This is a genomic window from Sphingomonas sp. MA1305, assembly GCF_016107325.1.
Lineage (GTDB): Bacteria > Pseudomonadota > Alphaproteobacteria > Sphingomonadales > Sphingomonadaceae > Sphingomonas.
Genome location: NZ_RCVT01000006.1, coordinates 57,672 through 114,933, shown reverse-complemented (window position 1 = coordinate 114,933; position 57,262 = coordinate 57,672). Strand labels below are relative to the sequence as shown.

General features: G+C 63.3%; 51 protein-coding genes (2 of these 51 only partly in view). 21 read left to right on the top strand and 30 right to left on the bottom strand.

The features are described from left to right. Positions 1-798 carry the 3' portion of an acyltransferase family protein gene (locus D9601_RS18175; RefSeq protein WP_198355502.1) on the top strand. 291 nt of this gene lie to the left of the window's left edge, so the window shows 798 of its 1,089 coding nt (coding positions 292-1,089); its start codon lies off the left edge, out of view; it ends in the stop codon at positions 796-798. On the opposite strand, the gene D9601_RS18170 is transcribed toward D9601_RS18175, so the two are convergent. Both D9601_RS18170 and D9601_RS18165 read right to left on the bottom strand, forming a co-directional pair. Continuing rightward, the gene (locus tag D9601_RS18170; RefSeq protein ID WP_198355501.1) at positions 762-1,901 is read right to left on the bottom strand and encodes an acyltransferase family protein; all 1,140 of its coding nucleotides are present in this window, start codon (positions 1,899-1,901) and stop codon (positions 762-764) included. The genes D9601_RS18175 and D9601_RS18170 overlap by 37 nt on opposite strands. Next, positions 1,898-2,098, bottom strand: coding sequence for a hypothetical protein (locus tag D9601_RS18165; RefSeq protein WP_198355500.1), 201 nt, complete (start codon positions 2,096-2,098; stop codon positions 1,898-1,900). The genes D9601_RS18170 and D9601_RS18165 overlap by 4 nt, the downstream gene beginning before the upstream one ends. A gap of 727 nt (positions 2,099-2,825) precedes the next feature. On the opposite strand from D9601_RS18165, the gene D9601_RS18160 reads away from it, so the two are divergent. The 3 genes from D9601_RS18160 to D9601_RS18150 are packed head-to-tail and all read left to right on the top strand — an operon-like array spanning position 2,826 to position 5,727. Further along, positions 2,826-3,830 (top strand): glycosyltransferase, encoded by a 1,005-nt coding sequence (locus D9601_RS18160; RefSeq protein ID WP_198355499.1) that lies wholly within the window; start codon positions 2,826-2,828, stop codon positions 3,828-3,830. Then, positions 3,827-5,074, top strand: a complete 1,248-nt coding sequence (locus D9601_RS18155) for a glycosyltransferase family 4 protein (RefSeq protein WP_198355498.1) — start codon at positions 3,827-3,829, stop codon at positions 5,072-5,074. The genes D9601_RS18160 and D9601_RS18155 overlap by 4 nt, the downstream gene beginning before the upstream one ends. After that, the gene (locus D9601_RS18150; protein WP_198355497.1) at positions 5,071-5,727 is read left to right on the top strand and encodes a hypothetical protein; all 657 of its coding nucleotides are present in this window, start codon (positions 5,071-5,073) and stop codon (positions 5,725-5,727) included. The genes D9601_RS18155 and D9601_RS18150 overlap by 4 nt, the downstream gene beginning before the upstream one ends. 5 nt (positions 5,728-5,732) lie before the next feature. On the opposite strand, the gene D9601_RS18145 is transcribed toward D9601_RS18150, so the two are convergent. The 4 genes from D9601_RS18145 to D9601_RS18130 are packed head-to-tail and all read right to left on the bottom strand — an operon-like array spanning position 5,733 to position 9,852. Next, complete coding sequence (locus tag D9601_RS18145) at positions 5,733-6,530, bottom strand: CpsD/CapB family tyrosine-protein kinase (protein ID WP_198355496.1); 798 nt, start codon at positions 6,528-6,530, stop codon at positions 5,733-5,735. Between the two features lie 9 nt (positions 6,531-6,539). Then, on the bottom strand, positions 6,540-7,979 hold the full coding sequence (locus D9601_RS18140; RefSeq protein WP_198355495.1) for a GumC family protein: 1,440 nt from the start codon (positions 7,977-7,979) through the stop codon (positions 6,540-6,542). Next, a complete protein-coding gene (locus tag D9601_RS18135) occupies positions 7,979-9,211 on the bottom strand; it encodes a hypothetical protein (protein WP_232474391.1) in 1,233 nt (410 codons plus the stop codon). Before D9601_RS18135 ends, D9601_RS18140 begins: the two co-directional genes overlap by 1 nt. Continuing rightward, positions 9,211-9,852, bottom strand: a complete 642-nt coding sequence (locus D9601_RS18130) for a polysaccharide biosynthesis/export family protein (RefSeq protein ID WP_198355493.1) — start codon at positions 9,850-9,852, stop codon at positions 9,211-9,213. The genes D9601_RS18135 and D9601_RS18130 overlap by 1 nt, the downstream gene beginning before the upstream one ends. A gap of 146 nt (positions 9,853-9,998) precedes the next feature. Here D9601_RS18130 and D9601_RS18125 point away from each other — a divergent pair, with 146 nt between their 5' ends. Together D9601_RS18125 and D9601_RS18120 are read left to right on the top strand one after the other, a co-directional pair. Continuing rightward, positions 9,999-11,543 carry a tetratricopeptide repeat protein gene (locus D9601_RS18125; protein WP_198355492.1) on the top strand — a complete coding sequence of 515 codons (1,545 nt, stop codon included), beginning with the start codon at positions 9,999-10,001 and terminating at the stop codon, positions 11,541-11,543. Next, positions 11,540-12,307 (top strand): WecB/TagA/CpsF family glycosyltransferase, encoded by a 768-nt coding sequence (locus D9601_RS18120; RefSeq protein ID WP_198355491.1) that lies wholly within the window; start codon positions 11,540-11,542, stop codon positions 12,305-12,307. Before D9601_RS18125 ends, D9601_RS18120 begins: the two co-directional genes overlap by 4 nt. Positions 12,308-12,314: 7 nt before the next feature. On the opposite strand, the gene D9601_RS18115 is transcribed toward D9601_RS18120, so the two are convergent. From D9601_RS18115 to D9601_RS18105, 3 genes are read right to left on the bottom strand one after another with little or no spacing between them, the layout of a single operon-like run. Continuing rightward, positions 12,315-13,508, bottom strand: coding sequence for a glycosyltransferase family 2 protein (locus D9601_RS18115; protein ID WP_232474390.1), 1,194 nt, complete (start codon positions 13,506-13,508; stop codon positions 12,315-12,317). Then, positions 13,505-14,617, bottom strand: coding sequence for a glycosyltransferase family 4 protein (locus tag D9601_RS18110; RefSeq protein ID WP_198355490.1), 1,113 nt, complete (start codon positions 14,615-14,617; stop codon positions 13,505-13,507). The genes D9601_RS18115 and D9601_RS18110 overlap by 4 nt, the downstream gene beginning before the upstream one ends. A 14-nt stretch (positions 14,618-14,631) precedes the next feature. After that, positions 14,632-15,468 (bottom strand): EpsD family peptidyl-prolyl cis-trans isomerase, encoded by an 837-nt coding sequence (locus tag D9601_RS18105; protein ID WP_269769693.1) that lies wholly within the window; start codon positions 15,466-15,468, stop codon positions 14,632-14,634. A gap of 71 nt (positions 15,469-15,539) precedes the next feature. Here D9601_RS18105 and D9601_RS18100 point away from each other — a divergent pair, with 71 nt between their 5' ends. Then, a complete protein-coding gene (locus D9601_RS18100) occupies positions 15,540-15,788 on the top strand; it encodes an XrtV sorting system accessory protein (RefSeq protein ID WP_198355488.1) in 249 nt (82 codons plus the stop codon). Here the strand turns inward: D9601_RS18100 and epsI are convergent. After that, positions 15,785-16,468 carry an exosortase-associated protein EpsI, V-type gene (gene epsI / locus D9601_RS18095; protein ID WP_198355487.1) on the bottom strand — a complete coding sequence of 228 codons (684 nt, stop codon included), beginning with the start codon at positions 16,466-16,468 and terminating at the stop codon, positions 15,785-15,787. The two genes, D9601_RS18100 and epsI, sit on opposite strands and share 4 nt — an antisense overlap. Then, the gene (xrtV, locus tag D9601_RS18090) at positions 16,465-17,340 is read right to left on the bottom strand and encodes an exosortase V (protein WP_198355486.1); all 876 of its coding nucleotides are present in this window, start codon (positions 17,338-17,340) and stop codon (positions 16,465-16,467) included. Before xrtV ends, epsI begins: the two co-directional genes overlap by 4 nt. A gap of 290 nt (positions 17,341-17,630) precedes the next feature. Here xrtV and D9601_RS18085 point away from each other — a divergent pair, with 290 nt between their 5' ends. Both D9601_RS18085 and D9601_RS18080 read left to right on the top strand, forming a co-directional pair. After that, the gene (locus D9601_RS18085; protein WP_198355485.1) at positions 17,631-18,587 is read left to right on the top strand and encodes a UDP-glucuronic acid decarboxylase family protein; all 957 of its coding nucleotides are present in this window, start codon (positions 17,631-17,633) and stop codon (positions 18,585-18,587) included. 245 nt (positions 18,588-18,832) lie between these two features. Then, positions 18,833-20,218: a sugar transferase gene (locus D9601_RS18080; RefSeq protein ID WP_198355484.1), complete on the top strand. Its 1,386-nt coding sequence runs from the start codon at positions 18,833-18,835 to the stop codon at positions 20,216-20,218. Positions 20,219-20,249: 31 nt separating this feature from the next. On the opposite strand, the gene D9601_RS18075 is transcribed toward D9601_RS18080, so the two are convergent. From D9601_RS18075 to D9601_RS18065, 3 genes are all read right to left on the bottom strand, one after another. Then, a complete protein-coding gene (locus D9601_RS18075) occupies positions 20,250-20,771 on the bottom strand; it encodes a CAP domain-containing protein (protein ID WP_198355483.1) in 522 nt (173 codons plus the stop codon). Between the two features lie 79 nt (positions 20,772-20,850). Further along, entirely contained in the window at positions 20,851-21,342 is a 492-nt protein-coding gene (locus tag D9601_RS18070; RefSeq protein ID WP_198355482.1) for a L,D-transpeptidase family protein, read from the bottom strand. Positions 21,343-21,508: 166 nt separating this feature from the next. Beyond that, positions 21,509-22,153: a PEPxxWA-CTERM sorting domain-containing protein gene (locus D9601_RS18065; RefSeq protein ID WP_232474389.1), complete on the bottom strand. Its 645-nt coding sequence runs from the start codon at positions 22,151-22,153 to the stop codon at positions 21,509-21,511. 519 nt (positions 22,154-22,672) lie between these two features. Here D9601_RS18065 and D9601_RS18060 point away from each other — a divergent pair. Both D9601_RS18060 and D9601_RS18055 read left to right on the top strand, forming a co-directional pair. Next, a complete protein-coding gene (locus tag D9601_RS18060) occupies positions 22,673-23,308 on the top strand; it encodes a PEPxxWA-CTERM sorting domain-containing protein (RefSeq protein ID WP_198355480.1) in 636 nt (211 codons plus the stop codon). Positions 23,309-23,537: 229 nt separating this feature from the next. Beyond that, positions 23,538-24,797 carry a DUF1996 domain-containing protein gene (locus tag D9601_RS18055; RefSeq protein ID WP_198355479.1) on the top strand — a complete coding sequence of 420 codons (1,260 nt, stop codon included), beginning with the start codon at positions 23,538-23,540 and terminating at the stop codon, positions 24,795-24,797. A 284-nt stretch (positions 24,798-25,081) separates the two neighbouring features. Here the strand turns inward: D9601_RS18055 and D9601_RS18050 are convergent, their stop codons facing one another. Then, positions 25,082-25,552: a PilZ domain-containing protein gene (locus tag D9601_RS18050; RefSeq protein WP_198355478.1), complete on the bottom strand. Its 471-nt coding sequence runs from the start codon at positions 25,550-25,552 to the stop codon at positions 25,082-25,084. A 48-nt stretch (positions 25,553-25,600) separates the two neighbouring features. Between D9601_RS18050 and D9601_RS18045 the strand changes: the two genes are divergently transcribed. The 4 genes from D9601_RS18045 (at position 25,601) to D9601_RS18030 (ending at position 31,420) form a co-directional block, all read left to right on the top strand. After that, entirely contained in the window at positions 25,601-26,353 is a 753-nt protein-coding gene (locus tag D9601_RS18045) for a hypothetical protein (protein ID WP_198355477.1), read from the top strand. 72 nt (positions 26,354-26,425) lie between these two features. Beyond that, positions 26,426-27,538, top strand: a complete 1,113-nt coding sequence (locus D9601_RS18040; RefSeq protein ID WP_198355476.1) for an ROK family transcriptional regulator — start codon at positions 26,426-26,428, stop codon at positions 27,536-27,538. A gap of 112 nt (positions 27,539-27,650) precedes the next feature. Beyond that, complete coding sequence (locus D9601_RS18035; RefSeq protein ID WP_198355475.1) at positions 27,651-30,470, top strand: TonB-dependent receptor; 2,820 nt, start codon at positions 27,651-27,653, stop codon at positions 30,468-30,470. 8 nt (positions 30,471-30,478) lie between these two features. Then, on the top strand, positions 30,479-31,420 hold the full coding sequence (locus D9601_RS18030) for a glycerophosphodiester phosphodiesterase family protein (RefSeq protein WP_232474388.1): 942 nt from the start codon (positions 30,479-30,481) through the stop codon (positions 31,418-31,420). Positions 31,421-31,658: 238 nt separating this feature from the next. On the opposite strand, the gene D9601_RS18025 is transcribed toward D9601_RS18030, so the two are convergent. From D9601_RS18025 to D9601_RS18015, 3 genes are all read right to left on the bottom strand, one after another. Continuing rightward, entirely contained in the window at positions 31,659-32,405 is a 747-nt protein-coding gene (locus D9601_RS18025; RefSeq protein WP_232474387.1) for a PEPxxWA-CTERM sorting domain-containing protein, read from the bottom strand. A 184-nt stretch (positions 32,406-32,589) separates the two neighbouring features. Continuing rightward, a complete protein-coding gene (locus tag D9601_RS18020; RefSeq protein ID WP_232474386.1) occupies positions 32,590-33,471 on the bottom strand; it encodes a PEPxxWA-CTERM sorting domain-containing protein in 882 nt (293 codons plus the stop codon). A gap of 283 nt (positions 33,472-33,754) precedes the next feature. Continuing rightward, positions 33,755-34,786: a site-specific integrase gene (locus tag D9601_RS18015; protein ID WP_198355474.1), complete on the bottom strand. Its 1,032-nt coding sequence runs from the start codon at positions 34,784-34,786 to the stop codon at positions 33,755-33,757. Between the two features lie 277 nt (positions 34,787-35,063). Here D9601_RS18015 and D9601_RS18010 point away from each other — a divergent pair, with 277 nt between their 5' ends. Then, positions 35,064-35,735, top strand: coding sequence for a class I SAM-dependent methyltransferase (locus D9601_RS18010; RefSeq protein ID WP_198355473.1), 672 nt, complete (start codon positions 35,064-35,066; stop codon positions 35,733-35,735). Positions 35,736-35,766: 31 nt separating this feature from the next. Here D9601_RS18010 and D9601_RS18005 read toward each other — a convergent pair whose 3' ends face one another. The 7 genes from D9601_RS18005 to D9601_RS17975 all read right to left on the bottom strand — a co-directional run bounded on the left by D9601_RS18005 (position 35,767) and on the right by D9601_RS17975 (position 44,280). Continuing rightward, the gene (locus D9601_RS18005; protein ID WP_198355472.1) at positions 35,767-36,858 is read right to left on the bottom strand and encodes a glycosyltransferase family 4 protein; all 1,092 of its coding nucleotides are present in this window, start codon (positions 36,856-36,858) and stop codon (positions 35,767-35,769) included. 40 nt (positions 36,859-36,898) lie between these two features. Further along, the gene (locus D9601_RS18000) at positions 36,899-37,627 is read right to left on the bottom strand and encodes an FkbM family methyltransferase (RefSeq protein WP_198355471.1); all 729 of its coding nucleotides are present in this window, start codon (positions 37,625-37,627) and stop codon (positions 36,899-36,901) included. Beyond that, positions 37,627-38,880 carry a WcaI family glycosyltransferase gene (locus tag D9601_RS17995; protein ID WP_198355470.1) on the bottom strand — a complete coding sequence of 418 codons (1,254 nt, stop codon included), beginning with the start codon at positions 38,878-38,880 and terminating at the stop codon, positions 37,627-37,629. The genes D9601_RS18000 and D9601_RS17995 overlap by 1 nt, the downstream gene beginning before the upstream one ends. Beyond that, positions 38,877-39,851, bottom strand: coding sequence for a UDP-glucose 4-epimerase GalE (gene galE / locus D9601_RS17990; RefSeq protein WP_198355469.1), 975 nt, complete (start codon positions 39,849-39,851; stop codon positions 38,877-38,879). The genes D9601_RS17995 and galE overlap by 4 nt, the downstream gene beginning before the upstream one ends. 21 nt (positions 39,852-39,872) lie before the next feature. Next, on the bottom strand, positions 39,873-41,258 hold the full coding sequence (locus D9601_RS17985) for an exopolysaccharide biosynthesis polyprenyl glycosylphosphotransferase (protein ID WP_198355468.1): 1,386 nt from the start codon (positions 41,256-41,258) through the stop codon (positions 39,873-39,875). Between the two features lie 513 nt (positions 41,259-41,771). Beyond that, positions 41,772-42,884 carry a glycosyltransferase gene (locus D9601_RS17980; RefSeq protein ID WP_198355467.1) on the bottom strand — a complete coding sequence of 371 codons (1,113 nt, stop codon included), beginning with the start codon at positions 42,882-42,884 and terminating at the stop codon, positions 41,772-41,774. Positions 42,885-42,942: 58 nt separating this feature from the next. Further along, positions 42,943-44,280: a lipopolysaccharide biosynthesis protein gene (locus D9601_RS17975; RefSeq protein ID WP_198355466.1), complete on the bottom strand. Its 1,338-nt coding sequence runs from the start codon at positions 44,278-44,280 to the stop codon at positions 42,943-42,945. A 197-nt stretch (positions 44,281-44,477) separates the two neighbouring features. On the opposite strand from D9601_RS17975, the gene D9601_RS17970 reads away from it, so the two are divergent. The 5 genes from D9601_RS17970 to fcl all read left to right on the top strand — a co-directional run bounded on the left by D9601_RS17970 (position 44,478) and on the right by fcl (position 51,669). Next, positions 44,478-45,839: a hypothetical protein gene (locus tag D9601_RS17970; RefSeq protein WP_198355465.1), complete on the top strand. Its 1,362-nt coding sequence runs from the start codon at positions 44,478-44,480 to the stop codon at positions 45,837-45,839. 31 nt (positions 45,840-45,870) lie between these two features. Further along, positions 45,871-47,583 (top strand): hypothetical protein, encoded by a 1,713-nt coding sequence (locus tag D9601_RS17965; RefSeq protein WP_198355464.1) that lies wholly within the window; start codon positions 45,871-45,873, stop codon positions 47,581-47,583. After that, entirely contained in the window at positions 47,565-49,478 is a 1,914-nt protein-coding gene (locus D9601_RS17960; RefSeq protein ID WP_198355463.1) for a hypothetical protein, read from the top strand. The genes D9601_RS17965 and D9601_RS17960 overlap by 19 nt, the downstream gene beginning before the upstream one ends. Positions 49,479-49,627: 149 nt before the next feature. After that, the gene (gene gmd / locus D9601_RS17955) at positions 49,628-50,698 is read left to right on the top strand and encodes a GDP-mannose 4,6-dehydratase (protein ID WP_198355462.1); all 1,071 of its coding nucleotides are present in this window, start codon (positions 49,628-49,630) and stop codon (positions 50,696-50,698) included. Between the two features lie 8 nt (positions 50,699-50,706). Then, positions 50,707-51,669 carry a GDP-L-fucose synthase gene (gene fcl / locus D9601_RS17950; protein ID WP_198355525.1) on the top strand — a complete coding sequence of 321 codons (963 nt, stop codon included), beginning with the start codon at positions 50,707-50,709 and terminating at the stop codon, positions 51,667-51,669. Positions 51,670-51,695: 26 nt separating this feature from the next. Here fcl and D9601_RS17945 read toward each other — a convergent pair whose 3' ends face one another. The 5 genes in view from D9601_RS17945 to D9601_RS17925 are tightly spaced (at most 11 nt apart) and all read right to left on the bottom strand, a layout consistent with a single transcriptional unit that may run on beyond the window. Further along, positions 51,696-52,448, bottom strand: a complete 753-nt coding sequence (locus D9601_RS17945) for an HAD family hydrolase (RefSeq protein WP_198355461.1) — start codon at positions 52,446-52,448, stop codon at positions 51,696-51,698. Beyond that, entirely contained in the window at positions 52,448-54,496 is a 2,049-nt protein-coding gene (locus tag D9601_RS17940; protein WP_198355460.1) for a hypothetical protein, read from the bottom strand. The genes D9601_RS17945 and D9601_RS17940 overlap by 1 nt, the downstream gene beginning before the upstream one ends. Beyond that, positions 54,487-55,098, bottom strand: coding sequence for a hypothetical protein (locus D9601_RS17935; protein ID WP_198355459.1), 612 nt, complete (start codon positions 55,096-55,098; stop codon positions 54,487-54,489). The genes D9601_RS17940 and D9601_RS17935 overlap by 10 nt, the downstream gene beginning before the upstream one ends. Continuing rightward, the gene (locus tag D9601_RS17930) at positions 55,095-55,799 is read right to left on the bottom strand and encodes a glycosyltransferase family 2 protein (protein WP_269769694.1); all 705 of its coding nucleotides are present in this window, start codon (positions 55,797-55,799) and stop codon (positions 55,095-55,097) included. The genes D9601_RS17935 and D9601_RS17930 overlap by 4 nt, the downstream gene beginning before the upstream one ends. Before the next feature lie 11 nt (positions 55,800-55,810). Next, positions 55,811-57,262 carry the 3' portion of a hypothetical protein gene (locus D9601_RS17925; protein ID WP_198355457.1) on the bottom strand. 345 nt of this gene lie beyond the right edge of the window, so the window shows 1,452 of its 1,797 coding nt (coding positions 346-1,797); its start codon lies beyond the right edge, outside the window; the stop codon is at positions 55,811-55,813.

Below are 57,262 nucleotides of genomic sequence, written 5' to 3'. Positions count from 1 at the left end.
CTGCCGCCGCTGTACCTGACGTTGGCGCTGGTCGTCGCACTCGCCCTGATCGGGATCATCAATGTCGCGGTGACGCCAGTCAATCTGGCGCTGGATACGCTGTTCCTGACCAATTATGCCGGGGTACTAGGCCTGCCGTCGTCGACGCCGATCCCCTTGTGGTCGCTCGACGTCGAAGAGCATTTCTACCTGCTCTTCCCGGCCTGTTTCGCGGCACTGGCGCTATGGCGGGGTTCGCGCATCGCCCGCATGCTCGGTGCGATCTGCCTGCTGACCCTGTTGGTTCGGATCGCGACATTCGCGATAATCGGGGAAGGCGAGATCTATTACTGGTCGCACACTCGGATCGATTCGATCATCTTCGGCGCCGTGCTCGCCGTCTGGCAGAATCCGATGCTCGACGAAGAGGCCTGGCGTCCTCGCCCGATGCATGTCGCCGCAGCGCTGCTCGTCATCGCGCTGACCCTGGCGATCCGCGCGCCTGCGTTCCGCGAGACCATCCGCTACACGCTGCAGGGCGCGGCGCTGTTCGTCCTGTTCAGCGCCGCGATCCAGGCGCGCGGCATTGTCGCACGCCTTTTGGACCAGCGCTGGCTGCGCATCGTCGCACTTCTCTCCTACACCCTGTATCTCGTTCACATGCCGATGCTCGTGGCGACGCGGTCTCTGGGATTGTGGTCGGTGCCGACCGCCTATCTACTGGCCTTCGCGTGGGCCGCAGCGATGTACGTTTTCATAGAGCGTCCGCTGGCAAGGCGGCGTCAGCGGTCTCTCCGTAAGGCCGTGCAGGGTATATGATGATCCGTAGCGTCCTTACCTGATCCAGCGATGGTCCTCCGCGGCGATATGGCGCGGTGCAGGATAGTCGTCAGCGGCCGCTCGATTACGACATGGAACAGGGCGGCGAATACGATGCATCCGATCGTGGTCGCGATCATCTGTACCAACAGCAGCGGCATCAGTCCGGTCGTTCGCAACAGCGCCATGACGATTTCGATCAGCAAGATATGGCAAAGGTATAGGACATAGGAGCTGTCCCCCAGCCAGCTGAACCGCCGCATCACGCCGGTATGCCCACGCTGATCCAGGATTACCACTCCGGCGACCAGCAGGGCGCTCGGCACCCCCCAGGTTAGCGCACTCGGCAATTGGCCGTAGCCCAAGATCAGTCCTGCGCCGTAGAGACACACGGCGCCCGTCACGGCCAGCAGTCCGACGCCAAGGGGCTGGGTGTGACAGGTGGTGAGGCGCGCGACCCACACGCCCATGCAGAATTCCAGCAACAGCCCGTTCGTTGCCATCGCAACCAATGGATGTTCGGGGCGCAGCAGCACACCCAGTGCAATGCTGCCGATGAATACGGCAGTCAGAACAACGGTTCCCCGTAATGCACCCAAGACCATGATCAGGCCGAATGCGATATAGAAATAGACTTCGTAAGCCAAGGTCCATGCCGGACCGATGACTAATGGAGCATAAGGCGGCACCAATGCGAGCGCACCGAGCAATTGGGTCATCGACAGGGCCGGTCTGATGCCGATTATTGTCATAGTCGTTAGATAGAGCGCAACGAATATCCAGTAGATTGGATAGATACGCACCACCCGCCGCAGGAAGAATTGCCCCGTCCGAAATCGGCCAGGACGACCGAAGCTGGTCAGGTACATGATGTAGCCACTGATTACGAAAAAGATATGTACGCCGACCTTGCCAAACCCAAATATATACGCGGCGCCAACCGCTGGTGCAGTGAGTGCCGATGGCACGAAACTAACATAGGCATGATAGATCACCACGATCGTCGCCGCGATGAACCGCATGCATTGGATTGAATGCAGCTTCATGCCGCTACCGATCGAACGATTTTCGACATGCACTGGAACAGGCATGATCGGGATCATCGACCGCTGGACGACAGGGTATGGCCGTTCATGTCGAGCAGGGAGCCGCCATCGAACTCAGCGGTAGCATCCATACGAAATGCCGGTGTATCGAAAGCGTTTAACGATTTCTGTGTCATTGAAGGCGTACTGTCCTCGTTCCATGCGATGAACCACCTGTTGCGGGTGATCGTTCGTTCAGCGACGTCGCGCAGCACGATCCGATGACAGGCTTCTTTCGCAAAAGCAGACCAGCCCGGGCGCCGGTTTAGGATTCGGTGCATGACGGTCGGTCGTGGCGACACGCCTGGGATGGAGCGGTTCTGGGTGCACCAATACCCTCCCCGCGACCGACGGATCCGTCGGTCAAGACCATCCCATCTGTCGGGTAGACTCTCATTGCGATCAATAGACCGCAACGTCGGGTCGCTCGTACCAATCAGCGTTCTATCCCCCGTACCTCATGTTCGCCCGCTGCACGGCGAGGCTGGCGCCGCCCGACGTTGAACCTTTCGGCACCGTCACCGGCCTGCATCAGCGCGGATGCGACAGGACGTATCAACGGCGCTTCGCCTTTCCCAGCCGACGCGATCAATCGTTGACGTACCGAGACGTCGCCGGGGTCGCGCGGTGCATGATCGATGTCGTAAAGACAAGCACTTAGCCTATGCGACAGGCTTTGCCACAGCGTAAGCATCAGACACCATGACAGGGCGCGCGCGACCTAACAGGATCAGGCATTCTGTCGGAAGATGTATGTACATCGAACCTCGCTGATACCGACCGGGACGCCTTTGTCTGATCGGGCTTGCCAGGTGAGGCTGTATCGCCGGAAGATCATCATTTTGCTAAGAAGCCCATGGCATATAGTGCAGAGCACGCGCGACCGCGGCGCATGTGCGGCGGAAGGGGACTGGCGTTGACGACAGGTGGGACGACGCCGGCATGGTAGCGACGGTCAAAGACGGCGGTATGGCGGACGTCGGCATCGTGCTGATCGGACGCAACGAGGGCGAGCGCCTGATCGCCTGTCTGCGCTCGATCGCCCCGCTCGGATTGCCGATAATCTATGTCGACAGCGCGTCGACGGACGGTAGCCAAGCCGCAGCGCGCAGTGCCGGCGCGCAGGTATGGGATCTCGACCTGGCGCAGCCGTTCACCGCGGCGCGGGCGCGGCACGAAGGCGCGATGGCGCTGATCGCCGCCCATCCCGCCCTGCGCTACATCCAGTTCATCGACGGCGACTGCGCGCTCGCGCCCGGCTGGATCGCGGCGGCCCGGCATTTCCTGGAAGCCGCGCCTGACTATGCCGTCGCCTGCGGGCGCCGGCGCGAACGGCGGCTCGAGGCCTCGCTCTACAATCGTCTGGCGGACATCGAATGGGATACGCCGATCGGCGACGCGGCCGCCTGTGGTGGCGATTCGCTGGTCCGCATCACCGCCTATCAGGCGGTCGGCGGCTTCGATCCGACGCTGATCGCGGGGGAGGAGCCCGAACTCTGCGCGCGGCTGGGCCGGGCTGGGTGGCGGATCCGGCGCCTCGATGAGACAATGACGATCCACGACGCCGCGATGACCCATCTGGCGCAATATTGGCGCCGCGCGGTGCGCAGCGGCTTCGGCTATGCGCAGGCCTGGCAGACGACGCGCGCGCATCCGCACCCGCTCTATCGGCGCGAATTGCTGCGGGCGGGCGGCTGGACGCTGATCCCGCTGGGACTGGCGATCGTCGGCGGCCTTGCGATCCATCCCGCCCTCTGGTGGCTGGCCCCCGCGATCTACGCGGCACAGATCGCGCGGCTGGCCGGGCGGTTCGGCGCCGGCGCGCGCGCCTCGTGGCAGCGCGCCGCGCTCCTGACCCTGGCCAAGGCGGCCGAAACCTGGGGCGCGCTCCGCTATGTCGCGCGCGCCGCGCGCGGGCGGGCCGGTGGGACGATCCTGTACAAATGACCCAGCGCATCGGCTATCTGACCAGCCAATATCCCGCCCCGTCGCACACCTTCATCCGGCGCGAGATCGCCGCGGTGCGCGCGCTGGGTCTGGACATCGTCACCTACAGCATCCAGCGCCCCCCCGCCGGGCTGGAAGCGCCGCTCGACCGGGCCGCCGCGGCGGATACCTTCACCGTGCTGGCGCAGCCCAAGCCGGCTTATGCCAAAGCGCATCTTTCGGCACTGGTGTCGCGGCCCGGACGCTATCTCACGACGCTCGCGCTCGCCTGGCGGCATCGCGTGCCGGGTGCACGCTCGGCCTTGTGGGCGCTGTTCCATTTCGCCGAGGCGATCCTGCTCGCCCGACGCCTCGAGGCGGACGGCGTCCGCCATCTCCACAACCATTTCGCCAATTCGGCGGCCACCGTCGGCCTGCTCGCCAGCCGTTTCGCCGGCATCGACTGGAGCCTGACGCTCCACGGCATTTCCGAATTCGACTATCCCGCCGGCCTGCTGCTCGCCGACAAGATCGCTGCGGCGGATTTCGTCGCCTGCGTGTCGCGCTTCGGCATGGCGCAGACGATGCGGACGATCCCGACCAACCAATGGCATAAGCTGTCGCTGGTGCGCTGCGGCGTCGACCTTGCCGATCTGCCGCCGACCGCCGACCGGCCGTCTGCTGATACGGCCAACACCGCGCCGCAGCCGCTCCAGCTGATCGCGGTCGGCCGCCTGTCGCCGGAGAAGGGCCAGGCCGGCCTGCTCGAGGCCGTGGCGCTGCTGCGCGACCGCGGTGTCGCCATCGCACTGACGCTGGTCGGCGACGGTCCGGAATCGGCATCGCTGCGGGCACTGGCCACGCAGCTCGGCGTCAAGGCGCTGGTCCGCTTCGTCGGGCGCCAGGACGAACGCACCGCGCTCGCCTCGATCGCGGCCGCGGACGTGCTGGTACTGCCGAGCTTCATGGAAGGCCTGCCCGTCGTGCTGATGGAAGCGATGGCTTTGGGCGTTCCGGTGATCGCCACCCGCGTCGCCGGCATCCCCGAACTGGTGCGCGACGAGGTGAGCGGCCTGTTGTTCGATCCGGCGGACTGGCACGGGCTCGCCGATACCATCGCCCGGCTCGCGGCCGACCCGGCGCTGCGCGCACGCCTCGCGGCCGCCGCGCGGCAGCGGGTCGAGGCGGAATTCGCGATCGACCGGGCGGTGGCGCCGCTGCCTGCCTTGTTTGCCTCCCCGTCCCAAGGGCCTGCGCCGCTATGATCTTCGACGCATTCGATCGCATCCGCATCGTCAATCTGCCCCAGCGCCGCGATCGCGCCGCGCAGATGGAAGGCGAATTGCGCCGTATCGGCCTATGGGGCGATCCGCGCGTCGCCTTCTTTCCGGCGATCCGCCCCAAGGATGCCGGCGATTTCACCTCGATCGGCGCGCATGGCGTCTATCTGAGCCAGAAGCAAATCCTCGCCGAAGCCGCCGCGGCAGGGGACTCGGTGCTGATCCTGGAGGACGATTGCGACTTCGCCCCGCATGCCAGGGATTATGCGACGTCGGACGCCTGGGACATCTTCTACGGCGGCTATGAAGCCTCCGACCCGACGGATCTCGCGCGCAGCGACATCATCGGCGCGCATATGATGGGGTTCAGCGCCGCGGGGGCGAAGGCGGTCAGCGCCTATCTGCGCGACCTCCGCTATACCGGCATCCACCCGCCGATCGACGGCGCCTATGTCTGGTTCCGGCGCGCCCATCCCGAGGTCGCGACGCATTTCGCGGTGCCGCCGCTCGGCCATCAGCGATCGTCGCGTACCGATATCGCCGATCTCGCCTTCTTCGATCGCTGGCCGGTGCTACGGACGCTGGCCGGCACCGCCCGTCGGGTGAAACGTGCGCTCACCCGACGGCATCAGCGCTGACGCACTTATTGCGCGTAATATTTGCCGTATTGGCTGCCGTATCCATAGCCATAGGGATCCGACCAGCCGCCGTCATAGCGGTTTAGGACGGTACCGATGCACGGGGTTGGGTGCAGCATCTCGCGCGTGCCCGTCACCTGCTTGCGCGTCGTGCTGCCCTGTTCGACCACCATCAGATAGCCGTCCAGCTTTTCGCAGATCACCGACGTATCGTCATTGGCGAAGGCCGGCGGCAGATCGCAGAGCACGATCGCATTGTCGGGCAGCGCGTGCATCGCCGCGGCCAGCGCCTTGAAAGCGTTGCCGCTGAACAGTTCGGCGGACCGCTCCATACTGGCGAAGCAGGGGAAGAAGGCGAAGCCGTTCTCACCGATACGATGCCCGATATCGCGCAGATCGGTGACCTTGCCTTCCAGGAACAGGCCGAGACCGCGCCCGGACTGCAGCCCCAGTTCGCGGGCGAGCGAACCGCGCCGCAAATCGAAGTCGAACAGATAGACCTCGCGGTCCGCCATGCGCGACAGCGCCGCGGCCAGATTGGTCGAGATGAACGACTTGCCGGCATTGGGCGCGGCCGAGGTGATGCCCAGCACCTTCATGCCGTCGCGGGCCATCCGCTTGGCGACCTGCGAGCGCAGCAGATTGAAGGCACGCGAACGGATGTCGCGGGAATCGAACCCGACGATCTTGCGGCTGGCCAGATAATCGGGGTCGAGCGTCAGCACCGGCAGTTCGACCGCCGACGGGATGGGGACGGCGGCCAGGTCCCGGCCCGGCTCGTACATCGAAGAAGATGGGGTCACGTGTCGATCCTAAACCTGGGCCTTGCGGCGACCGAACCAGCCCCGCTTGGCAGAAAGTCCGCGCGCGGAAACGGTCGGAATAACGCCGAGCGGCGCTTCACCGAACAATTGCGTTAGCGTTGCCGGATCGCGGATCGGCCGCATGATCAATTCCACCAGGAACATCAGCACCACACCGAGCGCGAAGCCCGCCGCGGGACCGCCCGCGAGCAGCATCCAGCGCTTGGGGAAGCTCGGTGCGTCCGGCACGACCGGCGGGTTGACGATCGACAGCCGTTCGCCGAGCTGCTCGCTTTCGGCCTTCACGTCGGCGCGTGCCTGGAACAAGCGGTCGGACACGCCCTTATATTGCGCGTTCAGGCCATCGAGCCTCTCCTGCAGCTGCGCGATCTGCTGCTGCACGACCGGCGCCCGCGACTGGGCGCCGATGGTCGCATTGACGCGCGCGGATTCGCCGGCCTGCGCCGACCGCAGCGCGGCGATCTGACGGTTGTTGAACGCCACCTGCTCGTCGATCGCGCTGACCGGCGCCTTGTCGACGTTCTTGCGAGCGAGCGCTTTCGCTTCGGCCAGACGCTGCCGCGCCAGGCGGACATCCGGATGGTCGTCCGAATAGACCGACTGGGCCGCAGCCAGCTGCGCTTCGGCCTGGGCGACGATCGGATCGCGCGCGTCAGCGGTACGGGTTAGATTGCGCTGGGTCAGCAGCTGCGAATTCTCGCGTTGCAAGGCGGCGATCTGCACGTCGTAGCTACCGCCACCACCGCCCAGCATCGTCACGCCGGCGCTCGACAGGATCGAGCCATTGGCGGCCTTGATCCCGGCGATCTGGCGTTCCTGCTCGGCGATCTGCTGCTGCAGGCTGCGCGCCTGGTCGGACAGGAACTGCACCGAGGCGCTGGCCTGCTGCGTCGTCTGGGTCGCATCGAGACGCAGGACCTGCTCGCTGAGATCCTGCGCGACGGCCTGCGCCTTGGTCGGATCTTCGTACGAATAGGACAGCGTGAAGGCGATGGTGTTGCTGTTGCTGCCCTGCTGCTGCATCTCGGCAGCCAATGGCGCGATCGTCACCGCCTTGCGCATCGTGTCGACGATGTCCGACAGCGCGGCATTCGCCCGCTGCTTGGGATAGAGCTGGTAACGGTTGACGAGCTCGATCAGCTCGGGCCGGCTCAGCACCTGTTCGCGGATGCGCGCGATGCGGCGATCGATCACGTCATCGGGATTGCCCGCCGCCACTGCCTGCGGCAGCGTCGATGACTGGACCAGCAACGTCGCTGTCGAAGTATAGCGGACCGGCACAATAAAGGCGGCCACTACGCCGGCAATGGCGAACAAGATGACTGGTACGATCAGGTACCAACGGCGTTGCCAGATAATCGCCGGCAGATGAGCAAGCAGCGATCCGCCGCCACCCTGTTCGGCTTCATAGTCGTCGATCTGCTTCATTACCGTCCATTGAACCTGTAAGTTACACCCGCGGTGGCGGTGAGATTGGCGTCACGGCGAATGCTATCGCCAAATGACTTGGCATAGCCTGCAGACACGAAGCCCGACAGCGTGCGTCTGAACCGATGCGAGAAATTAGCATTCGCGCCCACAAAATCGAGCGCGGTATCCCGTACGACAGCGATAAGATCGCGCTGCAGCGGCTCGCTGGCATGGGAGTAGCTGCCAACGAACGCCAGATCATCCGCCTCGTTCACCCTGTACCCCAGCGACGTCCCAACGACGGTCGATGTCCGTACGCCTTGAAAGGCTGATGGCACGGTCTGACGCGCAGCATTGAAACAGGCGGTCCAGCGGGTATCACGCCGGCACAGGTTGGCCGAGCCGTTAAACGCGGTTGTCGTACGGTTCCGCCCCAGTCCCTCGTCCAGATTGATGAGGGCTGCACCCAGCGACGCATTCAACGTCCAGCGCTCACCGACACTCCGCGAGACGGTCAGAGACGGCTGGTAGACCGTTGCATCACCGATCGTCGTGCGCAAATAATTCGAGAAGGATACGGCGAAGCTGGCACCAACGGTAAATTTCTCACCGAGCAGCCGCGAATAGGCAACAGAAGGTGTTGCATAATTGAAGTCTTGCAGGTTGCCGCCATAGCGGTTGGCGGATACGGCAACACCGGCTTCGATCTGATCGCGGGGTGACAGAATCGAGACGATGTTGCCCGACCCTTGATACACCTTCTGGCGCCGACCAACTCCCGCGAGCGCGGGATCGTTTATCAGGGTGGGAAGATCAGCGCCGATCGGCAACGCCGTACCAACCGGTACGCGTGCCTCACCGAACGTGCCGACGATCGCATTGATGTAACCAACCGCCGCGTTGAGCGTCGTGGTTTCACTCACTTTATGCGAACCGTAACCCTGAACGCCGAAGCTGTCGTTGGTGCCATAGCCCCGGTTGTAGAAAGTGGCACGCGCATCACCTTCTACGCGCAGCGTCGTGAGCGGGCGCTCACTGGTCCATGACGGACGAAGGCTCAGCGTCGGACCGATCGCGACCGGCGTGGAACCCGGTTCGAGAAACGGGTTGGTCGCGATCCCCAAGCTGGCCGATGCGTCGGCGGTCAGCCGATCCTGCGCCGCGGCGGGAGACGCCATCACGGCAAGATCGAGCAGGATGATCGCTCCCGACGTGCCGAGCAGGCGGCGGCTATGGCGTGCCATCGTCATCACGGAACGATGATCGTGTCGCCGCTCTGGATGCGCGGGATCAGCTGATCGCCGTTCGCATCCGCCGGCACGCCGTTGCGCATCACGCTCGACAGCCGTGCGCGATTGCTCGTGCCGTTCTTGTGAACGATTGAAATGTTGTCGAGGCTGGCGAATTCGGCGGGGCCGCCGGCGAGGCTGATCGCCTCGAGCAGGTTGACGTAGCGGCCAGGGGTGAACGATCCCGGCGCCTTGACCTTGCCGACGACCGAGAATTGCAGCCCGGCCGGGTTCTTCACCGATACCGTCACCTGCGGCACCGCGTCACGATACTGGCTAGCGAGACGCTTTGAAATGGCGTCCTGAACCTGTTCGGGCAGCAGGCCCTGCACCGAGATCTGGCCGACCAGCGGCATCGCGATCGTGCCGTCGGGGAGCACGCGAATTTCGCGCTGCAATCGCTCCTCACCCCAGACATAGACTTCGAGCTCGTCGCCGGGGTTGATGCGATAGGGGGTAACGCCCGGTGCGCGGACGATGGGAGGCTGAGCGGTCGGGGTAACGGCAGGCCCCGATGGCGCGGTTTGCGCCGATACCGGCATGGCGGCCGTGCAGGCCAGCAAAGTCGCCGCGAGCGAGCGCCGCCACGAGAAACCTTTCATTCTTGCGACCCCTTTTTGTCTGCAAGTCTTGGTCTTACGATCTTTCCCGGTAACTGGCGAGGCCGAAAGTAGGTTACCAGGACTTGGGAGCAGTTGCGAAACCTTCCTGTCCGGTTACGAGACAGCGTATGAACCGCCAAAGCGCCATGATCGCCCGGCTTTGTCTGGCCTTGCTTGCGGCAACGCCTGTCGCCTGCACCAATCGCGTCGAGAAGGCTGCTGCGCTCGCCAGCCAGGCGCAGCAGCTGCTCGACGCCGGCCAGCCGGCACAGGCCTATACGCTGATCGGGCAATCGATCCGCGCCCGCGACGACCAGCCCGATGCCTATCTGCTGCAAGGCCGGATCGCGATGACGCTCAACCGGCGCGACGACGCCTATCGTGCGTTCAGCAACGCGATGGCGCTCGACGCCGCCAATCCTGAGGCCTTGAACGGCGTCGCACAGACCGGCCTGTCGACCGGTCACCTGAACGAGGCGGACAGCGCGGCCGACAAGATCCTGGCGCTTGATCCGAATCAGACCAGTGCTTTGCTGGTCAAAGGCATCATCTGCATGGTCCGCAACGATCTGGACGGTGCGTTGACGTTCAGCGACCGGATTCTGAAGCTCAATCCTCGCGAGGTCGGCGCGACGATCCTCAAGGCGCGGGCATTGGCCTTGCGTGGCAACCGCGACGCGGCACTGGCGATGGTCCGCGAGCGGATCGGCCAGGTCGGCGAGACCCAGGAACTGACGCTATCGCTCGCCGAATTGCAGCGCTTCGGCGGCAGCCCGGCCGATTTCCTCGCCTCGCTGCAACGCATCCGCCAGCTGTCTCCCGACAATCGCAACTATCGCTTCGATCTGGTCGATACGCTCTATCGCATGGGCCGCGTCGCCGATGCCCGGGTCGAAGCCGCGGCACTGGCTGCCGAGCCGAACCTGAGCGCGGCCGAGGCGGCACGTCTGCCGCGGCTGTTCTATGGCTATGACCAGGAGGGGCTGACCGCCGCGCAGATCGCCGACGTGTCGACCAAGGCCTCGGTCGACACACGTCTTGCGTTGGCGCGCTATTTTATCGCGACAGGTCATGCCGAGGCGGCGATCATCCTGCTCAAGCCGGTGGCGACGGGTTGGTCGAGCGATATTCAGGCACTGTATGCGCGCGCCGTGGGTGCGGCTGGCGACACCGCCGCGGCCCGCACTGCGGTGGACGCGATTCTCAAGCGCGATCCTAACAATGGCGACGCCCTGCTGCTCCGCGCGAGCAACGCGCTGGGCCGCCGCGACACCAGCACGGCGATTGTCGACTATCAGCGCGTCATCCACGATTATCCGCAATGGGAGGAAGGCTATCTCGGCCTCGCCCGAGCCTATGCCGCCAGCAACAAGCCGGGCGACGTGCGGCGTGTATTCGAAGATGGGCGCAAGGCCCTGCCGCAGAGCCTGCCGCTGGCGCGCGCTTATACGGCTGTACTGTTGCGCATGGGGGATACCGATCGCGCACTTGACGTCGCACGGCGCTTCGCATTCGATTCCCCGGCATTGGGCGCGGCATGGACCTTGTACGGCCAGATCTGCGCCAAGAGTAGCGACAGCGATTGCCGCGCCGAGGTCGCCAGCGGCACGCAGCAGGCCCGCACCCGCTACGGGCTCGATCCCGCGCCGGGCACGCCGCCTCCGGTCGCGCTGATCGGCCGGCTGTCGTGACCGACCGACGCGCCACGGACGCGGCCGTGCCGTTCCTTGACCTGCCGATCGCGCGCCTGACGCTCGACCAGACGGTGGACGCGGTGCTCGCCGGCGCCGACGCGGCGCATTTCTCCTATGTCGTCACCCCCAATGTCGACCATGTCGTCCGGCTCGACCGGTTGCAGCGCGCCGGCGATCCGCTCGGTGCCGCCTTCGCCGCGGCCTATGCCGATGCCGGCCTGGTGCTGTGCGACAGCCGCATCCTCCAGCGGCTGGCAAAGCTGTCCGGGATCGACCTGACGCTGGTGCCGGGCAGCGACCTCACCCGCTTATTGCTCGCCGATCCGCGGATGCGCGGACGGTCGGTGGCGATCGTCGGCGGGTCGGAGACGCTGGTCGCGGCGTTGCGCGAGGTCGCACCGGGCATCGCCTTCACCCAGTTGCGCCCGCCGATGGGGGTGTTGCGCGATCCGGTGGCGATGGCGGCGATCGAAACATTCGTCGCCGAGCAGCGCGCCGATGTGGTGCTGTTCGCGATGGGCGCGCCGCAGAGCGAGATCGCCGCGCACCGCTGCCGCCAGGCCGGCCGGTCACGCGGCGTCGGCCTGTGCATCGGCGCCTCGCTCGAGTTCATCATCGGCGAGAAGCGCCGCGCGCCGCTGTGGATGCAGCGGCTCGGCATGGAATGGGCGTTCCGCCTCGGTAGCGAGCCGCGCCGCCTGTGGCGCCGCTATCTGGTCGAGGGACCACGCATCTTCGCGATCTGGGCCCGGCAGCGCTGACCTATGGTCAGCCCACGTCGCTTTCACCCGGACGGCGTGTGCGGACCCAGCCATCCTTGTCGCCGCGGCCGAGCAATGAGCGATAGAGCGGCAGCTTGGCCGCGATGTAGAGCGGCGTGCGCAGCAGCGCTGCGCCGCTGATCTGCTCGCGCCCGGCGCTCGCCCAGGCGGCGACCGTCGCGAAGCCGGCGATGCACAGGCCAATCACCAGCACGAGCGATGCGGTCCAGCCGGCACCGATCAGGCCGAGCAGCAGCGTCACCGCCAGCGCCGCGCCGGCACTGACGAACAGCAGGGCGAGCGGCGGCACCAGGATATGCAGGCCCAGCCACAGCCGGCTGCGCGAGAAGCGCGTCAGCCCCTGCGCGATCAGCGGCAGGGCGCTGTGGCGCGCGACCGCCAGGAAGCCGCGCTCCCAGCGATTGCGCTGGGTGAGCAGTGCCCGCCCGGCGGCCGCGTCGCTCCAGATCTCGACGCTCTCGACGAAGGTCGGCGGTCGGCCGCTGCGCGTCAGCCACACGCCGAGCGACATGTCTTCGGCCAACGCCGCGCTGGCGAGGGGAGCCTGGGCGAACAACGGCCAGGGCACGGCCATTCCCGTACCGGTCATCGCGGCGACGCCGCCCATCCGCACCATGCCACGCTGCCGGACCAGATTCTTGACCAGAAAGGCGAAGCTCGAAATCTGCGCGGTCGGCGATGCGGTCAGGTCGGGACGCTGCAGATTGCACGACTGGCAGGCGCGACCCGACGCCATCGCCGCGCGCGCCAGTCCCGCGACGCCTAGGCCGGCGACCGAACAATCCGCATCGATCACCACGACGCAGTCCGGCGGGGCCAGCGCCAGGGCATCGCGGCCGAACGCCAGCGCATAGCCCTTGCCGCGCGCCACGGGGTCGTGACGTTCGACCACCCGCGCGCCGGCCTTGCGCGCTTCTGCCGAAGTCTCGTCGCTGCAATTGTCGGCGACGACGAGGAGTTCGATCGCCGGATCGGTCACCGAACGCAGCGCCGAGACCGTTGCGGCGATCCCCGCGGCCTCGTTATGCGCAGGGATCAGCACAACGGTGCGGGGCAGCGGACTCGTCTCTTCGCGGCGGGCGAGCGGGCGCAGCCCGGCGAGCGCCTCGACCGTGTAGATAGTCAGCAGCAGCGTCGGCAGGGCCGCTACCAGCGCTGCGACGGTCCCCAGCAGCGTCATTGCACCACCCCCTGAAGGAAGCGGCGATAGGCGGCGCCGACGCGATCCCAGCCGAATTGTTCGGTGCGCCGACGCCGTGCGGCGATCCGCGCGGCATCGGCCTCGGCGGATGCGGTGCGACGCGCTGCGAGCGTCGCCGCGATCGCCTCGCTGACCGCCGTCAGGGATTGCGTGTCGACCAAAGGTTCGTCGTCGCCGACGATCCAGCGCAGCCGCGGCGTATCGTGGCCGATGACCGGCAGGCCGCAGGCCATCGCCTCGACGAAGACGTTGCCGAACGATTCCAGCAGCGACAGATGGAGGAAGACATCGGCGGACCGGTACAGCGCCGGCATGTCAGCGGAGGCGACCGTCAATCGGGTGAAGCGGCCGGGCAGCATGGTCTTGGCGAGAGCCTCGACCTCATTGCGCAGCCCGCCGTCGCCGGCGACGACCAGATGCGCGCCCGGCACCGCGGCCACCGCACGGATGCCGTCCGCAACCCGCTTGGTCTCGATCAGCGCGCTGACCATCAGCACGATCGGCCCTTCCGCCGGCAGGCCGAGCCTCGCTCGCTCCTGCGGCCCCGGCGTGAACCGGACGAGGTCGGTGCCGTTGGGGATCAGCGCCGCATTCCACCGATCCTTGTTGCGCTCGTAGAAATCGGGGTTGGTGCAGACCAAGCCTTCGCAGCCGAACCAGCGATATTCGGACGTCCCGGCAATTGCCGGCCAATCGCCGTTCTGCGTGACGAAGACATGCGCAGGCCGGCGACCGCCGAAGCGCGGCCGGCGCAGCAGCCAGTTGGTGAAGGGATAGGAACAGGTGACCGTCGCGTCGAAATCGCCCGGCCGATAACAACGCGCCAGGCCGGGTACGAAGCTCGCCTCCTCATAGGCCGTATCGCCACGCAGCAGCGGCAATGCGGGCATTCGCTCGAACCGCTTGCGGTCGATCGCGGGCACGTGCCGGAATAGATAGGGCGTGCCGGGGCGGGCCTGGCCCGCCCCCATCACCGTCACCGCGTCGCCGGCGCGGGCGCAATGGTCGGCGACGGCGAGCAAGGCCACTTCCGCGCCGCGATCGAACCGATGAAAGCCCGGCAGGGCGAAGAGGAGGCGCATCGCCATGCCGTCGGCAAGCCTTACTTGGTCGTCTGCGCGGGGGCGAAGCCCGGCTGATATTCGATCTTCGCCTTGGCGCGGGCATCCTTCAGCCGCTGCTGGATCACCTTGTCGAGCTCCTGCGCCCGCATCATCTGCACGGCCATCGGCTGCGCCTGTTCGGGGGCGAGCGGCTGCACCTCCTTGCCGGTGATGACGCTGGCGACCACGCCCTGCGGCGTCGGCACGATGAACGGCTCGCCCGGCGGCAGCGCCAGCACCTGCTGCATCATCTGCGGCGGCACCTGGGCGCTGTCGACCTTGCTGGCCCCGCGATCGAACTTGATGCCCTTGCCGGTCAGATAGTCCATGATCGCCTGCAGCGTATGGAGATCCTTCATCCCCGCGATCACCGACTGATCAGTCGGGGCAGGGAAGCGGATCTGGTCGACCGAGAAGATCGTCCGGCCGGCGAAATTGAGCGGATGGTCGCTGATGAACTTGTCGATCGCGCTCTTGTCGGGAACGCGCAACGTGTCCTGGACGCGCTTGGCATAGAATTCGAGCAGCAGCGCCTGGTCGACCTCGCGCTGGCGGGTCAGGAATTCGGGATCGCGATCGGTGCCGGCGGCCTTCGCCTGCTGTTCGATCAGGCGCTTGTCGATCAGCCGCTGGACGACCGCGGCGCGCGCCTTGTCCTTCTCGGCGCCATCGGGGATGTTGGCGTTGCGCAGGGCGCCATTGACCTCCTGCAGCGTGATCTCGTCGCCGTTGACGACTGCAGCGACCTGACCGGTCGCCTTCTTCTGACAACCGCTCAACGCTACGGCGATGGCGACGCAGGATACCAAAATGGGAGCGCGGGACAAACGGGACATCGACGTTCCTCTAGAAAGAGCATGACATTGACGATAAGACGGTCCGAGCATTGCAGAAAGGCTGCGCCGACGTGGAAACCGCCTATGACTGGATTACCTTGGCGTTATTCGCGGGGCTGATCGTTCTCTTCCTCGAGCGTTCGAGCAAGGAAGAGCCGACCGATCATCTCTGGCAATATCTCGTCCCCAGCGTTGGCTGTGCTTTGGCCAATTACGCCGGCAATCATGGACAAACCCTTGTCGCCATCGTGATCATCCTCGGCGTGATCGGCTATATCCATGTGGTGCTGAAGCCCTCCGACCTCTGGTCCAAGCGCTAGGCAGCACCGACCAGCAAGCGGCGCGCGACCGGCGGGGACGTGCGCACCATCTGCGCGGCGAACGTTGTCAGATCGGCCCGCGCGCTCGCCATGTCGGGCGCCAGCGTCGACACCCGCACCAGCACGCCGTCGGGAATGAGCCCGTCGAGATTGGCACGTAGCACCGCGACGCGCTGGTCGAACCAGCTCGTCGGGAAGAAGCCGCCGATCCGCGTCCAGTAGAGTACCTGCTCGGTCCGGCTGACACCATCGGCGGAAAAGGTGTTGGCGGGAATGTTGCCGCCCATGCCGTTCGGCACCTCCTCGACCACGGTCGGTGACAGGCGATAGCCGCCGGCCGGGTAGCAGACCTCCGGCCGGTGGACCTGGAGCATGCCGTCCTGCACGTTGCTGTAGGCGACCAGCAGCATAATCGGCAGGCGATCCGGCGCGGTATAGTTTCGCGTGACCAGACCGCTGTACAGCGAATCCGACAGGGCATCGGGGGGCGGCAGTACCAGGCCGGAGGAATCGCGATACGTCCAGTCGCCGATCCGCGTCGGGATCAATCGATCCAGTGCTTCTCTGCCGACCCTGGCACTGGCCGGTTTGGGCTGCCGCGCCATCGCAACGCCCCCGACCCCGAGCAGGGCGGTGCCGATCAGCATGCTGCGGCGGTTGATCGGTGAGGTCATGGTCATGCCGTCTTCCGGATGATGAAGCGTCGCCAGATCGGTTCGAGCACGCTGTCGATGGCGAAGATCGTCAGCAGGGCGACGCTGAACATCGTCAGGCCGGCGAAATTGTGCAGGAAGCCCTGCGCCATCGCATCGCCAGCATGATAGGTCAGCAGGATCAGGATCAGCACGCGGATGAAATTGGTGAAGATCGCCACCGGCAGGATGAACAGCGTCAGCAACAGCGCATAACGCCAGTCCGCCTGGTGCCGCATATAGACGTAGAACAGCGAGATCGCGGTCAGCGCGACGATCGAATTGAGGCCCGAACAGGCCGCCGCGACGAGCAGCTGGAACTGGCCGACCTGGATGGTCACCCCGGCGCTGCCGATCGGATAGCCGAACTGATAGAGCAGGGCGACCGCCGCATGCGAAATGCCGGTCTTGAGCGATCCGGTCATCGCCGCGACCAGAGTATCGGGCAGCGGGAACATGAAGGCGAGATACAGCAGCGGAAACCACAGCCGCCGCATCGCCGGCAGGCCGATCAGCGCATAGATCGTCACCAGCACCACGCCATACATCAGATAGCCCTGGATCTCGACGATCTGGGCGATCCGCGACACCAGATAGAGCGGCAGGGTGACGAGCAGTCCGAGCACCGGCAGGATGAGGGGCGGCGGGGCGACCAGCGGCTGCGCGGCCGGCCACAGCCGCCAGAGCAGCCACAGGCCGGTGAACAGCACGATCGGCCCATGCGCGCCCGCTTCGGTCGTCCAGCTGACCTTGGCGACGAAGATCATGGTCGGGACGACGACAAGAGCGAGGCCGGCCAGCAGCACCAGCGGTGCCAATGCGCCGGACCGCCGTTGATCCGACAATGCCAAGGTCGCCATGATGTGTGTTCCAACCCCAGCCGAATATGCCGGTGTACAGCCCGGCTTCCGTTCGGAGCCTAGCATGGGGCCCGGCGACGGCCAAGCGGATGGGGCCCGGCTCGATCGCCGCGTCCCAGTTCGGCACTTTCCTTATCTGATTTAACAGAAGAATGAGCATGCGCTCTGACAGGCGTCCAACGCCATAACGCGCTTTTCATCGTCTGGCACGTAAGCCTGCACCGCGAAGGTACTTGCCTAGCCTCCTCATCCCGGTCACGGGGCGAGGAAATACCTCCAGAGGAACAATGATGATGGCACGGCAATATGGCGCCCGAAAGCGTGTGATGGTGACGGGCGGCGCGGGTTTCCTCGGCTCGCATCTGATCGACCGCTTGATCGAACGCGGTGACGAGGTGTTGTGCCTCGACAATCTGTTCACCGGCACGAAACAGAACATCGCGCACTTGCTGGGTCATGAGCGGTTCGAGTTCATGCGTCACGACGTGACGATCCCGCTCTACGTTGAGATCGACGAAATCTACAATCTCGCCTGTCCCGCCTCGCCGGTGCACTACCAGCACGATCCGGTGGCGACCACCAAGACCAGCGTCCATGGCGCGATCAACATGCTCGGCCTCGCCAAGCGGACCGGTGCCAAGATCTTCCAGGCCTCGACCAGCGAGGTCTATGGCGACCCGATCGTCCACCCGCAGCGGGAGGATTATTGGGGCCATGTGAACCCGATCGGACCGCGCTCCTGCTATGACGAGGGCAAGCGCTGCGCCGAGACCCTGTTCTTCGACTATCATCGCCAGCACGATCTGCGCATCAAGGTGGTGCGGATCTTCAACACCTATGGCCCGCGCATGCATCCGTCCGACGGGCGCGTCGTATCGAACTTCATCGTCGCGGCGCTGAAGGGCGAGCCGATCCCGATCTACGGCGACGGGTCGCAGACGCGCAGCTTCTGCTATGTCGACGATCTGATCGACGGCTTCCTGCGGCTGATGGACAGCGGCGACGACGTCACCGGCCCGATCAACATCGGCAATCCCGGCGAATTCTCGATGCGCGAACTCGCCGAAAAGGTGATCGCCATCACCGGCTCCAAGTCGGAGATCACCTATCTGCCGCTGCCGCAGGACGATCCCAAGCAGCGCCGCCCCGACATCACGCTGGCGCAGAACGTGCTTGGCTGGCAGCCGACCGTCGCCCTCGACCAGGGGCTGGAGCGTACCATTGCCTATTTTGCCAAGATGATCTGAGGCGAGCGGACCATTCAGGCGGCCTGCGAGCCGAAAAGTTCGAGCATGAACATCGAACATGCCGGTACGTCCCGGCAAATCGTGTCACCGCACCAGACAAATACGACCTTAGGTCCATTACAAACATAAAATAGGTCTTAGTTTCAATTCGGTACAATCCATGTGATCCCCGTCGCAGACAGAATGGGTCTGATAACGATATGACAGGGTACGGCTGAGGATTGGCGGGCGGAGATATCCGGCACATGACGGCCCACGGAGTAGTGACAGCGAGCGACCATTATCAGGGCAGCATCGAGCGGACCGATACGCAATCGGTTCGCGTCGCGGTCTATTGCCTGCTGGCGCTGCTCGATGCCGCCATCGTGACGCTGGCCTTCGCGCTGTCGGATCTGATCCGGCACCAGGACGTCCGCGACATGCTGACCGTCAGCTATTGGCTGATCATCCCCGTGTTCGTGGCAGCCAGCTTTTACGTCCGTGCCTATTCCTACACGACATTGATCGCGCGGCACTTCAGCATCTGGAAGGCGGTCACCGCCATGCTCGGCGCCACGGCGGCCACGATCATGCTGCTGTTCGCCGCCAGAAACAGCACCGACGTGTCACGCGTCGCATTTTTCTCTGGCACCCTACTGGCGATCATCGGCCTAACCCTGATCCGCCTGCCGCTGCCGCTGCTGATCCGCAAGCTCGGTTCGCGGTTCTTCTGCCGCATCCTGATCATCGACGGCGAATTTGACGCCAAGGTGCCCCCCGACGTCCATTGCATCAACGTCACGAAGCTCGGCATCCGCCCCGAGATTACCGACCCGCTAATGCTGCACCGGTTTTCGGAGATCGTCGCGGGCGCCGACCGCGTCACGGTGTCGTGCGCCGTCGAGGATCGCGATCGCTGGTCGCTGTATCTGAAAAGCGTCGACTGCGACGGTGAACTGCTGATCCCCGAGCTGCATACGATCGAACCGCTCGGCAATGCCTTCAGCATGGGACTGGCCGGCGTGCGCGTCTCGTCGGGCCGGCTCGACATGCGCAACCGGCTGATCAAGCGCAGCTTCGACATCGCCATCGCATCGCTTGCACTGCTCATATTCTGGCCGGCGATGCTGATCGTCGCGCTGGCGATCCGGCTGGAGAGCCCGGGCCCGATCCTGTTCCGCCAGCAGCGCATGGGCCGCGCCAACCGCCTCTTCGAAGTGCTCAAGTTCCGCAGCATGTACGTCGACCTGAGCGATCGCCACGGCGATCGCTCGACGGCGCGCGGCGACCCGCGCGTTACGCGCGTCGGTCGTATCATCCGTGCCACCAGCCTCGACGAGCTGCCGCAGCTGCTCAACGTGCTGGGTGGCAGCATGAGCATCGTCGGCCCGCGCCCGCACGCCTTGGGGTCGCGCGCCGGCGACAATCTCTTCTGGCAGATCGATCGCCGCTATTGGCTGCGCCATACGATCAAGCCGGGCCTGACCGGCCTGGCGCAGGTCCGCGGTTATCGCGGGTCGACCGAAAACGAGCACGATCTGGTCAAGCGGCTCGAAAGCGACATGGAATATCTCAACAACTGGTCGCTGATGACCGATCTGACGATTATCGGGCGTACCGTGCTGGTGATGCTGCACCGGAACGCATACTGAAGCCGCGGCCCGAACCGCGCGGCGCCGATCGTCAGAAGGGGATTTCTCCCTCGTAATTGCCCGCCTCGCTGTAACGGCAGACCAGCACGTCCTCGCGCGCGCCATGCGCCAGCGCGCAGCCGACCGAATGGGTCGCCCGCCACATCAGCTGGGTATAATGGCCGACATCGGCCACCCGGCCGGTAATGCTGTTGTCGGGAAAGCGGCCGGGCCGAAAGACGCGCTGCTCGCGCGCCCAGGCATCGACCATCGCCTCCGGCGTGAAGCGGTGCGGGGTGCCGGCCCAGAGGTTTTCGCCCTCGGGCGCCGCCTCATTCTCCGGCGCATGATGGAAGGTCCCGGTGGCGGCGAGATGCTCCGCCCAAACACTCGCCGATCGGGCAAGCGCCGAATTCCAGCTGAGGGGAGGAATGGCGCGGCGGGCGCGTTCTTCGTTATGTCGCGACAGCAGACGCGAGGCGAAGCCGTCATCCGCCCCGATCAGCAGTGGCGCCATGCCGAGGATCAGCATGGCATAACGACGCTTATAGCCACGAAACCGTCCGGAACGCATGATCTCTGCCCTCGATGCGAGGGCGGATGATGCCGCACCGTCTTGACCAGCCGGTTAGAAGGGCTGGTAAATCGGCAATTTACGTCGAATGGGCCGGCAATCGGCCATCCTCGCCCAGCGGACTGGCCGGGACAATGAAGGCGACATCCCCACGCCGGGCCACGGCGAACAGGCGTTGCGCAAAGTCCATCGGCAGGCCGACGCAACCATGCGTCGCCCGCCCTTCCTCGACGGTGCTGGCGTGGATCGCGACGCCGTCGCGGGTCAGCCATAGGGTATAGGGCATATCGGCATCGTACAGGGTCGAACGATGCAGCCGCTCGCGGCCCAGCACCGGAAAGGCACCGGTCGGCGTCGCCTTGCCGTCCGAGCCATAGACGATCACCGCGGTGCCGATCTCGTCCGCACCGCGAAACACGGAGATCAGCTGCCGCGCCAGGTCGATCCGGATCCAGATCGGCCCGGCACCGGCCCCGCGGTCGTTCCAGACGGAATCGCCGAAGCGCATCCTCCCCGGCAAGGTCAGCAGGCTGCCAATCTGGAAACGCCGACCGTCGGGGGCGGTGAACATCGGCCGGTCGCCACTCCCAAAGCGGATCCGACCGTCAGCCGGGGCGGGGGCCGGCGTGCTTGCCGCTGCAGGCGAGGGGACATTGTCGACGGGGGTCGATGCCTGCCGACAGCTGGCCAGCACGATCAGCAGAACCGGGACCAGCGTTCGTATAGCCTGGATCGGCCTAGGACGCTGCATGGCGCAGCATGGGCCGCCGCTGCCGCATCGTTGCTCCGACCGCGAAGAAGCCGAGAACCAGCATCGCCCAGGTGCCCGGCTCCGGCACGGCGGGGGTCGAGGGCACGACGCCCCCCGGGTCACCGCCAGTGCCCGGCGTATTGCCCGTTCCGCCACCACCGCCAGTACCGCCCCCAGGGCCGGACACGACGCCGATCCCGGGGCTGCCGGGCACGAACACGCCGCCCGGACCGACGGGGACGTTCCCATCAGTCAAGGCTTCCTCGACCGGCCCCGGCGCCGTCGGGTCGAAGCCGTCCACGACCGGTGTGTAGGGCGTGTAGGCCGGCGTGGTGCCAGGGGAGAAGGGCAGGCCCGGCCGATGGCGTACGGAAGTCAGGACGCGTTCGTGGGCCGGGCCGACGTCGAACCCGGTTCGTGGCGGCTTGTTCTGTACCAGCCAGCCATAATTGCGCGCACCCGGCGAACGCGCGTCCAGCAATGTGTCGGGCGTGTCGATGCGGGCCTGCGCATCCGTCTTGGTTCGCGGCGCCTCCGCCGAAGCGCGCGACAAGAGATCGCCCGCACCGGCAATCCCCAAGACGCTCGCGCCGAGCGTCACGAACAAGGTCGCGACCGGGCGACGCCGCATGACTGCAGCGATCTGGCGGACCTTACGCCGAAAGAGCCGAGCACCACCTTGCATCTTCGAGAAACTCTTCCGCCTCATCAGGGTTGCACATCGATCACGCCGATCTCAGGCAGCCGTCCATTCTCAAACGCGGCACGATCGCTCACTGGCTAGGGCTCAAGGCACAATGCGCCGCGCCTCACCTTCAATTGATAGTGCACCCATTAAAGTAGATCAACGCCGCGGTGAATTTGGTCCGTCAAAATATCAAAGCACCAATTCAACTAGATAATTTTGCACCCTCAGCCAATCCCGGGCACTGTTTACCCTATCAATCCAAAATCTTCATAAGTTTAGCCTGCATCGCCCCGTTATTACTTGCCCACCCAAGTGCGACAGCGTGAACGTGAACCTGCCACATGTCTCGTTTTGATACAAACGATTAATGACAAGAAATTTAGCAACTTGGGCGGAACCTGAAACTTAACGCCTTGTTAACGGCTCGCTCGGGTCTGCCGAGTGCACCTGAGAGGGACATGTATGAAGAAGTTGCTTAGCTTGTTGGCCGCGGGCGCTGCCGTCTGCGCCGCCTCGAACGCCAATGCCGCCACGATCGCCACGGGCAGCTCGGTCGATTTCACCGGCTATCTCAACGCCACCGGCGGCAACAGCCTGTCGACCGCCACCGCGCTTGACTTCCTGGCGAGCTCGGGCGGCACGGCATCGCCAGGCGTTGCTGGCCTTATCCCGAATTACGGCACCGGCACCGGTACCTTCGCCGGCTTCTCGTGCATGACCGGCACCTGCGGCACGATCCAGGACATCGCAAACTTCCGCGTCGGCGCTCAGTCGATCGCCAATTTCTTCGTGTTGACCGGCGGTAACAACGCCTCGCCGATCAGCTTCGACCTGTCGTCGATCGACACGATCGGCAGCATCACCGCCAACACATTGGCCTTTGCCGCTAGCGGCACGCTCCGTTACGATGGTTTCGATGCCACTCCGGCATCGTTCGTGTTCACCACGCAGGGCAACACGACGACGTCCTTCTCGGCAACCGCGCAGACGGCCGCCGTGCCTGAGCCGGCGACCTGGGCGCTGATGATCCTCGGCATGGGTGCGGTTGGCTTCGCGATGCGTCGCCGCAACACGACGACCCGCGTCCGCTTCGCGTAACCGCGACGACGCCAAGCCGTCGCCCGACAACGGGCGACGGCTTTTCATGTGACATATGCTGATTATAGGCCTTTCTCAGGCGCACCGCCCAATCGGTGCAAAATTGCGGCCAGCTGCCAGGCAAGTCGTTGTAATCAAGCCTTCGCCTCTCGTTGCGTGGCGCTGCATTAACCAAATGAAAAGGCTGTGAACGTACATCCGGCGCAATAATTGTCGCTGGAGTGCTTTCATGTTGGTGGCCGATCGGTGGAGAGAAAAAGCTCGCCGTCTCGTCAGGATTGATGTTCGCGCCTTCCATCCCACCGTCCTCGCGGCATTGGTGCTGGCTGGATGTGGCGGGGGTGGAGGCAATGCGGCTGGTGCTGTTGTCGATGTCGCCAGCGGCAGTCCGATTACTCCTAGCGGCAGTGCGACGCCCGCACCGACCCCGACGCCCTCCGCTACACCGACACCAACATCAAATAATACCCAACCCAGTTCGGTAACCGCCATCGCCAGCAACTTCGACAGGGCGTCATTCATCGTGCCCGGCTACGAGCGTAACGGCTCGTATGTGCCGCCTTCGGCCGCGCCCGACGTGGTTGGCGCTTTTCGCTTCATCTGCACCGCCGGCCAGATGAATTACGATGATCCGATCCTATACCCCGGGGTGAAGGGCGGCTCGCCACATCTGCATCAATGGTACGGCAATACCAATGGTGATTATGCATCCACCTACGCCACGCTGCGGGCATCCGGCGACAGCACCTGCTCAAACATGCTTAACCGGTCGGCCTATTGGGTGCCGGCGCTGATGAATGCCGCGGGCAAGGTGATCCAGCCGGACTATCTCTCGATCTACTACAAGCGCCTGCCGGACGGCGACCCGTTGTGTCTCAAGGAGTCGGCTAAGGGCTGCGTCGGCATCCCGACCGGCCTGCGCGTCGTTTCCGGCTACGACATGAAGCGGATGGGCCAGGATCAGCCGGAGAACGCAACCTTCAACTTCCGCTGTATCTCGCCAAACAAGCCGTCTGACCACCACGCGACGCTGGCCGAAGCCGTCAAGGATTGCGGCGGGTCGGGCCAGATCATGGCGGCGATCAACTTCGGCTCGTGCTGGAACGGTCAGCTGGACAGTGCCGACCATCGGTCACACCTGACCCACGGCGTCTACCAGGGGCAGTCCTATCCGGAATGCCCGGCGACGCACCCGTACATTATTCCCGAACTGACGCAGCAGATCGCCTACACGATCGCGGCCGACGACGGGGATATCTGGTTCTCGTCCGACCGTATGAACGGCATGACCATGCCAGGCGGAACCGCATTCCATGCCGATTATATGGAAGGGTGGGACCCACAGACTCGCGACACCTGGAACAGTCAGTGCATCGGCAAGATGCTGAACTGCTCGGATGGCGAGCTAGGCGACGGCACGATGCTGAAGCGGGGTCCGCTGACCTATGCCGCGGTGCAGCGGCTGGTTACACCCCCTGCGCGTCCATGATGGTGGCGAGGGGCATCTGAGATCACGATGGATGGCTTCCGGCATGCCCTAACGCGGGCATGCCGGATCACTCGCATAAGGCTGAGCGCAATAGACCAAAGGGCTGGTGCGCCCGCTGCATAGCATCGGGATCAGCCGCGCCCTTACCGCGGCTTAGTGCCGACCGTCGCTAGATGGCTGATGTCGCACGCAGCCAATGCCGGCAGCGTCACTCCATTCACTTGCCACGCTGTCATGCTTCCAGACAGTTCCTGACAATGATCAGGAACCGTGATGCAGGAAAATCAGATCAGCCGCCAGGCCAATCCCAGCAGCAGCCACGGCGCAACGCCCACGGCGGTGATGCACAGCACCCGCATGCGCGGCGACAGCGACCATTCGCGCACCGGCTGATCGACCGCAACCGAGGCGCCCAGTTCGGGGGCAGGGAAGCGGATCGGATCGGGCGGCGCCAGGCCGGCGAGCGCGGAGGCGAGCTCCTCCGCCGTCAGCGGAGCAACGAACTGGCAACCGTAATGGCCATCGCTCGCTCGCTGCACCCGTGCCGTACGCAGACCGACCCCGAAGATGCCGAGCGTGATGGTGTCGCCAACCGCAAGGCCACGCGCCGTCGCCGTACGAAATCCCGTGGCGGACAGGTCGTCGATGACAACGTCCTGCGGCTCGGCCTGCGGATTGCGCAGTGTGCCGTCCAGCAGCACCGGATAGCGCTCTGCTGAACGATCGTCCTCATAAAGCTTGGCAACGAACGACATGCGATACCCCGACAATGCCCGGGCATGTGTCACGGCAAATGGTTGACATTGCGTTATGCGGCAGAGACGCTGACGGACGACACCAAATGGTGTTGGGAAAATGCCTGGCCGGTGTGGCCGAACCGCATGGGGCAGCACATGATCATGGACGATCGGCAGGACAGCGACAGCGCCAGATATGTCGTCGATCGCGGCTGGCGTCTGCAGGTCGGCACCGTGCAGTTGACCCGATGGCATCGCCGCTATGCCGTTCACGCCGATGGAGGTCATGACCCCGCACCTCCCAAACGGTCGCTGCTGTTCTCGCCACGCGCGGCGTTGGGCGGCGTGGCGATCTGCGCGCTGAGCTTTACCGCCGCCAGCCTGATGGTCGAGCGGGTCGGGGCGAGACCGACCTATACCATCGACATTCCCGTGCCGCCCCGCAACCGTGCTCCCGAGGTGGTCCACCAGGCCCGCACGGCGCATCTGTCTCATGTCGCATCGAGCGAGAAGGGGACGCGACCGCGGCTGCACCATCTGACATCGGATGAGGCATCGTCACCGCTCGCTGCAGCGGTCGATGCACCGGGTTCCCACGATCCGCTGGCCGGCGAGGCGTCGCAGGCGCGGGCGATAAAGACCGCCATGACCACCGGTGACCTGCAGGAATGGACCGACGATGCCGCCGGCATCCACGGCTTCGTCGTCGCCGGGCCGCTGCGCGAGGAGGACGGCCAGCGCTGTCGGGCGATGTCGGTGCTGATCCGCACCCTAGGGCAGGGCGATCAGGTCGAACAACGCCACGATTGCCTGCCCTGACTACGAGTCCTGCAAAGGACAGACTGTAGCCCCCTTCATTTTTTTGACGCAGAGGAAAAATATCGGCGGGGGATGCCGCGGCCCGCCATTCTGCTGTCCGAAGCCGCCAAGCGGCTGTTACTCGAACTGCGCACCGGCGGGCCGGCATCGCGCAGCCGCATTGCGGCACGGCTCGACATCGGCCATGCGACGGTGACGCGGCTGTCGCGCGAGCTGATCACGCTCGGCCTGATCGCCGAGCAGGAAGAGCCCGCGACGCGCACCGGCCGCGGCCGGCCGATGGTGCCGCTCGTGCTGAGCGGCGAGGGCGGCTATGCGGTCGGCGCGACCGTCCATCCCGGCTGGGCGGAGATCGTCGCGCTCGATTGCGCCGGCCGCCTGCTCGCCCGCGAAGAAGTGCCGTTCGACGATCCCGACCCGCGCGCCTTTGCCCGGCTGCTCGACGCGCAATTGCGCGCGATCGCCGGCCGGCCCGGCATCTTGCCCTATCGCTTCCTCGGGCTCGGCATCGCCAGCACCGGCTATGTCGTCGACACCGCGGCCGACCGGCGCTGGACGGTGGAATGGGTCGCCGGCTGGCGCGACGTGCCGCAGGCGCGCTTCTTTTCCGATGCTCTCGGCCTGCCGGTCTGGGTCGAGAATGACGGCACCGTCGCCGCGCTCGCCGAATATTACCGACCGGCGATCATCACCCGCTATCGCGACATCCTCGTCTTCTTCCTCGGCCACGGCCTGGGTGGCGGGGTGATCGCCGATCGCCGGCTGGTGCGCGGCGAGCACGGCAATGCCGGCGAGGTCGGGCGGCTGTTCCTCGATCCCGCCGCGCGCCCCTCCGGCCTCGACCTGCTCCACACGCTGCGCCGCGCCGGCGTCGCGATCCACAGCCTGTCCGACCTTCCGGCATTGCTCGACGACCATGGCCCGCTGTTCGCCGGCTGGATGGACCGCGTCGCCGGGCAGTTGCGCCACGGCATCGAGGCGGGCGTGGCCTGGCTCGATCCGGGTGCGGTGGTGATCTCCGGCGCGCTGCCCGACGCCCCGCTGACCGGCCTGGCCGAGCGCCTGCGCGGCTGGACGACACCGGGCTATCACGGCGCCGCGCCGGCCATCCATGCTTCGCCACTGGGCAGCACCGCGGTGGCGATCGGCGCGGCGATGCTGCCGATCCATGCCCTCACCGCCTGACAGGGGCCAAACAGGCCGGGTCCGCCTCCCGATTTTTTTTCAGGAAACGAATTAAAAGCGTCATCGACCGCGCCTAGCCGCGCCTCCGTCCATAACGGACGGGGGAAGCAGCATGACCATCATCGTCCGGGCGAGCACCGCGCTCGCCCTCATCCTCGGCGCGCAGGCCGCCTTCGCACAGACGCAGCCGCCCGCGGCGCCGGCCCAGGACGATGCCGATGCACCGCGCCATGCGGAGGGCAACATCGTCGTCACCGGCATCCGCCGCGCCAATGCCGCCGCGATCGAGAGCAAGCGCCGCGCCACCAACATCGTCGACGTGGTCAGCGCCACCGACGTGCGCGCGCTGCCCGACACGACGATCGTCGAGGCGCTGCGCCGCGTCCCCGGCCTGTCGGTGCTGCCGGCGACCGACAACGAACATCCCCGCGACGAGGCGGCGACGCCGGTGCTGCGCGGGCTGGGGCCGAGCTACAACAACGTCACCATCGACGGGCTGACGATCGCCTCGCCGGGCACGCCCAATGGCACCCTGGGCTCGATCACCCGCGGCGTCCGGCTCGACATTCTGCCCGCGTCGATGGTCAGCGAGATCCAGGTGGTGAAGACCTTCTCCGCCGATCTCGACCCCAATGCGACGGGCGGCGCGATCAACCTCAAGACGCGCTCGGCCTTCGCCCAGGGCGGCAAGCCGTTCTTCACGATGGAGGCCTCGCTCGGCCATGCCGGCGACACCGGCAAGCCGCGCGACCAGCGCGATCCCGGCTATCGGCTGATCGCGACGGGCAGCACGACGTTCGGCGCGGCGCATCAGTTCGGTGCGACGCTGTCGGCCAATTACCAGACGCTGTCGAGCTACACCGAAACCCATATGACCACCGACACGGTCCATTACGGTTTCTACGACGCCAAGGGCGTGCTGCAGAGCGGCAGCAACCTCGGCAACGGCTATGCGGTGCCGCAGCAGGACAAATATTGGTACGTGATGAACCGCCGCGACCGGTTCGGCATCACCGGCAAGCTGGAGGCGCGGGTCAGCGACGGTTTCGACGTCTTCGCCACCGGCGGCTATTACGTGTTCCGCGACAATATGGAGCGCAACGAGATCATCATCGATCCGCGCAACCGCAACCGCGTCTTCAACCAGACCGCGACCTCCGGCTCCTATCCGGGCGGCGACGTCGAGGTCGGCTATGCCAACCAGATCACCACCGCGCGCACCCGCGTCGGCCAGGCCGGCTTCAACTGGCGCCCAGGCGCCGGCCAGCTGCTCAGCGGCCGCGCGTCGATCTCCAACGCGACCTATGTCGAGCCGATCTTCATGGTCAAATATGCCACCAACATCACCCGCCCCGCGGCGGTAGCGACGACCACGACCGGCAGCGGCGCGACGATCAACGCGACCGGCGACTATGCCTTCACCTACGACACGTCGGCGCTCGACCAGCGTTTCCCGATCAGCGCCGCGGCGTACAACGCTGTCGGCAATTACAGCCTGCTCTACTGGCGGCCGGCGAGCGATTACGTCCGCCGGGCGGGCAACCGGATCGCCACCGGGCGGCTCGACTATGGCCTCAACCAAGGCTTCGACGACCGCGGCGCCGGCTTCGCCATCGGCCTGAGCTATACCGACGACCGGCCACGCTTCGACATCCGCCGCACCGAATATCAGCCCAACGCCACCGCGCCGGGGCTGAAGATAGCCGACGTGCTCGGCCCGTCCAACGCGATCATGCCCTATCTCGGCCTCAACCTGTTCGCGATCGACCCGGCCAAGGCGCGGGCGCAAGTCGAGGCGGCGCCGCGCAGCGCCTATAACGCCACCGACCAGCTGAGCTTCAGCAACCAGGACGATTTCACCCACCGCGAAAAGCTGTTCGGCGCCTATGCGCTGATGAGCTGGCGCGGCGAGCGGCTGAACGTCCAGGCCGGGCTGCACTATGACGACACGACGCAATCCACCGTCGGCCGCCAGCGCCAGTATGACAAGGCACGTGCCGCCTATGTCTATGTCGACCGGCCGACCGGTTCGGCCTATCATTATCTGCTGCCGTCGACGGTGCTGACCTTCCACGCGACGCCGACCATCGACCTGCGCGCCGGTGCCAGCCGCATGCTCGGCCGGCCGCCCTATGACGCCTATGCGGCGCGCACCTCGATCAGCTTCGTCAACCCGAACGACCAGGGCAATCCCGATGCGGTCGGCGTCACCGTGACGATCGGCAATCCCGACATCCGCCCGCGGCTGTCGAACAATCTCGACCTGGCGGCCGACCTCCGGATCGCGCCGTTCGATGGCCAGCTGTCGCTCGCCGCCTTCAACAAGCGGATCGAGAACGAGATCTTCACGCTGACCAACGTCACGCCGTTCACTTTCGACGGCACCACCTACGCCAATGCCGCGGTCAGCACGCCGGCCAATGCCGCCGGCGCGCGCGTCCGCGGGCTGGAGGGGTCGCTGATCCTCAACACGCTGCGCCCGGTCGCGCCGGTGCTGGCCGGCTTCGGCATCGCCGGCAATGTCGCGCTGCTGCGCGGCCGGCTGACCGTGCCCTATTCGCCGAGCGCGACGACGGTCGCGTCGCGCACGCTCGACCGGCTGGTCGGCCAGCCCGACTATACCGCCAACGTCACCGTCTTCTACAATACCGGCGGGCTGGAACTGCGCGCCGCCTACAATCGCCAGGGCCGCGCCCTGCGCACGGTGATCAGCAACATCAGCTGGCAGGATCTCTATTGGGCGCCGCGCAGCCAGGTCGATCTGTCCGCCACCTATCGCGTCAACCCGGCGGTCAGCCTGATCGGCCAGGTCGGCAACGTCACGCACCATCGCATCACCAGCCTGACCGGGCCGGGGGTGAACCTGCTCAAGGACAGCTATTCGGTGCCGACGACCTTCTGGCTCGGCCTGCGCGTCACCCCGAAATTCTGAGGCATCCCATGTCCTTGCTCATGTTCGTGCTGGCGCTGGCCCAGCCCACCCCCGCTGCCGTACCCGGCGATCGCGCCGCGGCGATCGCGCGTCGCATCGCCGATCCCGACGGCGGCCCGATCGTCGTCGCGCATCGCGGCTGCCACAATCCTGCGCCGCGCCACGGCCTCGCCAGCGTGCCGGAGAATTCGCCCGTCGCGCTCGACCAATGCGTCGCGCTCGGCGTCGACGTGATGGAGCTCGACGTCCGCCGCACCCGCGACGGCCATCTCGTCATCCTTCACGACGCGAGCGTCGACCGCACCACCGACGGTCACGGCAAGGTCGCCGATCTGACGCTGGCCGCGGTGCGCGCGCTGCACCTGCGCGACAATGAGGGCGGGGCGGGGGCGGCGCCGACCGATGCGCGGGTGCCGACCCTCGACGAGATGCTGGCGCAGGCGCGCGGGCGGATCGTCCTCAACCTCGACGTCAAGGACGCCATCTATGCCGAGGTCGTCGCCGCCACTGAGCGGGCCGGCGCGGCGGGGCGCGTCATCGTCAAGAATGCCGCCGGCATCGGCGACCCGCCGCTCGCCGCCTTGCCGTCCTACGACCGGGTGCCGTTCATGCCGATCCTCAGCGCCTCCGACGCGGCGGGCAGCGACCTGGTCGCGGTGATGCGCCGCCAGGACGACGGCGCGCGGCGCCCGCTCGGCTACGAACTGCCGCGGATGGATGCGGCGCAGCTGCCCGGCGTCGCGGCCGAGGCGAAGCGGCAGCGCCGGCGGCTGTGGTGCAACAGCCTGTGGGACGGCTTCGTTCGCGGCATGGGCGGCGACGTCGACGCGCTGCGCGATCCGCAGGCGGTATGGGGCCGGATGATCGCCGGCGGCATCTCGATGATCCAGACCGACGAACCCGAGGCGCTGCTGCGCTATCTCGGCCGTGACGAGCGGCGGCCGCAATAGAAAAGCTTCCGTTTGTCGACATGTTTTCAGATAGGATTGTCGGCATGTCGGGCGCTGATGCAACGATAGCACCGCTCGCGACTGCGCTCGCCGGCAGGACCCTCGGTACGGTCAGGAATGTGGGATTGATTGCCGTAGATATCCGCGGCTCGCATGATTGCCGAGCCCAGCGGCGGAGCTTGAAAGGCGAGATGGAACAACCGCCGCCACATGCTGTGGCGGCGGTTGTCGTCGCCGTTCAGGCGAAGCGGACAGTCATATTGACGGTCTTGCGACGACGCATGACAAAGCCGATTGCGCCCATGCCGAGGATCATCATCGCCCAGGTGGCGGGCTCCGGTACGGCAGCCGAAACAGCCGCGACATTGCCGTTGATGCTGAACGGGCTGCTCGGCGTGCCTGCATAATTTTGCACGCGGAACGTGCCTCCACCGGCCAGCGTGCCGCCATTGGCGGCCGACGTGCTGGTCGTGACGATGCGGAACACCACATTCGACGCGCTGACCAGAGGCGCGAAGCTCAGCACGTGATTGCCGACTGCGTCGGCATTCTGATCGAAGGTCGCGACCTGCTGGAACGCGCCGCCATCAACGGCGGCCAGGACGGCGAGGTCACCGGGACCGGTGTTGGACGATCGCGACGAAAAGACAAGCTGGTCGACGCTCGCAGTATAACCCGCCAGGACATTCAGACCGAACGTCAGATAATCCGTCATGTTGGCGGCGCTGTACACGCTCCAACTCGCAGAGGAGAAGGCATTGCCCGCGCTCGGCGCACTGAGACCGGCGCTGCGGCTGAAAGCGATGCCGGATACATGGGCCGCCGCATAGGACGCGGCTTCCGTGGCTTCATTGCCGGCATTGCCGGTAAAGTCATACTGAACCAGCGTTGCGGCCTCGGCAGGATTGATCATGGCGAGCATCCCCGCCGCCATCATGCCGGTGAACGCAGCCTTGGTGCGGCCGAATTGTATGTCGATTGTCATTGCCTGTCTCCCTTAGGCGACGGTGTCGCCCTGTCCCGCTCTATCGCGCCATTATGACAGTAAAACTGTCGTTAACCTTGCCGCTCCTGCCGTGAGTCCCCTATCGGAACAGGGCGGCGCGCCCCCCGCCACTTGCTCCAAGGCCCGCTGAACCAATCGCCAGCAGGCCTATCGGCCTTCGGATTCAGGCGGATGCGATGTTGCCGATGACCGCATGAGGGCGTGCATATGCGGCAGGCCGGCGCTTCACCGACCGCATTGCCAAGCCGACCGCGCCCATGCCGAGGATCATCATCGCCCACGTGCCAGGCTCGGGAACGGCAGCGGTTGCTGCGGTGAGCCTGAAGTCGTCGACGCCCAAACCATCATCGGACGTGACGCCAGCCGGATCGATATCGTGGAGAACCCAGCGGATTGCGAATGTGCCGCCTGCGGCGATCGACAGACCGCCGATAACGCCGCTCAATGATGTGCGGTAGGCGGCAGCATTGCCGTTGGTCTGGGTTATGCCAAATTGGCTGCCCGTATAGGGCACAGCGTTCGGTGCAGTGAAATCAAGGTCGCCGAACGACAGCCAAGTGCCGTTATTGATGCTGGTCGCGTCGAGAGAATATTCGAAGCGAGCGGTCGCGCGATTATAGCCCTTTTGCCATTGCTCGCCCGTATAGCTGATATCGAGCGCGTCGATCGTGCTACCCAGATCGTTCTGGAAAAGCGCACCGAAGTAAATCAGCGGCACCGACGTGCTGGCATGGCCCCCGAGCGCGCGATCGCCGGTCAAGCCAAAGCTCCAGATTCCTGGTGTATTACTGCCCGATGTGCCGAACTGGTAAGCGCCGTCGGCAGCGCTGCCGCTTTCGAACGTCTGCCAGCCTGCCGGTAAGGCATTGGCAGGGGTCGGATCCGATGTGATCGACTTGAGGCTGTTGAAATCCTGCGTATAGCTTTTGGATGTCAAGGCATAAGGCACCCCGTTCCCCGGGTTCAGCACATCCGCAGCGAACGCTTGCGATGCCGTTACGGCAAAAGCGCCCGCGCAGATCGTCATCACATATTTGCGTGTCATAGGCTTTCCCCGGCTTGCTGTGACCATCGGATCACAGACCCGTGGGGCGGCCGATTTAGGTCAGCATTATTACGGTTAAACGACGGTTAGCTGTGCCATTTTGACGCAACTGCCGGCCCGCTGGTCAGACAGACTGCTCAATCCGACATCGATACCGTCCCATTGGGATCAACAACCGGCATGCGGATCGCGTATGGCTGCGGCGCTGCGACGGCGCAGGCGACTTATGCGACGCCGACCCTTGCCACCAAATCATCGCTCCGATGACGCCACGGGCGGAAATTCAAAGGAAGCGTTCGCCGGCATGATCCTTGAACAGTTCGGCGTTGCGAACATAATCGGACAGGACCTGGACCGATTTATGCCGGCTGACCTCCTGCAGCTTGAAGATCGTCGCGCCCTGTGCGGCCCCCTCGGTCAGGAAGCCGGCGCGTAAGGAATGGCCCCCGTACAGACTGGGGTCGTAGCCAGCCGCGGCCGCGCGATCCTGCACCAGCCGCGCGATCGCGCGGTCCGACATCGCTGCCCCGGTGAGCGCGTCGCCTCGCGACAGCCGCCGGAACAGCGGACCATCCTGATGTCCGGCCGCGGCCATCCAGGCGAGCAGCAGCGCCTTGGGACGGATACGACGGCCTTCGGGAATGGCGATCACCGCGCCCGTGCCGATGCGGTCGGTCTTCGACCGGGTGATCGTCAGCCGCAGGCCCTGCGGCACCAGCGCGACGTCGCCGACCTGCAGCGCGACGATCTCCGACCGGCGCAGCGCGGCCGCCATGCCCAGCGCCAGGATCGCCCGGTCGCGCACGGCACGCAGCCCGTCGCCGGCAATCGTCGCCAACATGTCCCTCAGCGCCGATGCATCCGCCGGCGCCTTGCGCTTTTTGGCGTGACCATGCTCCGCCCGTATCCCCGCGAGCACCTCGGCAAGCCGCCCGGCACTCGGCATCGCCGTCGGTGCCGGATAGCCGTGCGCGCGATGATGATGGCCGATCGCGGCGATCCGCCGGTTGATCGTCGCGGGGTTGAGGCCGCCGGTCGCCTGGTCGCTCGCGAAGACCAGCACGATCTCCGGCGTCGCCGGCAAGGCGGCGAGGCCATGGCCTTCGCACCAGGCGGTGAAGATCGCCCAATCCGAGTCATAGGCGCGGCGTGTCGCGGCCGATCGGGCGGCTTTGGCATAGGCCGCCGCCTGCTCGATCTTCTCGTCGAGGATCGCCGGCAGGGTCGGATGGCCCGAAACGGCGAGCTGCCCGTGGTCGCCCGCGACGTCGATCGATTCCAGGGGAGAGACGCCGGCCATGCCCCTGTCTGGCATGGCGCTCCGCGCTACGCTAGCGCTGTGTCCGAGAATCATTGTTATCGGACACAGCGCTTTGTGCCGAGACGCAACCACTCGTCCTCCTTCCTCTCATCATATCACCCCCGGGTATCGGCGAGACTTTTTGGAAGATTACGCAAATGTATGCGCTCGGGTGGTTGGCATTTCCGTCTTTGTCGCCCCTACACTTGGGGTCGCATGGCTGGTGTTGGCAGTCGCACGAGCATACGATATAGCCTATTCGTCCACCGCCTTAACGCAGCGAAAGCCTCAGATGCCGACCACGACGATGCATGCACCCTCCAACTATTATAAAGGTAAAAGCGGGGAAGACTATTTTGCGTGGCAAAATCAGATAGGTGATTTGGGCGGGAAGCTGAGCGCCCGCGCCTATCTTCCCTATATGAAACCCGGTGCGCGCGTACTAGATTTTGGCTGCGGGGGCGGCTGGGTGCTGCGCAACATACCAAATGTGGAGCGCAACGGCGTTGAGATCAATGTTGCCGCACATGAACAAGCACGCATAAATGGCGTCAACGTCACTGCAACAATCGAGGAGCAGCAGGGGACGTTTGATGTGGTAATGTCGAACCACTGCCTTGAACATGTACCCTTTCCGATCGAAGCACTAAGGAAATTGCGCGAACGTTTAAAAGACGACGGAAAGCTAATAATCGTTCTTCCACTTGATGATTGGCGTTCACAACGCGACATTAGCCCAACAATAGACCATCATCTGCACACTTGGACGCCACTGCTGCTTGCCAATACCCTGAAAGAAGCCGGTTATGTTCCAGATAAGGTCACTATCCGCACGAAAGCTTGGCCTCCTAAAAAGGAATTATTTTATCGCTTTCTCCCGGAGTGGGGTTTTGATCTCGTTAGCAGCCTGTTCAGCCGGCTGCGTTACCGTCGAGAACTAATGGCCATTGCACGAAAGGCATAGAGCCCAGCGCAATCACCTTGGCATAGCTCATCTATGCCAAGGCAATAAGATCACGAACCAAAGTCTCGCGAGCTTGCGCATTAGTAGCGTTGAGCGCGATTGCCGCCGTTTGAATGGTTTTACGTTTAGCCGCGCGAGCACTGGTGGGCATCGCGGCCATCTTCATAAGTAGAGGCAGGGCTAAAGCAATAAAGTCAGCATCCACCGGAATGGCAATTGCCTCGGGATGGACTGTCAGGGCACCGATACAGCCGCGCTCATGTGCAATAGTGCCCACCCCGCGTACCAGTGCTTCCAGTAACACCAATGGATAGGCTTCCGTTGGATAACGGGTAGGCAGGATAAGCAAATCGATTTCGGCGAAAAACGCCTCCTTCTCCGCCCCCGAAACCGGTCCTAGCCAAGTAAGGCCGCCACCACTACGCTCCACCGCCGCTTCGGTCGCTTCACGCTCCGCCGCAATCGGAATAGGACCGGCGAGCACCGCCTCAACCGCTATATCTTGGGCCCACGCCGCTTCTGCTAACTCAACGAACGTATCCAGCCCTTTGGCAAAAGTAAGATTGGCCAGCATGCCGATCCGCAACGGGCCCGTTCGGTGAGATGAACCAGCAGCCGGGGGCCGCTCGTCGACGCTGTTAGGCACAATCCGAGACAAACCAATAAGGGGGTAGGTTTCCGTCAGGCGTGCAGCCATCTGCGGACACAGGACAATGTGGACCGCGTCCCTACCTGCACACCAGGCCAGCACGGCATGAGCATGGCTTCGCTTAACGATGTATCGGAAACTGTGATGATGGAGATAGATGCGCATCCCCATCAGACGCGCTATCAGCGCTGTAAGTGCCGTCCACCAACCGCCTAGACCATCATCGACAGAGGCATACAGTAGTCGAGCATGGCGGCTCCGCGCCCATAGTAGCCGAAGATAAGCACCGGAAATGCGCCCAAGTTTAACAAGATGATACCGCGCATTACGCGTTAATCCGGCTGCCGATATGTTCAATATAGCAATAGGTCGTTCACGTGCCAGCGCCGCGATCATTTCCGCATTTGCCTTTGCCATGCCATGAACCGGCGGAGGGAGAGGACCAAAGAAACAGATTGGGCGTTTTTTCCCCATGGCTGAATCTTTAGGCGCAGACTGAAGCACAGTCGACCGCTTAGCTAAGGACACGAGCGTTACGGAACAGAAAATCGGCTTGGGTTGGCCCAAACCGGTTCGTGATGACCTGATTAAACACACCTGCCAGCTCAAATTGTTCATTTCGAAGAAACGACGCGACGTCATCAAACAGTGCTTGGCGCTCGTACAATGGGACGAAAGAAAGTTCTACATAGACAAAATCGACGGCATCAAGATTATCGGTCCCGCGCAAAACGTCCAACTCGGCGCCCTGCACATCGATCTTGAGCATAATCGGTCGGCTTAGCTTCGACATATCGACCTGCCGATCAAGTCTATCTACCCGCACGTCGATCGTGCGGGCGCAGCGCACGTTAAAAGCGGCTTCTTGACCAGTCCCAGGTGCGAGCAGAGAGGAGCTGTCGGCTCGATCGGCAATGTGAAAGGTCGCAGATCCAGTACGATCGGATAAAGCCATGCGATGAAGATGAACGTTAGGCACATTCGCAAACAGCGCCGCATAAGCGTCGGCAGCTTCAGGCAGTGGCTCGAAAGCGAGAATCGTGGCGTTAGGTCGTAGCGCGTGGAAGAGGGTGCTGAACTGACCACGGTTCGCACCCGCATCAATGAGCGTTGCGGCCTGGGTGAATCGAATCGGCCAGTCATGCTCCACTGCGCCAACAACACGATGGACGAGCGCCGTCCGCCACAGGCGAGGGCGGCGAGCGAGCCGGACGAGCTTGGCAAGCTTCGCTGCGATGGGCATCAGTGGATTTCTCCGCTTAGTCGATTGGGCACACCGACGGCTACGTGCAGCCAATCGTCAAATCGATCGAGGATCATCTCGCGTCCCCAGTCCCGCTCGGCCTTCTGGCGCGCCTCGCACCCAAGCGCCGTACGCTTGGTAGGATCATCAAGCAGCGCCGCGATCGCCCCAGCGAGAGCGTCGGGATCCTCCGGTGGTACCACTACACCCGCCCCCTCAATCTCATGGGCAAGGCCGGTATCGGATTCAGCTGTGACGATCACCGGGCGTCCCGAGGCAAAGATGTTGGTAAGCTTCGACGGTAGTACCATGTCGGCGACCTGCGGACGTTGCGGAATGACATGGAGTGTCGCCAGTCCAAGCAAGTCAGATAGCTGGGTAATGTCCTGCAGGGGTTCCATCCTGATGTTGGGGATGCCCGTGGCAGCCCTTGCTAATCCGTCGCGTGCAGGACCCTCACCGCAGATCACGACGGTCACGTCGCCACGCGGAGCGAGCACAGCCGCAACATGGGTTAGGATTTCTATGCCCTGCTTGTTACCGAGATTGCCGGCATAGAGCACGACATGCGGGGTTTTGATATTCCAGCGATCGCGGAATATCGATGGGCGATCAAGCGGCATGACCGCATTCGTGTCGCTCCAGTTGCGCAATTGATATATGTCAGCATCACTGCCGCGCAGCCATGCGAGCCTTCTACACATCTGTGGGCTGATGCTTGTCGCGAGATCGAAACGGCGGATAATCGTTTGTTCGAACCAGCCTGCCAGACGTGCGATGATACCTTGTTTATCAAGCAGTCCTGTCCCCAAAGCTGCGCCAACCTCAAAATCCTGAACGTGGATCAAGGCTTTTGCCCCGGAAATACGAGCGCAGAGCAAGGCAAGCGGCGCCGCAATCAGCGTCGGCGCGATCGCAATCACCACATCGGGACGATCACGCCATGCCCGGGCCAGTGCGGGCAAGAAGGCCGAGCAAAGAAACGAAAAATATAGCGCGATGCGCCGCAAACCCGTTGGCTTTGCTGGCACATAGACGGGGACGCGTGTGACATCGACATCATTCTCGCGCTCACGCCGCCAGCGCATCCCTCGCCAGCCCTGCCAGACGCGCCACTGCGGATAATAAGGAACGGTTGTAATGATCGACACGGCGTTACCCCGTGCCGCCAGTCCTTCACACATTCCAGTGTTGTAAAGTCCCGTAGAAATGATCTCTGGCGCGTAGGCAATCCCAACAACAAGAATCTTCATGAGGTAACTTGCGCATTCATCCAGGACCAGGCCGTATCAATGATGGTGGACAGGTTGGAATACCGTGGCGTCCACCCGAACGTTGCGGCAGCACGCCGTGCATCGGCAACCAGTTCGGGAGGATCGCCAGGACGCCTTTCCGCCTGTCGCAAATCGAGCGGGCGACCAAGACGCTGCTCTACCACATGCACAATCTCGCGCACCGAATGGCCATGTCCAGTTCCCAGGTTCAATGCCTCGAACCCGGCATATTCGCTCAGATGGTCGAGAGCCCGAACGTGCGCATCGGCAAGGTCGCTGACGTGGAGGTAGTCGCGAATGCAGGTGCCGTCTGGCGTCGGGTAATCGGTTCCAAAGATCGTGAAGGCTGGCCCACCTGCAGCGCTCCGCAGGATCAATGGGATAACATGGGTTTCCGGGTCGTGATCCTCACCGATTTCCCCTTCAGGATCGGCACCGCAGGCGTTGAAGTAGCGTAGGGCGATGCATGATAGTCCGTCCGCCGTCGCCGCGGCCCGCGCCATGGATTCGCAAACGAGCTTGCTGTCGCCATAGGGATTGATCGGCGCCTGCCTTGCCATCTCGTTGATTGGCAAGGTTTCTGGCACACCATAGGTAGCGCACGAGCTGGAAAAGATCAGTCGTCGCATGCCGCGTGCCGCCATTGCATCAAGCAACGATAATGTGCCGACCACATTATTTCGATAATAATGCCGTGGGAGCCGCATCGATTCGCCGACATAAGCGCTCGCGGCAAAATGGATCACCGCATCCGCTCGTGATGCGGCAAGCGCCTCACCCATCGCGGTTGGATCGGTGATATCACCGTGGATGAAGTCACCCCATTTGACGGATCGCCGATGTCCCGTACTTAAATTATCAAAAACGATCGGTTTGTGGCCGGCCAGTGCCAGCGCCTTACAGGTATGACTGCCGATATAACCGGCGCCCCCCGTCACTAAGACTCTCATAGATCAGGATTCCGTGCTTCGTCAGAAGGCGTTTTTATGACGGAGGATGGCAAATGTGGCGAAGATAATACCGATATCACGCCAGACCGACCAGTTTACGGCATATTCCAGGTCGGATTGAAGCCGATTGGTCAGATCCTCAACCCGCTCCGTATTACCGCGGAATCCACGGATCTGAGCCAATCCGGTCATGCCCGGCTTCATCGAGTGACGTTGACGATAACGTGGATCGATATCCCAGTAGAGTAGGTCGGCGGCTTTTGCGCCCAGCGGGTGCGGACGCGGACCAACAATGCTCATCGTGCCGCGCATCACATTGATGAGCTGTGGCAACTCATCGATGCTGGTACGTCGAATAAAATCGCCGACGCGCGTGACTCGTGGATCACTGCGTGTCGTAAGCGCTGAGGCCGTTGGATCGCAAGCCTCAGCGAACATACTGCGGAACTTATAGATCGAGAAAATACGATTGTCGCGACCGATCCGCGGCTGACGAAAGAACACGGGCCCGGCACTCTCCACGCGGATCGCGATTGCAATCACAGCAAATAGCGGCGACAGCATGATCAAGGCAATTAGCGATACCATGATATCGAGCATCCGCTTGATGATCCGGTCGCCAAGCGACAGTGGACCGGCGGCCACCACGAAAGTCTGTCGCCCTGCATGCCGACCGATCCCAATCAGATCGAGTTCGCCCAGCGTATCGACGATCTCTCCATCGACGGTCATGCTTTTCAGGATAGAAGACCAGCGCGCATAGTGATCCGGCCGGCAAGCAATGACGACGCGATCAGCCCGACAGAGAATATCCGCGAGCCGATGGAAACCGAGTGGATCGGAGCTGTCGGGATCGAAGCCGAGTTCAGTGGCCGTCAGTACCAGCTCGTCGGGTTGGCGGTTATAGGAAACGCCATCAACGACCACGACCGTTGTAAAAGGAGAACCACCTAGAATGGTCTGAACACGTCTCACCAGCAAAAGCCGCAACACCGGTATCGCAATCAATGTGCCGGCGAAACCAGTTGCGAACACAGCACGAGAAAAATGTGAGCCAACCTTCAGCATGTAAGCGACGAGAAGGATCGCCATTGCCGCAAGCATGACCGCCTTCATGCTGCGCACAGCACCGTAGCGCAGCCGCTCTAGAGAGCTATCAGAGAAGGTATGATTAAGACTTGCAAACACAGAATAAGCGGGGATCAGCAGCGCGAGGATTGTCACGCCATGACTACTGCCTGCAGATCCCCAATAGATTATGTTTGCTATCAAAAACGGGACCACGATCGCAAGGATGTCGCTAGCGAGAAGCAACGAGTGGCTGAGAAAGCGGCGGTGACGCCGATTGGCGATCGCCACAGTGTCGAGCCTAGTGGTGCCGTGTGAGATCCCGGCCAAGACGTTCATGCATCACCCTTCGACGACTGCCTTATAACTCGGCGCTTAGCGGAGCAACGCAGGTGCCGCAAATCCCTTCGCGGCTGCCCTCCTCCGACAGGACGGTCAATCCGTGCCTGCACACGACTTATAGCAATCAACAAATCGGCGCATCCAGTCAAAGACGCAAAGTTGCAACTTTGTCCAAATCATCGAGTAAATCGCACGGTCCCGCCATTATAAACGGCTCCCTTACCGAATAATTATTAGGACAATCATACAATTTAAAAAATATACCCGTTGCGGCAAAAAATTATCTCACGCCAGGGCAATATTAGTAATCTCTATTGTAAATGTATGATTTTCTTAATCATATGGCAATTTTCTCGCCAAACCAACCCCATGCATGGTAATTTACCGTCAAGGATACAAAAAGATCGCGTACTGCGACATATCTTTGAAAATCAATAAAGCCCGCGCAGTATGGCGAATTCTTCGATTATTATTACGACTAATGAGATAATGGGGTGCCGATTACGCCTTTTAAGCCATCGAACTGCCGATGTCCCGGGTCGATGGTGTCTCGTGACCCGCATGGATCAGCGACCAAGCTGAGCGTGCGAACGCGCTCGCGTCGGTTCGGGTCGCAGTTGCCAGCGCATGTCCGCACATTGTTCTCCACAGCGCCTCGTCCCGGCCCAGTAACGCCATGAAGAAGGCAAGACCTTCAACATTATCGGGTTCAACCACGAACCCCTCTCGTGCCGTACGAACGAAACAGTCGCGCGCTCCCACTGGCTCGGTTACGATCACCGGCCGGCCGGCCGCCAGCGCTTCGATGACCGCGATTCCAAACTGCTCCTCACGGCTTGCTAGAACCAAGCAAAGTCCCTGCGACAGTGTACGTGCGACCACGGTTTCGTCTTCCCAGCCGCGAAAATCGACCAGTTCTGCAATCCCCAGCGTTTCGGCAAGCGCGCGCAGCTCATCCTCTAGCGCCCCCGATCCACACAGCACCAGTCGCCGCGGCGAGGCCCGTTGCTCTGCGGCATAATGCGCAAAGGCGCGCAGCAACAGAGAATGGTTTTTCTTCGGTACCAGTCGGGCAATGCAGACGAACGGGCGATCTGCAAAAACGGGCTGTGCAACATCGCCGATCGCCTGCCGGATGGCCGCGACCGAGCGATTGTCATAGTCGAAAACAATTGGCCGGCGGCCGAATCCTAGGAAGCGCAGATAATCAGCCGCCCGCGAGGAGGCGACGATCGCGCCGGAGAACAACCGGTAATATGCCGCCTTGGCAATCTCCTTGGGCAAGCGGCGCGGCATATCGTCATACTTGCTATCGGTCATCGCATAGACCCGCGTACCAATTAACCGTAAGGCGAGGCTGGCTAGAAAGATGCCCGGTGTGCCGTGACCACACATAAATACGTGGCGTGCTCTCACCGCCCAGCAGCTTCGCACCACGCGATATGCGAGCGTAACTCGGCTGTGCCGCCCGCGCCGGTCGCCAGCAAACAAACTGCGCTTCTCGAACGGTGCCATGGTATCGCTGCGCCAACCATATTCGTGGCTGTTGGCATAGAGCTCGATGCCGACGATCCGCGCGGCAGGCTCGGCTGCCGCGACAGCGATAATGCGTTCATCATGCATGAACCCCAAATTGTCCCATACGAATGCGACAGTCGGGGGAGAGGGAGATACGGACAGGTCAGCCCGCACGTGCAGATGTTCCGATCTGTCGGCGCAGTTCGGCGCGGTGATGCGCGATCCGACGGCGCACCAGCACCGCCAGTGTCACTTCTGCCACCAATAGCCCGCCAGCAGCGCCTTCCAGCCCCCAGCGGCGGGCGAGCAAATAGCATACTACCAGTCCTCCCACAGTGACGACTAGGATTGGACGTGGCAGCGCCATATGGTTACGCGTTGTCGAGAGGAGGGTAACACCATAGTACCAGACAGCGTGAGCGAGAACCGACATAGCGAGTATCGCAACAAGGAGATGGCTGGGTCTAATGACGCCGTGGCTCCATATGCCGATCAACCATGGCCCTAGCACCGTCATGCCTACGACCATCGGAAATAGGAGGAGGACAAGAATCCTGTCGTTCAGCAGCCACAGTCGCTCTTCGGCCTCAGCCGATCCACGGCCTCCCGCAGCGGCAAGGCTGGGCATCATTGCGCGGGCGATGATGCCCACGAACTGAAGCGCGATCCGCGTCACCGTGCGGACAGGCACGAAAGTCGCGACTGCGATGGGCCCCAGCACCGCACCGACAATTACCGCAGCCCCCTGAAGATTGGTCGCGAGTGCGACGGGGACCGCGAACAATGCAAGTGCCGGCGGCAGCAACTCTCGCAGCATCACCAGCCGCGCGCCACCAAAGGGCCACCCTAGCGTCGGCCGGCGAAACCGCACCAGGGCGATGAGCACCAGCGTCGCGACGCAACGCACCGCCATATAGGCTGCGGCCATCAGCACCAACCGGCTGGTCAGGCCGGCGACGACGAGCAGTGCGACCGACTCAATAAGCGCGAACCCATCAAATACCAACGCGCCAAGCGCATAAAGCCCAGTTGCCTGGAGTGCCGCTAGCGGCGCCATCGAGATCATCGCCGCGGTTGCATACCCCCCCAATAGAACAATCGTCCACTGCTCGCCACGGACATAGGACGCTCGTTCCGTCAGCCCGCCTACGTCGAAGAACACGACCACGGCCAGCAACAAGAGGAGTAGGACGGCAATCGCCCCAATCATTGCAAAGGTGGAACGATAGATCGCTCGGACGCGGTCAGTTTCTCCGCGCGCATCAGCAGCGGCCATGTCGTTCTGCGCCGCAGTGGTCAGCCCCAAGTCAGACAATGCCAAATACGATGGGACCGTGAACAGGAGGAGCCAGACACCGAACCTATATTCGCCCAGCGCCGCCAGTAGAACGGGTACCGAAACAACCTGGTATGCTATCTTGACCCCGACACCAAAGACATTGGAGGCGCTGTCGCGAAAAAGGCGTCGCCGGGACAGTTCCCGGACCCGTTCGAAGATCAAGCTGAACCTGCCACTATCCAGGATCCGACCTATGGGCCGGGACATGCATGGAGGGCATACACACACGCCTGATACGGCGCAACCGCCCCTTGTTCGCGGCCCTTGCTTAGGACAGGCTTTTTTGCCCTTGGCGGGTCGCACCCCGCCGGGTATACCCCCCGACGTAATCGCCCACGGAATGATCGCACCGCATCGTCATGTACATTTATCAAGGCGCGACGCGGCATTCCGGCGGAATTACCATCAACCAGCTCTTTCGCTATACATTTTATGGGCTGTATTATTTTGTTAATTTCGTTCTTTGTCACGACCTCTTTAATGCCATACTAACGCTACCGCTATTCTTTGCGATCATAGTCGCCCTTCACTACTCGCCAAAAAATTCTGTTGGGCAGATAGATATTATTTCTATCATATATTTCCTGTTTTTCTGCATTATCCCGTTACAGAACGTTGACCATGGAGTCATTTTATTCGGTGAAATCCAGCAGGGATGGAATTACCCGGCAAAGAACTTCGTGATCGTATACGGTCTCGCACTGTTCTCTTTCTGCTGTATCGTCCTCTCAACCGTCCGTTCCTCACAAAATGCGATGCCGGTGGTCAGGGTACGGTACGAAATGAAGCCGCTGTTTTTTTTACTGGCGATGGCCTCCTTCGTAGCAACGGTGCTCCTTCATGGGGGTATTGCGACAGTGCTTACTCCGCCGCTGTTGCGCGAAGAGAATGTCTTATCGTCAATTACCCCAGCGACGCTCGGCGTTCAGTCCATGGCAGCGCTGATGTACGCAATCGCGTCGCGCGACCGGCCACAAGCGTTGGACATTCCCGCGATGCTGGTGATGTTCCTATCGCTTCTATTCGTGGCGAGTCCGATCAACGTCAGCCGCTTCGCACTAATTGGGGTTTGGGTTCCAATCCTGCTGTTCTTCGTCCCGGCACTGCTGCGCACGGTGGTCTTCTATCCGGTGACACTGCTCAGCCTAATCATATTCGTACCGCTCTTGGGCTTCTATTCGCGATGGGGATTTAGCGGCAACGGCCCGGCCCCCAGTAGCGACAGCGGCTCACTTCTCACGCTGCGCGATATGAACGTCGTCGAGTTCTCGCTGGAGGGGCTTGCTTATGTGGAGCGCGCCGGGCTTCAGCACGGCAAGGTTCTACTCAGCACCCTTTTCATCCATATCCCGCGGGCCTGGTGGCCTGGCAAACCTTATCCGAGCAATCTGCTCGTCGGCGAACAGCTCGCCGATTTATTTTCCTACGGCAATCCCAATATTGCGGTGCCGTTCATGATTGACGGCTATATAGATTTTGGGCTGATCGGGGCGGCGATCTATTGTATTCTATTTGCCTATATTCTGTTCCTGCTCAATCGCAGTGTCCGATTCCTAAGCGGCGGCTTCGAGCCCTATACCGCCTGCTTCATAGGCAATTTCCTCATTCTCACCCGCGGTACACTAGCAGTCGTCTTCACCCTCTTCGCCGCCCAAGTCCTAACCCTCGCGCTTCTCCGCAGATTCACCACCAGCGATGTCCACCTGCTCAGCACCGGATAGAAGCTCGGTGCGCCATCCGTGGATGCTAGCCATGCTCATTGCGCTCACCGCATTGTTTGGCGGTGGGCAACTCCTTCCCCTGCGCAGCGTCGGCTTTACCGAGGGGTTTCAGCTCATGGTGCTGAACCTCGCCGCGGAGCACGCAGCGGGCTGCGGGCCGGTCGCCGATCTGGCGTTCCCACTGGCCGCACAATTCTATTATGTTACTCGCTTCGGCCTCATCGCAATCCTCGCTGCACTCGATCCACTGATGGTCGCCGATCCGCTGCCGATGGTCGCCGCACTGATGATTGCGAGCCTCGCGACTTATCTGGCCGCCACGGCAATATTGATCCGCCGGCTATTTGATGCTGGGCCTGGATGGACCCTCCTTGCCGCCGCTATGTGCCCGGCGATCACGGCATCGGCTTATTACCTCAACGACTCGCTGCCCAGTGCGGCGCTGGCAGTTACGGCGCTCGCGCTATTTGCCGGCGCCTCGTCCTGGCCGCGTACCATCGTGACAGGAGTGCTGCTGGGATTAGGGGCGGTACTGCGGATCGATGCATTGTTCGTCTGGCCGATTTTACTCATGATCGCGCTGGCCGCGGGGAACGGATGGCGGCGTGCGCTGAAGCAGGGGCTGGCCGCGGCAATTACCGCAACGGCGACGGCGAGTGCCTGCTATCTGGCAGGCGGTCTCTCTATCCTCGATCCCTTGCGGATCGGGCAGGCAATGATCACGCTGTGGATGCCGCAGGTTTCGTCGTTCCATGCCGCTGCAATTATCGTGGTCGCAGTGACGCTACCGCTGGTGATCGCCGCGCTCGCTGGCGCCTGGCGACTTTGGCGTGACAACGGAGCCGGGCATTCTCGGCTCCTCATAGCCGTAGTGGGACTGGGCAGCTATCTGCTCATCTACAACCTGTCCCTCTACCAGCCACGCTACCTGCTGCCGGTGTTGCCGCTGGTGCTGGGGCTGGCCGCAACCGGACTGCGCGATGCCTTCACCCGACCCCGCATCGTGGGAGTTGCCGCTGCGATTCTCCTTGCAACCCTCCAGTGGTTCGCCCCCTATGTCGCGATCGCCAGCGAAGGGCCCCGCGCCGTCACCGGACAAATGTGGAACACGCTCGATTGGACCCGTTGGCTGGCACAGATCACCAAAGGCACTAGGATAACAACTACCCAGTTGAACTCCGTACTCCGCTTGGGCGGCCCGCGGCAAACTATCGTGACGGTAGGATGGAGCGAGGAAAGGCTAACGGTGCTGGCGCTGGAGCGGGGCGGGTTCGTGGCGACCACTCCTGAGCGACAGGATTTTTGCGCCCTAATCGGGCAAAAATGGATTGACTCGGCAGGCCGGATGGTTCGCCATGTCCGACTCGAAATCCCCTTCACTGGGGCACAGCCGCGCGACCTCGACCGGTTGCTGGTTAACCGTTGCTGGGCGCGCTGGGGAGGTCACCCTTCCCATGCGATCATAATCGATGCGGCCCCTGCCGCGCCGGCTTGGCATTGGGCACGTCCCGGCATCAGTTATTGGATCCCGCGATTACGGATCGCCGCCCCCGCCGCGGCCATTCCCATTGATGGGCCCTCATCCAGCCCGGCCGCCCTTTCAATGTTGACAAAGGCGACACAGCCCGATGGACGGCTGCTCCAGCCTTATCCGCTTAGCTTCGACGGTACCTCTCTTGCTGCCCCAGCCGCAGGGCGGGCCTGCCTCCTTCGACCACGAATGCCATGGCAGAAACCGTCATGACCCTCACGCGTCGCGATGCGTTTGCCAGAATCGCGGTTGCCTCACTCGTCCCGGTCGATGCGGCGCTACGGGCCGGCCGCGTCGCAGTCTGGCAAGACGACGTCGAGCTCGCCGCGGTACCGCCCCCCACCGAGGGGACGCAAGCAATCCTTGCCGCCCCTGGCCGGGCCGGGCTGTTCGTCTATAGGACCGGCGACCATCGCGCTCAGATCGCGGCTGATCCTCGCCGCGGTCTGAGCATCGCTCCGCACACTGCCCCGGACGGGGCGGCAGGCGCTTGGTGCCGGGTTGTTGATGGTGACCTCAATCTCCAATGGTGGGGCGCGGCGGGTGACGGGGTCGCTGACGACAGCGACGCGCTTGCCGCGGCGATGGCGATGGTCGCGTTCGGCCCCTTCACCGAACGTTTTGAAGCGCAACGCGCGCTCTATATTCCGCCGGGCACCTATCGGCTGACGCGGTCGGGGCTCTTGTCCAACCATGTCGGTGAGCAAAGGCTGAGCTATCGCCTCTATGGTGCGGGTGAGGGGAGTGTACTGTGGCTCGACCCTGCAGCGCCCGGCTCTGACGAACTCTGGTTCTATGACAACGGTACCATTCCGCGCGGATCAGGGCACAGCTATGCGAACCTTTGCTTTGCGGGCGGCCGCGATTGGCGCGCACTGCCGCCATCGGGCCGCCAAGGCCTTTATCCTAACCTGTCACCCCGTGCCTGCGGCTTCCGCTTCAGCGGTCCTTATTATGAGAGCGGGCATGTCTTCACCGACTGTTCGTTTCGCTATCTATGGCAGTCGATTCATCTGGCGGGCAGCAACAACGTCGACTCGATCCGCTTTCTCGCCTGTGATTGGCAAGCCTGTCGCGGTCACTTCCTACTCGACAATCCGCAGTCGTTCTGCGTCTCTCTAATCGACCCTTACGTATCGCTAGGGTTCGGTACCTTTTTGGAATGGGGGCCCGGGGCGCAAGGAGCCGGTGCCTTCTCCTGCTACGGCGGACAGATCGTAATGGCCGAGGCGGCGGAGAACGGCGGGGCAAAGTCCGGCGATAGCCTAGTGGTCGACGCCCGTCGCGGCGCCCCCAATTCGGGCAATGCACCGGTGCTCTTTTCGGGAACGCGCTTCGAGCTCTACGCCTCGTCGCGCCTGTTTGATATTGCGGCGGGCGCGGGCACCTTATTCACCTTCCGCGACTGTGCGATCCTGACGACCAATACCAAGCCCAAGATTATCGGGCGGCTTGCGACCAACTATTGCACAGTGTCTATCCAAGACTGTTCGATCTACGATCAGGGGCTCGGCGGCCTCGACTGGGTGATTTCATGCGCGCTGGGCTATGGGATGGAAGGCAAGCTCGCCGTGCTCGGCTCAATCATGCCCGCCGACTTTCTGGAGCGGGTGCGGTTCGAAAATAAGGGTGGCTGGCTTCACGTCGCCGGGATGCGGGGCGCATTCGCACCGGCGGGCGGTGCCCCGCACATCGTGCTCTACGACGGCGACCGTTTCGCCGATGGCTTTGCCCAGCATGCCGGGCGGACGATCGCTGTAAAGGCGGCACGGATCGATCGCGGACTGGCGCCCGACGACCGCGATGGCGTGGTCACTCAATTGCCACCCGGAGCCCGGCTGAAGTCCGTCATGGTCCGCATCACGGGAGGCAGCGATGCGCCCTATCGGGTGATCGTATCAGATGCCGACCGACACCGGGTCTTTGCCCGCTCGACTCCTGCTCCGCAGAACGTCGGTCACTTCGCCGAGAGCGGAACCCTCCTCCTACGCTTCGACGGTCCGCCCGAGACGCGACGCATCAGGCTGTGGGCTGACGACGGCAAAGGCGGTGCGCCCCGCCGTGGCAGCACCGACGCCGTGATCGAAGCGTGGTGTGAATATTATTAGATCCGCAATCCCGGAGCGATGTGTCCGAATGTATCCGACCGACCACGGGCCATAATCGCTCGGTAATGCTTGTCAGTGCCATTGCATCGTGGGATTGCGCTTACCGCGCCTACGGGGCGCCGGCAGCGCCGACGACACTAAGGATTTGCATGGCTGAGAAACGGAAAACCGCGCTGATTACCGGCACGACGGGTCAGGACGGCGCCTATCTGGCCGAGCTGCTGCTTTCGAAGGGCTATGAGGTCCACGGGCTAAAGCGGCGCTCGTCATCGTTCAATACGGGGCGGATCGAGAATATCTACCAGGATCCGCACGAGGAGGGTGCACGCTTCCATCTTCATTACGGCGACCTGACCGACAGCACCAACCTCATTCGGCTAGTCCAGCAGGTCCAGCCCCACGAGATATATAACCTCGCCGCACAGAGCCACGTCCAGGTCAGCTTCGAAACTCCCGAATATACCGCCAACGCCGATGCGATCGGGACGCTGCGCCTCCTTGAGGCGATCCGCATCCTGGGGCTGGAGAAGACATCGCGCTTCTACCAGGCGTCGACTTCCGAACTCTACGGCCTCGTTCAGGAAGTACCGCAGAAGGAGACAACCCCTTTCTATCCCCGTAGCCCCTATGCCGTTGCTAAACTCTACGGATTTTGGATCGTGGTCAATTATCGCGAGGCGTATGGGTTGCACGCGTCAAACGGCATCCTGTTCAATCACGAAAGTCCGCTGCGCGGCGAAACATTCGTCACACGAAAGATCACCCGCGCGGCTGCCGCGATCAAACTTGGTCGGCAGGAGAAGCTTTGGCTCGGCAACCTTGATGCCAAGCGTGACTGGGGCCATGCCCGAGAATATGTCCGCGGTATGTGGCTGATGCTCCAGCAGGACCAGCCAGACGACTATGTACTGGCGACCGGGTTGACGACCCCGGTACGTACCTTCGTCGAATGGGCATTTACCGATGTGGGGATCACCCTGCGCTGGGAAGGCGAGGGAGAAAACGAAAAGGGCTTTTGCACCGAGACCGGTCGTTGCCTGGTCGAGGTCGATCCGCGTTATTTCCGTCCAACAGAAGTCGACCTGCTGATCGGAGACCCAACCAAGGCAAAGCTGAAACTCGGCTGGACCCATGAAACAAGCCCCCGCGAGCTCGCCCGCGAGATGGTCCTCGCTGATCTTCAGGTGATGCGCGATGCCCCGATCGCCAAAGGATCGTGACCGCCATTATGCATGGGTATGATCTTGCTGGTAAAAAAGTCTATGTTGCCGGACATCGCGGCATGGTGGGCTCGGCGATAGTCCGCCGTCTCGCTCAGGAGGATTGCCAGGTCCTGACCGCTGGACGCGATACGCTCGACCTGCTTAATCAGGCGGCGGTACGCGCTTGGTTCACGACCGAGCGCCCCGATGCGGTCATCCTCGCCGCGGCAAAGGTCGGTGGCATTCTTGCCAACGACACCTATCCTGCCGACTTCCTCTACGACAATCTAATGATCGAGGCGAATGTCATCGAGGCGGCGCACCGTACCGATGTCGGCCGACTGATGTTCCTCGGTTCGTCATGCATCTATCCTAAGCTAGCACCCCAGCCGATCACCGAGGACGCACTGCTGACGGGTTCGCTGGAGCCGACCAATGAATGGTATGCGGTCGCTAAGATCGCCGGGATCAAGCTCGCCCAAGCCTATCGCCGCCAGCATGGCCGCGACTATATCTCGGTAATGCCGACCAATCTCTACGGCCCCGGCGACAATTTCGACCTCCAGGGCAGCCACGTCCTGCCTGCACTGATCCGTAAGGCGCACGAGGCGAAAAAGCGTGGCGACACCGGGCTAGACATCTGGGGCACCGGCACGCCACGGCGCGAGTTCCTCCATGTCGACGACCTCGCTGATGCCTGCGTCTTCCTCCTCAAGACCTATTCAGGGGATGCCCACGTCAATGTCGGCTTCGGCAACGACGTGACGATCCTAGAGGTTGCACGGATGGTAATGGAGGTGGTCGGTCTCGTCGGCGAGGTCCGGACCGACCCGACCAAGCCCGACGGAACCCCGCGCAAACTGATGGACACGAGTAAGCTACGCGCGATGGGTTGGAGCCCGCGGATAGGTCTGCGACACGGTATTGCCGACGCTTACCGCTGGTTCCTGGAGACCGGCGGTATGGCGCGTGGGATGGCGGCGGGGTAGAGTCCGGGCTGCCTTCGCTCCTATTCCTAGCCGACTGGTTTCAGTCCGCGCAGGAAGCGTCGCAAACTGCCGTAATCATCGAACACCGCATCGGGAACGCCCGCGCCGTCGCTTTCGACGACGACCCCCGCGTGGCGCTTCTGGATACCAATCGCACCCACCGCCTCGCGCGCGCCGCGAATGTCGGATCGAGGCTGCTCGCCAATCATCCATACTGGCCCCTCAACCCCACCAAGCTTGGCGAGCGCCAGCTCGAAATTAGTTGGATCGGGCTTGTCGACACCGGATTCCTCGGACGTCACAATCCAGTCGATATAGCGATCGATCCCGAAATGGATGATCTTTCGGAACTGGATTTGCGCGGTGAGGTCGGTAACGATCACCGTCTGCGTGCCGTTGATCCTGAGGTCGTCGAGGAAGTCGACGACTTCAGGAAACAGTCGGGCGACGTCAAGGAACGCGCGCCAATAGGCCTGTTCGAGATTGAGCACGATCAGCGGTTGCGTGCGAAACCCGGCCCGCTCAATGGTCCGCTGGAAATAAAGAAGCCGGCTGTGCGAGCTCGCGATCCGTCCCAGCCGCCGCTTCACCTCCGCCCGGGCATCGGCGAAACAGTCGAGGAAATCACGCGGCTGTATATTGAGCACCTGCCGGGCAAGGGCGCATGCTGCATCCATCCCTGCCGCATTGGCAGGTGCATATTCATAGAGGGTATCGTCGAAATCGAGCAGGACGCAGGCAGGCTGAGTGGTGAAGGCCGCAGGTTTCAGAATGTCCATCAGGATTCCCTAATAGTCGCAAGAGCTTGGCTCAATTGGTCGAGGACCGCGAGCTGCATGACGCCGATGAGACCTTCCTGCCATTGCGGAGTCAGCGACAGGAAGTCGGCCATTTCGGGGACCAACCGTCGACTGGCGGCGATGATATCGTTCGTTGTCGCAGCGCCACTTACTTCGATCGTTTGCCAGCCGTCGGATCGCTCTACCGGCAGAATCGTCATTCCAGCGATCGATACTAAAATGCGGGTCAGCCGGTCTAGGTCGCGGTTCTGGCGCACCGACACCCTGAGCGCCATCCTAATCGGCGCAGCCGAGGTCGGACCTGCCGCGAGCTGGTGACGGTCAAGCGGTTGGAGTGACAAGACGAGGCCGGCATGGTCCCGCTGCGGCTCGATGAAACGCTGGCTGTCGGGCTCGCGCCGCTCAATCGAGGCAAGTACGGTTTTGGCATGGTGGCCGCGTACCAGCGTGTCCCGCTGAAGCTTTAGAAAGATCCGGAGACCGCGGTCCATATCGAGGAAAATGCCGAGGTCATAGGCCGCCGCCAGCTCGGGCGAGAACAGGGCGTGGAGCCCTGATGCGACGATGACATCGGTTGGTGCAATCCGGTGCGGCTTGGTCATTCGACCGACCCGATGGTCATAATGCGGCACCTCGACCACATGGCCGTCACGCAGCGCCATAATATCATGCTCGAACCGGCGCAGATCATTGGCAGCGGGGTGGAGATGGGTCATCGCGCGCCACATCGGCTTCTGCCGGTCCCAGCTGTGATAGTCGTCGCCTGAAACCTGCGAGGTGGCGTTGGCGCCAAACACTTGGCCGAGCGCGGCGGCCAATGTGTCCTTGCCTGCCCCCGAATCGCCGGCGATGCCGAGCACCAGCGGCCGCCGGGTCGCGCGGAAAAAGGGATCCCGCACCACTCCGTTCAGTCCCATCCGGAAGGCGATCAGCCCGCCCGCTGCAACGTAGAGCGACAGGAGGAGGTTCATCGTCCGCGGCGACCATGGCCCCGCCCCCTGCCCGTCCGCCACCAAGGTCGCAGCCCCGCTCGATGCGCCGGCATGGAAGAGTACGAAGACAACCGCAAACGCCGCGGCGAGAAGCCAGCTGCTACGCGAGCCGCGGGCAAGATGGAACACCAGGAATGGCATCAGCCACAATGACCAGCCCGGCGAGGCCGGCGTGAGGAGGAAGAGAACGAAGAACCCCATTCCCACGGCGTTCATCAGAATCGCGAAGTTGAACCGCCGCATCCGCCATATTGCGATCAGCAACGCCAGGAAAACCACCGGCATGACGTAGATCAGGTGATCGCCATAGCCGATCGTCAGTGAAAAGGCCTTGTCTCGCTCGGGCGTCTCCAGGACCATCGTGCGGAACCCCGACGAGGCAAGGCATGGAAGAAGGACGAGGAGACCAAGGAGATTGGCGGCGATAAGCCGCGGCGCCTTGGCACGGATCCGACGCGCGGCGAGGGTGTACATCCAGACAAACGGGATCGCGATCCCCATGCTCATCTTGGCGGCGGTCGCCAGTCCGAAGGCAACACCCGCGCGTCCAAAATGCCGTTCGCGCAGAAATACGAATCCGGTTGTCATGATCGCAACGGGAAAGACATCGAGCTGGCCGTGCCAGTAATTGATGTAGAGGACGATCGGTGACAGCCAATAGGCATAGACCACGGTCCAGCGATGCTCAGGCTTCAGCAACCAACGAAGCACCGCGAATAGAAGAAGATCGAACGCAAGCACGCTCAGCGAGAGCCCGACCGCTCCCCAGCGTGCCGAGACTAGAAGCCCGAGCCCGGTCAGCGGCGCGAATGCGGCGAGATAGAGCGGACCGTAGGGGAAGGCGCGCGGTGCCCCTCCCCCAGCCAAGAATGCGGTCCATGGGTCCACGCCGAAGACGTGCCACGCATTGGCCAGAAACGGCAGGAACCACTGGGCATAGACGACCGGTACCGCCGCGGCGACAAGAAGGAGGCGCAGAGCAAGCCCGAGCGCGAATGCGCGCCCTGCATGATGGCGAAACACGATCAATTCCACAGATCCGCCCGCTTGGTGCACACCGCATCCATCGCAACGCCGTGGTCGGCAAAGTGCCGCTTCAGCGCCGCGACCTCCGCCTCGGGATCGCGGCCTTGCAGTTCCGGCGAAACCAGGCACAGCTTCAGTCCCGCCTCGGCAAGACCGATCAGCGTCGCCGCATCCGGGAGCCTGGGGGTGAACAGGTCGACCCAGACCCAGTCGACCATTGACGCAACCGCAAGCGCGGTCTGCGGCGATTCATATTCGGAGACGCGCACCGCGCACCGTCGTTCGCCTCTGCGCGCGGTGCGCAACATAAACGGAAAGGATTGGTCGAGGAAGAACCAGCGATCGATGCCAGCCTCTGCCATCAATGTCTCGAGCCGCTGTTCGAGCCCCTCCTCCTTGACGTTGAGAATCAGGGTGCCGTGCGCATAGCCCTCCAACCATGTCTCGAAGGCAAGCGCGCGGACATAGGGGTCATGGTGGATGACGAGGTCAGGTCCGATACTACGGATGTCGACCTCCACCCCATGTTCACGCGGAGTCGCGGCCAGCTCCTCCACGGTATTACGGCGGTGCGCGATAATCTCAGACGCAACGATCCGGGGCAGGCTCATCGCTTGGACCTCTTGAGTGCGAAGGAAAAGGCGAGGGTGCGACGGACGAACTTCATCCGCGCCTTCATCCCGGTGTTCCAGTGCGACGTTCCAAATGCCCGCGGACCAAAGAGAACCGGAAAGCGGCGGACGACGCAGCCTAGGTCGCGCGCCTGCCAATAAGCATAAAGGTCGAGCGCGAAATCATCGGGAGGGTCCCGCCATGCGGCGAATTGGCTGCGGTGGAACATCGTCGGTTGGGCATTGATGTCGGACATCCGTCGTCGAGTCAGCAACGTTTCAAACACCGACATCCCCGTGGTAAACAGCGTGTCGACCAGCGGACGGCCATAACGACGGCCCTTAACGAACAGTCGTTCGGGGTTTGCAGCGACCCGAAAGAAGTCCAATCCTTGCCGCGCATCGACCGGGTCGGTCTGCTGGTCGGCATGGGTCCAGGCGAGGATCTCGCCCTCTGCGGCGCGCAACCCGCTGAGGATGCCGTGGCCATAGCCCTGGTTGCGCTCGACGCGGATGCTGCGAATCTGCCCGCCGGGCGCCAACAGATCGGCCAGCACTGCCGGCGTGCTGTCATTCGACCCGTTGTCCACGAGGATCACCTCGATTGCAGGATCGTCAGCGATCAGCGCGCCACACCGCTCGATCAATGCGGGCAAGTTCCGCGCTTCGTTGTAGCACGGGATGACGAGGGACAGTCTCATCGCCAAATCCTCTATTGCCGTTGGAAACGCACGCCGGGCAGGCGCACAAGGGTCGCGAAGAAGCCGTTGCCGCCGCCTTGGGTTCGCGCACTCGCCTCGACCTCGGGGGCAGCGATCGGGCCATTGACCAACACCTGTCGGGACGTGCGGGCCAGGCACTGGCCAGGAGCCGCAGCCGGGCGAGCAAGCCTAGCAAGAAGAGTCGCACACGCCACCTCGTTGAAGGGGCCACGATGCGACAGCATCAGAATTCGCATCGGCCGTGTGCCGCCGAGCGGACGCATGTCGCCAAGCGGATCGGCAAGAGCAACGGGGACTAGCTGGCGGACTGAGGGCATCAGCATCGGCTGGACGGTCCAGTCATAGCCCATCACTAGGTCGGGCTTCGTGGTGCGAACTAACCCGACAATCCGCGCTTCCGAGAAGGGATCGCTCCGCTCTCTGACGAGCCCAGGCAGCGCCGCGCCCGCGGCGGTGGCTAATCCTGCAGCGAGGATGGTCGCGCCCACCAACCGCACCGCCGCGCCCGCGCTGACAAGCAGTTGCTCTAGCCCCACGCCCGCCAAGATCGCGATGAGCGGCAGCAGGACGAGGAGATGTCGGGTCGGAGACAGCGTCAATCGACCGGTTGCAACAAACAGCAGGAACACGGCGAGCGTCGCTGCAGTATAGACAGCCAGCGCGGACAATCCCTGCTGCCCTTCATTCTTGGCCGGCGCGCGCAATGCGATCCTGACCGCGCTGCCGAAGCCAAGCATCGCCAGTATCCCGATAATCGCAGCGAATATCCCGCCGACGAGGCTGTCGGGAGCGACGGGAGCGACGATTGCGCACAGCGTCAGCCAACCGTTGGTCACCAGGAAGCCCGGCAGGTGGATCGCCGCCTCGCCGACCGTTGCCGGGTGGAATAGGAATTGGCCATGAACTCCGGCATTCCAGTTTACCGCAGGGATCGTACGCAATCGAAACACCCAGGCCGGCAAGATCGCAACCGCAAAGACCAGCCCGAGAAGCACCGGGACTCTGAGGATCGTGACAAGCCGGCCGGCGGGGCCAAAACCCTGTGCCCTGCGCGCTGGCTCGCCCCCGCGGAGCCAGATCGTCGCCAACACCACGATATAGCCCGGAACCAGTAGGATTGCCTGGTAGCTGATATAACCGACAAGCGCGAGGATTGCGCCGCGGGAAAGGAGAAAGCGCCGGTCAGCGCGCGGCGCGGCACCGTCGCGGATCGCCAGCCAGAGTAGCCCAGCCGCGGCGAAGACCGTCGCGGCATAGCTGTGCATCTGGACCGACATTACGGTGAACTCGCGCGAGAAACCGAGCACGCTCGCCGCCACGATCGCACCCGCCATGCTGCCGGTTGCGGCATTCGCAGCGCTTGCGGCGACCGCGATCGCTGCAAGTGCGAACACCAGCGACGGTAGCCGTCCCCACAGCTTGACCATGGCATAGGGCTGGTC

What these genes read in the sequence shown, in the direction of transcription:
- D9601_RS18170 (WP_198355501.1), bottom strand. Translation starts at nt 1,901, where the DNA reads ATGATCCCGATCATGCCTGTTCCAGTGCATGTCGAAAATCGTTCGATC.
- D9601_RS18160 (WP_198355499.1), top strand. Translation starts at nt 2,826, where the DNA reads ATGGTAGCGACGGTCAAAGACGGCGGTATGGCGGACGTCGGCATCGTG.
- D9601_RS18155 (WP_198355498.1), top strand. Translation starts at nt 3,827, where the DNA reads ATGACCCAGCGCATCGGCTATCTGACCAGCCAATATCCCGCCCCGTCG.
- D9601_RS18150 (WP_198355497.1), top strand. Translation starts at nt 5,071, where the DNA reads ATGATCTTCGACGCATTCGATCGCATCCGCATCGTCAATCTGCCCCAG.
- D9601_RS18140 (WP_198355495.1), bottom strand. Translation starts at nt 7,979, where the DNA reads ATGAAGCAGATCGACGACTATGAAGCCGAACAGGGTGGCGGCGGATCG.
- D9601_RS18135 (WP_232474391.1), bottom strand. Translation starts at nt 9,211, where the DNA reads ATGACGATGGCACGCCATAGCCGCCGCCTGCTCGGCACGTCGGGAGCG.
- D9601_RS18130 (WP_198355493.1), bottom strand. Translation starts at nt 9,852, where the DNA reads ATGAAAGGTTTCTCGTGGCGGCGCTCGCTCGCGGCGACTTTGCTGGCC.
- D9601_RS18125 (WP_198355492.1), top strand. Translation starts at nt 9,999, where the DNA reads ATGATCGCCCGGCTTTGTCTGGCCTTGCTTGCGGCAACGCCTGTCGCC.
- D9601_RS18115 (WP_232474390.1), bottom strand. Translation starts at nt 13,508, where the DNA reads ATGACGCTGCTGGGGACCGTCGCAGCGCTGGTAGCGGCCCTGCCGACG.
- D9601_RS18110 (WP_198355490.1), bottom strand. Translation starts at nt 14,617, where the DNA reads ATGGCGATGCGCCTCCTCTTCGCCCTGCCGGGCTTTCATCGGTTCGAT.
- D9601_RS18105 (WP_269769693.1), bottom strand. Translation starts at nt 15,468, where the DNA reads ATGTCCCGTTTGTCCCGCGCTCCCATTTTGGTATCCTGCGTCGCCATC.
- epsI (WP_198355487.1), bottom strand. Translation starts at nt 16,468, where the DNA reads ATGACCATGACCTCACCGATCAACCGCCGCAGCATGCTGATCGGCACC.
- xrtV (WP_198355486.1), bottom strand. Translation starts at nt 17,340, where the DNA reads ATGGCGACCTTGGCATTGTCGGATCAACGGCGGTCCGGCGCATTGGCA.
- D9601_RS18085 (WP_198355485.1), top strand. Translation starts at nt 17,631, where the DNA reads ATGATGGCACGGCAATATGGCGCCCGAAAGCGTGTGATGGTGACGGGC.
- D9601_RS18080 (WP_198355484.1), top strand. Translation starts at nt 18,833, where the DNA reads ATGACGGCCCACGGAGTAGTGACAGCGAGCGACCATTATCAGGGCAGC.
- D9601_RS18075 (WP_198355483.1), bottom strand. Translation starts at nt 20,771, where the DNA reads ATGCGTTCCGGACGGTTTCGTGGCTATAAGCGTCGTTATGCCATGCTG.
- D9601_RS18070 (WP_198355482.1), bottom strand. Translation starts at nt 21,342, where the DNA reads ATGTTCACCGCCCCCGACGGTCGGCGTTTCCAGATTGGCAGCCTGCTG.
- D9601_RS18065 (WP_232474389.1), bottom strand. Translation starts at nt 22,153, where the DNA reads ATGCGGCGTCGCCCGGTCGCGACCTTGTTCGTGACGCTCGGCGCGAGC.
- D9601_RS18060 (WP_198355480.1), top strand. Translation starts at nt 22,673, where the DNA reads ATGAAGAAGTTGCTTAGCTTGTTGGCCGCGGGCGCTGCCGTCTGCGCC.
- D9601_RS18055 (WP_198355479.1), top strand. Translation starts at nt 23,538, where the DNA reads ATGTTGGTGGCCGATCGGTGGAGAGAAAAAGCTCGCCGTCTCGTCAGG.
- D9601_RS18050 (WP_198355478.1), bottom strand. Translation starts at nt 25,552, where the DNA reads ATGTCGTTCGTTGCCAAGCTTTATGAGGACGATCGTTCAGCAGAGCGC.
- D9601_RS18040 (WP_198355476.1), top strand. Translation starts at nt 26,426, where the DNA reads ATGCCGCGGCCCGCCATTCTGCTGTCCGAAGCCGCCAAGCGGCTGTTA.
- D9601_RS18035 (WP_198355475.1), top strand. Translation starts at nt 27,651, where the DNA reads ATGACCATCATCGTCCGGGCGAGCACCGCGCTCGCCCTCATCCTCGGC.
- D9601_RS18030 (WP_232474388.1), top strand. Translation starts at nt 30,479, where the DNA reads ATGTCCTTGCTCATGTTCGTGCTGGCGCTGGCCCAGCCCACCCCCGCT.
- D9601_RS18025 (WP_232474387.1), bottom strand. Translation starts at nt 32,405, where the DNA reads ATGACAATCGACATACAATTCGGCCGCACCAAGGCTGCGTTCACCGGC.
- D9601_RS18020 (WP_232474386.1), bottom strand. Translation starts at nt 33,471, where the DNA reads ATGACACGCAAATATGTGATGACGATCTGCGCGGGCGCTTTTGCCGTA.
- D9601_RS18015 (WP_198355474.1), bottom strand. Translation starts at nt 34,786, where the DNA reads ATGCCAGACAGGGGCATGGCCGGCGTCTCTCCCCTGGAATCGATCGAC.
- D9601_RS18010 (WP_198355473.1), top strand. Translation starts at nt 35,064, where the DNA reads ATGCCGACCACGACGATGCATGCACCCTCCAACTATTATAAAGGTAAA.
- D9601_RS18005 (WP_198355472.1), bottom strand. Translation starts at nt 36,858, where the DNA reads ATGGGGAAAAAACGCCCAATCTGTTTCTTTGGTCCTCTCCCTCCGCCG.
- D9601_RS18000 (WP_198355471.1), bottom strand. Translation starts at nt 37,627, where the DNA reads ATGCCCATCGCAGCGAAGCTTGCCAAGCTCGTCCGGCTCGCTCGCCGC.
- D9601_RS17995 (WP_198355470.1), bottom strand. Translation starts at nt 38,880, where the DNA reads ATGAAGATTCTTGTTGTTGGGATTGCCTACGCGCCAGAGATCATTTCT.
- galE (WP_198355469.1), bottom strand. Translation starts at nt 39,851, where the DNA reads ATGAGAGTCTTAGTGACGGGGGGCGCCGGTTATATCGGCAGTCATACC.
- D9601_RS17985 (WP_198355468.1), bottom strand. Translation starts at nt 41,258, where the DNA reads ATGAACGTCTTGGCCGGGATCTCACACGGCACCACTAGGCTCGACACT.
- D9601_RS17980 (WP_198355467.1), bottom strand. Translation starts at nt 42,884, where the DNA reads ATGCATGATGAACGCATTATCGCTGTCGCGGCAGCCGAGCCTGCCGCG.
- D9601_RS17970 (WP_198355465.1), top strand. Translation starts at nt 44,478, where the DNA reads ATGTACATTTATCAAGGCGCGACGCGGCATTCCGGCGGAATTACCATC.
- D9601_RS17965 (WP_198355464.1), top strand. Translation starts at nt 45,871, where the DNA reads ATGCTCATTGCGCTCACCGCATTGTTTGGCGGTGGGCAACTCCTTCCC.
- D9601_RS17960 (WP_198355463.1), top strand. Translation starts at nt 47,565, where the DNA reads ATGGCAGAAACCGTCATGACCCTCACGCGTCGCGATGCGTTTGCCAGA.
- gmd (WP_198355462.1), top strand. Translation starts at nt 49,628, where the DNA reads ATGGCTGAGAAACGGAAAACCGCGCTGATTACCGGCACGACGGGTCAG.
- fcl (WP_198355525.1), top strand. Translation starts at nt 50,707, where the DNA reads ATGCATGGGTATGATCTTGCTGGTAAAAAAGTCTATGTTGCCGGACAT.
- D9601_RS17945 (WP_198355461.1), bottom strand. Translation starts at nt 52,448, where the DNA reads ATGGACATTCTGAAACCTGCGGCCTTCACCACTCAGCCTGCCTGCGTC.
- D9601_RS17935 (WP_198355459.1), bottom strand. Translation starts at nt 55,098, where the DNA reads ATGAGCCTGCCCCGGATCGTTGCGTCTGAGATTATCGCGCACCGCCGT.
- D9601_RS17930 (WP_269769694.1), bottom strand. Translation starts at nt 55,799, where the DNA reads ATGAGACTGTCCCTCGTCATCCCGTGCTACAACGAAGCGCGGAACTTG.